Here is a 57,671-nt window from a genome sequence, read left to right as displayed (position 1 = left end):
CCGCGCAGTGCCGTCGAGTTCGGCTTCGGCAAGCCCACGACCGGCACAGGCCGACTGTCCGGGCGGGGTGACTGGGAGCTGGAGGGCAACACCGGGCGCAGTGACAGCATCGAGCTGCGCTTCTCGGCGGGAGGTTCCTTCCGTGACGACTCCGAATCCACCCTGCTCCAGGTGACGAAGAGTGGTGACCATCCGGTGCTCTACTTCGACATCAACCCCGACAAGGGGTACGGCTACGAGGTGCGGCGGGCTGGATGACACCGCACGCATGACGTACCGGTGCAGGTTGCCGCGCTCCTCATCTGTGGTGCTGCGTGATCTGGCAGCCTCCGGACATGTCAGAGCCGCGCCGTCAGCCTTTTGGTGGGGTGCGTCCATGGCGACGAGTCACTATCCGGTCGTCCAGGCGGTCCGGCTGTCCGACACCTCCACGGCGTCAGACCGGATCGAGTCGGACCGGTGAGCTGGCGGTTGCCGACGTCGGCGAATACCCCGGCTGACCGGCCGCCGGAGGGCATGGCATCGGCGAGTGTGTGCTGAGGTATGTGAGGCGTTCGGTGCTGGCTTGTTCGGTTCTTTTCCTGGCTGGGCGGCCGGCCCGGTGCATGGCTGAATCGAGAAGGTGCCGTTCTGCTGCCGTGGGTTCGGTGCTAGGCTCGCCGCAGCTTATTCCCGTATCTCTGATTCCTTGATGGCGCCGGCTGGACGACTCGCCCCGCCGAGTCCTGGCGACGTGGTGTCGAGCGTCGTGTATTTCTTTTGTCGAAGCGCGGGAGATCTCTGCCGTCGGTTCGGACTCGATGCCGAGTCCGTTCCCGCACGGAAAGAACTGTCCTGAAGTGTGACAGGAGTAAGAATGCCCCTGGGGTACTTGTTCGGCGGTGGGGTCGGGACCGAACCGCACGGGATCGAACTGTACGAGGCATCACCGCTCGTACGGGAACTCTACGAAGAGATATCCGGCTGGACCGGCCTCACGGCCGAGCAGATCCTGCGCGGCGAACTGCCCGAGGGCAGGGAGCGCCGGCAGAGCGCGGGCACGATACGCGAGACGGCGCTCGCCATCGCCGTGCACGACCTCCTCGCCGAGGCCGGCCTGCGCCCGGACGTGGCCGGCGGGCTGAGCCTGGGCGCGATGACGGCGAGCTGCCTGGCCGGCGCCCTGGACCGCCGGTCGCTGTTCACCATGCTGGCCCGGACGGCCGACGCCCCGGACCCCCGGCCCGACGCTCCCGAAGAGGCAATGGCACTGGCGTTCGTGCAGGCCGCGGAGGCGCAGTCGCCACCGCCCTGGCAGGGACTCCCGGACGTCCACCTCGCGGGTGACTTCGGCCCCATGGTGGACGGATCCCGGCGCATCCTCATGCTGGCCGGTCACCGCTCGGCGATCGAGCGGCTGGCCGCCGACTGCGAGCCCGGCGCGGTCGTGCCGCTGCCGGGCCGGACCATCGCCGTCCACTCCCCGCTGCGCCGGCCCTTCCGTGACTTCATCGCCCCGCATATCGCGCGGATGCCGTTCACCGCACCCCGCATTCCGCTCCTTTCCTGTCTGGAGCGCGGGGAACTGAAAACGGCGGACGAAGTGCGTCACATGTTCGAGCGGAACCCCACCGATCCGATCAGCCTCGTCGACATCTATGAAGGCATGCGCAGCCACGACGTGCGACTCGGCCTCGTCATGGGTCCCGCCATTCCCGAAGGAATGCTGGCCTTCCCGTTCCCTGTGGTGCACGTGGAGAATACCGAGCACATACAACTCGCCGTCAGCACCGCCTATGATCTGGGAATCAGCTTCTCCGGCGGCGATTCCGGCACGTGGGAACGCTGATATGGGAGCATCCGGGCACGCGGCGGAGCCGGAAGGAAATGACGCGACCGACCCCGACTTACTCGTGGCGAAATGGCTCGACACCGATCTCGACGAATGGACCCGCGAGGTCGTGCGGCGCACCTTCGACCCCGAGGCGGGCAGCCCCTATTGGCTGAGCCGCCGTGAGCAGCTCGGCTTCGACCCGTACGACATCACCCGCTACGAACAGCTCACGGCCTTCGGCCCGTTCCCGCTCGCCGACCTGCGCAGCGTGGACCCGGCGGACCTGGTGCCCCGCGCCCTGCGGCGGCCGCTCGCCGGCCGCGTCTGGGACACCGGCGGCACCACCGGCACACCCTGCCGCGTCTACTACACCCCGGCCATGCTCCACCACCGCGCCGTCTGGCGCCGCTGGTCCTTCGTCCACGAAGGATTCGCGCCCGGCCGCCGCTGGCTCCAGGCCACACCCACCGGACCGCACCTCATCGGGCACGGCGTCTGGGAGGTCGCCGACCTGTACGCGGGCCTGGTGTACGCCATCGACATGGATCCGCGCTGGGTCAAACGGCTCATCCGCGAAGGACGCCCGGCCGACGTCGAGCGCTATACCGGCCACCTCCTGGACCAGATCAGCGACGCTCTCGGCCAGGGCGGCATCGACTACCTCAACACCACCCCCGCCCTCTTCTCGGCGCTGTGCCGACGCTCACCGGAGCGCGTCGCCGCCCTCGCCGGGGTCCGCCTGAGCGGCACCCAGATCAACGCCGCGATGTACCAAGACTTCCGCGCCGCCCTCGACGGCGGGATCTGCGGCATCAGTTACGGCAACACCTTCGGCAACGCCGCCTTCCTCGGCCTGCCGGAGAGCGGTGGCCCGATCCCGTACATGCCGAACTACCCGCAGGTGACCATGGCCGTGGTGCGCAAGGACGACTGGCGCTCGGTCGTCGCGCCCGGCGCCAACGGCCAGGTCCGCCTCACCGTCCTGCACGACGACCTCTTCCTGCCCAACATCCTCGAACGCGACCAGGCGGCACGCCACCTCGACGCCGAGTGGCCCTGTGACGGTGTGGCCGACGTCCGCCCGCTGCAGATCGCCGCCACCGCCCCCGAGGGCCTGTACTGACGGGCCCCCGCACCCATCGTCTTCTCCGCATCCTCCGCTCCGAGGGTCATCTCCACGGGCACGGGCACCGGCGCCCTGGCCCGCTCCCACCCACCGAGGCGTCCGCACCCGAGCCGTGCGTCACGCACCGCGCCCCGCGATCCCCGTCCCGTAGTCACCTGTGTGTGCTGAGGAGCCATGGCGTGAACCTGCCCGATTCCCCCACCGGGTCCCCTCTTCTGTGGGTGCTGTCCGGCGACAGCGCGGGCGCCCTCGCGGCGCAGGCACGACGGCTGCGCGACCACCTGCGCACCCTGCCCGAGTGGAGCCCGGCGGACATCGGGCTCGCCCTCGCGCGCGCCACCGCCTCCCAGGGCCGGCGCGCCGCCCTCGTGGCCCGGGAACCGGAGGAGTTCCTGGACCGCCTCGACGCGCTCGCCCGCGGACGCCGCACCCCCGGCCTCATCGAGGGGCCCGGCGGGACCGGCACCGGCGTCGCCTTCGTCTTCCCGGGACAGGGCTCCCAGTGGCCCGGCATGGCCGCCGGCCTCCTGGAGTCGGCACCCGGGTTCCGCAGGCGCATGGACGCCTGCGCACAGGCCCTGGAACCCTTCGTCGACTGGTCCCTCATGGACGTGCTGCGCGCCGCCGACGGCGCGCCCGCGCTGGAGCGCCCCGACGTCGTACAGCCCGCCCTGTTCGCCGTGGGCGTCAGCCTGGCCGGGCTCTGGCGCGACCACGGCGTGGAACCGTCCGCGGTCCTGGGGCACAGTTGCGGCGAGATCTCCGCCGCGGCCGTCAGCGGCGCGCTCTCCCTCGACGACAGCGCCCGCGTCGTCGCCCTGTGGAGCCGGGCACAGGCCACCCTGACCGGACGCGGCGAAATGGTCTCCGTCATGGCCTCCGCCGCCGACGTGACAGCCCGACTGGTCCCGTACGACGGCCGGTTGGGGCTCGCCGCGATCAACGGGCCGGGTTCGGTGATCGTGTCGGGTGACACCGACGCCGCCACGGAACTCGTCGCCCGGCTCACCGCCGAGGGCGTCCACGCGCGCCGGATCGCCGTCGGACTCGCCGCGCACTCCGCGCACATCGACGCCATCGTGCCCCGGCTCCACGCGGACCTGGCCGCCGTCCGGCCGCTGCCCGCCGGCCTGCCGTACTACTCCGGACTCACCGGCGGCCGGCTCCCGGAACCGGTCCTGGACGCGGACTACTGGGCCCGCAACCTGCGCGGCACGGTCCGCTTCCACGAAGCCACCGCGGCCCTGCTGCGCGACGGCCACCACCTTCTGCTGGAGATCAGCCCGCACCCCGTCCTCACCACCGCACTCCAGGCGACCGCCGCCGAACGGAACACCACCGCCCACACCGGCGCGACGCTGCGCCGCGGACACGGTGGCCCCACGCAGTTCCTCACCGCGCTCGGCGAGGCGTACGCGCACGGCGCCACCCCGGACCGCGAAGCCGTCTTCACCGGGCTCGACGCCCGGCCCGCCGACCTGCCCGCCGCGCTGTGGGAGGCGGACGACGACGCGGACCCGGCGGAACCCGGAACCGCCCTCCGCGACGAACTGGCCCGCCTCACCCCCGCCGGACAGCGCGAGCGGCTGCTGCGCCTCGTGGGCCAGGAGGTCGCCGCCGTGCTCGGCGACGCGGGGACCGTCGACCCGGACGCCACCTTCACCGGCCTCGGCCTCGACTCCGTGACGGCGGTGGAGATCCGCAACCGTCTCACCGCGGTCACCGGCGCCGCGGCGCTGCCCGTGACGGCCGTCTTCGACCACCCGACGCCGAGGAAGCTGGCCGCGGTGCTCGGCGACGAACTGCTGGCCGGCTCGCGTCAGTCCGGCCCGCGACCGGAACAGGAGAGTGCCGAGGAGCGCGGCAGCGCCGGCGCCACCACGGACGACGACCCGGTGGTGATCGTCGCGATGGGCTGCCGGTACCCCGGCGGCGCCGACAGCCCGGAGCGCCTGTGGCACCTCTTGACCGAGGGCACCGACGCCGTGACCCCGTTCCCCGACGACCGCGGCTGGGACACCGGGGGTCTCTGCGCCCCCGAAGACACCGGACCGGGCCGCCACTACCAGCGCGAGGCCGGGTTCCTGCTGGACGCCGACCGCTTCGACGCCGAGTTCTTCGGCATCTCGCCCCGCGAGGCACTCGCGATGGACCCGCAGCAGCGGCTCCTCCTGGAGACGTCCTGGGAAACCCTCGAACGCGCCGGGATCGACCCGCACACCCTGCGAGGCAGCCCCACCGGCGTCTACATCGGCGCGATGACCATGGACTACGGCCCCCGCCTGCACGAGGCGACGGACGGCAACGGCCACCTCCTCACCGGCACCACCGGCAGCGTCGCCTCCGGCCGCATCGCCTACGCCCTCGGCCTCGAAGGCGCCGCCGTGACCGTGGACACGGCCTGCTCCTCCTCGCTCGTGGCCCTGCACCTCGCGGTACAGGCGCTGCGCAGCGGCGAGTGCGCCCTCGCGCTCGCCGGCGGCGCCACGGTGATGCCGACACCGGGCATGTTCGTGGAGTTCAGCAGCCAGGGCGGCCTGGCGGCCGACGGCCGCTGCAAGGCGTTCTCCGCGCACGCCGACGGCTTCGGCCTGGCCGAGGGCGTGGGCGTCCTGCTGCTGGAGCGGTTGTCGGACGCCCGTCGCCACGGGCACCCGGTGCTCGCCGTGGTGCGGGGGAGCGCCGTCAACCAGGACGGCGCGAGCAACGGCCTGACCGCACCGAGCGGGCCGAGCCAGCAGCGGGTGATCCGCGCGGCGCTGGCCGACGCGGGACTGTCGGCGCGGGACGTGGACGCCGTCGAGGCGCACGGGACCGGCACCCGGCTGGGGGACCCGATCGAAGCCCAGGCGCTGCTCGCCACGTACGGGCAACGGCGCGACGAGGGACGGCCGTTGTGGCTCGGCTCCCTCAAGTCCAACATCGGGCACACCCAGGCCGCCGCCGGGGTCGGCGGTGTGCTGAAAATGGTCCTGGCGATGCGGCACGGACTGCTGCCCCGGACCCTGCACATCACCGAGCCGACGCCGTACGTCGACTGGAACGCGGGCGACGTGCGCCTGCTCACCGAAGCGATACCCTGGCCGGCCGGCGAGGGGCCGCGCCGGGCCGGGATCTCCGGGTTCGGGATCAGCGGGACCAACGCCCACGTCATCCTGGAGCAGGTCGCCGCCCCTCAGGCGGCGGCGGAAGCTCCCGCGACCGCTGGCCCGGGTACGCCGCTGCCGTGGGTGCTGTCCGCCAAGTCCCCCCGCGCGCTGCGGGAGCAGGCGGCGCGCCTCGCCGACGCGTGCGGCGCCGGTCTGCGCGCCGGTGACGTGGGGCTGTCGCTCGTGGTGTCCCGCGCCCTGCACGAGTACCGGGCCGTGGTGGCCGGTGACGGCCCGGAACTCCTCCAGGGAGTACGGGCGCTGGCGGCTGGCGAGCCGTCCCCGTTCGTGGCGGAGGGCCGGGCGTCGGCAACCGGCGGGACCGTGTTCGTATTCCCCGGACAGGGGACGCAGTGGCTCGGGATGGCGCGCGAACTCCTGGCCGGGTCCGCGCCGTTCGCCGCCGCGATGCAGGAGTGCCAGGCGGCGCTGGCACCGTTCACCGACTGGTCCTTGCTCGACGTGGTGCGCTCGGGCGACGGGCTCGGCCGGGTCGACGTGGTGCAGCCCGTGCTGTTCGCGGTGATGGTGTCACTGGCCCGGCTGTGGGAGGCGTTCGGCGTGGTGCCGGACGCGGTGGTCGGCCACTCGCAGGGCGAGATCGCGGCGGCGGTGGTCGCCGGAGGACTGTCCCTGGCGGACGGGGCGAAGGTGGTCGCCCTGCGCAGCCGGGCGCTCCTCCGGCTCGTCGGACACGGCGGGATGGTGTCGCTGGCGCTGGACGCCGCGGCGGCCGGGGAGCGGCTGTCCGGCTGGGACGGGCGGTTGTCGGTGGCCGCGGTCAACGGCCCCTCGGCCGTGGTGGTGTCCGGGGACACCGACGCCCTCGACGCGCTGCTCGCGTCCTGCGCGGCGGACGGGGTGCGGGCCCGGCGCATCGACGTGGACTACGCGTCGCACTCGGCCCACGTCGAGCGCGTCGAGGACGAGGTGCTGGAGGCGCTCAAGGGCATCGAGCCGGCCCGCGGGCGGATACCGCTGCTCTCCACGGTCACCGGAGGATGGCTGGACACCTCGGTGCTGGACGGCGGGTACTGGTACCGGAACCTGCGGGGCACCGTCGGCTTCGAGCCCGCCGTCCGCACCCTCACGCAGCAGGGCTTCGGCACGTACATCGAGGTCAGTCCGCATCCGGTGCTGGCCATGGCGGTCGAGGAGACCCTCGACGCGGCCGGCACGCCGGGCGTGGTCCTCGGCACGCTGCGCCGGAACGAAGGCGGCCTGCGGCGCGTGCTCCTGGCCGTCGGCGAGGCGCACGCGCGGGGCGTCGCCGTCGACTGGTCGCCCGTCTTCGACGGCACCGGGGCCGCCCGGACCGACCTGCCCACCTACGCCTTCCAGCGCGAGCGGTTCTGGCTGTCCGCCGCGCGGCCGACGGCCGGCGGACCCGCGGAGGCGGACGGGCTGTGGGAGGAGCTCACGGCGGCGGAACCGGCGCGGCTGGCCGCGACGCTGAGCGTGACGCCCCAGGCACTGGACGAGGTGCTGCCCGCGCTGACCGCCTGGCGGGACGGCCGGACGCGGGAGCGGCGCGTCGACTCCTGGCGGTACCGCGTGGGCTGGCGGCCGCTGGAGCTGCGGCCCGCCCCGGCGCCGCCCGGGCACTGGCTCGCCGTCTGCCCCGAGGACACGGCCGCCGCCGACGTCGTCCGCGCGCTGGCGGCGATCGGCCTCGATCTCACCGTCGTACGCGCCGAAGGGCCCGGGCAGAGCCGCGCCGCGCTGGCCGACGCGCTTACTGCTGCCGCCGCAGGGCGGCCCCTCACCGGCGTGCTCTCCCTGCTGGCGGACGAACCCCGCCCGCACCCCGCTCACCCCCACCTGCCCGGCGCGCTCACCCTCACCCTCGCCCTGGTGCAGGCGCTCGGTGACGCCGGGATCGACGCACCGCTGTGGTGCCTGACACGCGGCGCGGCCGTGGTGGAGGCCGGGGAACGGCCGGGAGCCCCCGGGCAGGCGGCCGTCGCGGCACTGGGCCGCTGCACCGCCCTCGAACACCCCGGCCGCTGGGGCGGCTCGGCCGACCTGCCGCACGAACCGGACGAGCGGACCCTGCGGCGGCTGTGCGCCGTGCTGGCGTCCGTGACCGACGAGGACCAGGTCGCGGTGCGGGCGACCGGCGTCCACGGGCGGCGGCTGCTGCCCGCGCCGGTGCGCGGCCGTCCGGCCGTCCCGGACGAGGCGTTCGGACACGGCACGGTCCTCGTCACCGGCGGCACCGGCGGAGTCGGCGCCCACGTGGCGCGCTGGCTGGCCGCGCGGGGCGCCGGGCACCTGCTCCTCGCCGGACGGCGCGGGCCGGGGGCGCCGGGCGCGGACGCGCTGCGTGCCGAACTGGAGGAGTCGGGTACGGCCGTGACCGTGGCGGCCTGCGACGTCACCGACCCGGAGCAGGTGGCCGAACTGCTCGGGACACTTCCGCCGGACCGTCCGCTGACCGCTGTCGTGCACGCGGCGGGCGTCCTCGACGACGGCGTCCTCGACGCCCTCACCCCCGAGCGGCTCGCCGGTCCGTTCCGGGCCAAGGTGACCGCCGCCGAGGTGCTGCACGAGGCGACCGCGCACCTGAGCCTCTCGGCGTTCGTCGTCTTCACCTCCGTCATGGGCGTCGTGGGCAACGCGGGACAGGCGGGCTACGCGGCGGCCAACGCCGCGCTGGAGTCCCTCGTCGCCGCCCGCCGGGCCGACGGGCTCCCCGGCACCGCCCTTGCCTGGGGTGCCTGGGCCGCCGGCGAGGGCATGCTCGCCGGCGCGGTCGCCGACCGGCTGCGGGAGCGCGGCCTGCCCTCCATGGACCCCGCGGCGGCCGTCACCGCCATCGGACGGGCCCTCGCCGAGGACGACGCGCTGGTCGTCGTCGCCGACGCCGACTGGCGGCGGTTCGCCGGCACCGCGGGGCCGCGCACCGCCACCCTGCTCTCCGAACTGACCGGCCAGGACGACGACGGCGAGGAGAGCCGGCCCGCCGCGTCCGCAGGGGCGTTCGGCGAACAGCTCGCCGCCGTGCCCGCCGCCGAACGGACCCGGTACGTCACCGACCTCGTACGGACCCACGCGGCGGCCGTCCTGAGGCACACCGCCCCCGACGCGGTGCGCCCCGAACGGGCCTTCACCGACATGGGGTTCGACTCGCTGACCGCGGTCGAACTGCGCAACCGGCTCGCCGCCGCCACCGGCCTGCGCCTGCCCGCCACCGTGCTCTTCGACCGCCCCACACCGGCCGTCCTCGCCGGCCACCTCGTCAGCGCACTGGACGTCCCCGGCACACCCGGCACAGGAAGCGGACCGGATCCGGCCGGGACACCCGCCGCACCGGCCGCCCACGACGACGACCCCGTCGCCGTCGTGGGCATGGGCTGCCGGTTCCCCGGCGGCGTACGGACCCCCGCCGAACTGTGGCGGCTGCTCGCCGAGGGCCGGGACGCGGTCACGGAGTGGCCCGCGGACCGGGGCTGGGACACGGCCGGACTCTACGACCCGGACCCGGACCGCACCGGCACCACCTACTGCACGCGGGGCGCGTTCCTGACGGACGCCGCCGGCTTCGACGCCGAGTTCTTCGGGATCTCCCCGCGCGAGGCCCTCGCCATGGACCCGCAGCAGCGGCTCCTGCTGGAGACCTCCTGGGAGGCGGCGGAGCACGCCGGACAGGACCCGGCCGCGCTCCGCGGGCGCCGGGTCGGCGTGTTCGTCGGCACCAACGGCCAGGACTACATGAGCCTCGCCGGGGCCGACCCCGAGGTGTCCGAAGGCCACCTGCTCACCGGCAACACGGCCAGCGTGCTGTCCGGCCGGCTCTCCTACGTCCTCGGACTCCAAGGACCCGCCCTCACCGTGGACACGGCCTGCTCCTCGTCGCTGGTCGCCGTGCACCTCGCCGCCCAGGCACTGCGGCGCGGCGACTGCGACCAGGCGTTCGCGGGCGGCGTCACGGTGATGAGCACCCCCCGCCTGTTCGTCGAGTTCAGCCGCCAGCGCGGCCTGGCCCGCGACGGACGGTGCAAGGCGTTCGGGGCGGACGCGGACGGCACCTCCTGGGCCGAGGGCGCCGGAGTGCTCCTCCTGGAAAGGCTGAGCGAGGCACGCCGGCGCGGCCACCGGGTGCTCGCCGTGATCCGGGGCTCCGCCGTCAACCAGGACGGCGCGAGCAACGGCCTGACCGCCCCGAACGGGCCCGCCCAGCAGACCGTCATCCGCGCCGCGCTCGCCGACGCGGGCCTGCGCCCCCACCAGATCGACGCCGTCGAGGCACACGGCACCGGCACCGTGCTCGGCGACCCCATCGAGGCCCAGGCACTCCAGGCCGTGCACGCCGGACGGCCCGCCGGCAGGCCGCTGTGGCTCGGCTCGGTCAAGTCCAACATCGGGCACACCCAGGCCGCCGCCGGAGTCGCCGGGCTCATGAAGACGGTGCTCGCCCTCGGCGCCGGGGAGCTGCCCGGCACGCTCCACGCCTCCACACCTAACCCGCACATCGACTGGTCCGGCGGCGGCCTGCGGCTGCTCACCGGGCCCACGCCCTGGCCGGAGACGGACGAGCCGCGGCGGGCCGGGGTCTCCTCCTTCGGCATCAGCGGCACCAACGCCCACGTCGTCGTGGAACAGGCGCCGCCCGCCGAGGCCCCGGCGACGGGCGGCGCACCCGGCACGGACGTCACCGTGCCGCTGCTGCTGTCCGCCCGCACCCCGGACGCGCTGCGCGCCCAGGCCGCCCGGCTGCGTACCTACCTCGCTGCCCATCCCGGCCGTGACCTCGCGGACGTAGCCCACACCCTCGCCACCCGGCGTGCCGCCCTCGACCACCGCGCCGCCGTCCTCGGCCACGACCCCGACGCGGTCCGCGCCGCCCTGGACGCCCTGGCCGGCGGGGAGTCCGCCGGGCGGCTCGTCACCGGCCACGCGGGCACGCCCGGCCGGACCGCCTTCCTCTTCCCCGGCCAGGGCAGCCAGCGGCCGGGCGCCGGCGCCGGCCTCTACCGCACCGAACCCGCCTTCGCCGACGCGCTCGACGACGTCCTCACCCACCTGGCACCGCACCTCTCCCCGGACCTCGCGCTGCCGCTGCGCGACGTCATGTTCGCCGCCCCCGGCACCTCGGCCGCCGCGCTCCTGGACCGCACCGGCTGCACCCAGCCCGCGCTGTTCGCCCTCCAGGTGGCACTGTTCCGGCTGCTGGAGCACTGGGGCGTACGGCCCGACGTACTGCTCGGGCACTCCATCGGCGAACTCGCCGCCGCGCACGTGGCCGGGGTGCTCGGCCTGCCGGACGCCTGCGCCCTGGTCGCCGCCCGCGGCCGCCTCATGGACGCGCTGCCCGGCGGCGGCGCCATGGCGGCCGTGGAAGCCGGCGAGGAGGAGGTACGGGCGCTGCTCGCGGATGCCGGCTCCGACGCGGACGGCGTCTCGGTCGCCGCCGTCAACGGCCCGCGCTCCACCGTCCTGTCCGGTGACCGTACGCCCGTCCTGCGCCTCGCCGAGGCCTTCCGGGCACGGGGCCGCCGCACCAAGGAGCTCCCCGTCAGCCACGCCTTCCACTCGCCGCGCGTGGAGGGGATGCTCGACGAGTTCCGGTCCGTGGCACGCCGGATGACGTACGAGCCGCCGCGCATCCCCGTCGTCTCGAACCTCACCGGCGCGCGGGCCACCGCCGGTGAGCTGTGCGACCCCGAGTACTGGGTGCGGCACGTGCGCGGCACCGTGCGCTTCCTCGACGGCGCCCGCACCCTGCTCGCCGAGTCCACCACCAGCTGCCTCGAACTGGGCCCGGCCGGCGTCCTGTCCGCGCTCGTCGAGGAGTGCCGCACCGCCGGGGACGACTGCCGCGCCGTACCGCTGCTGCGCGAGGGGCGCACCGAGGCCGAGTCGCTGGCCGGAGCCCTGGCCGCCCTGCACGTACGGGGCGTGCCCGTCGACTGGACCGCGGGCACCCCCGCCCACACGCCCCCGCTCGACCTGCCCACCTATCCGTTCCAGCACCGCAGGTACTGGCCCGCGCCATGCCCGGCCCGCACCGCCAACGCGGCGGACCCGGCGGACGCCTGGACCTACCGCGTCACCTGGCGCGCGCTGCCCGACCCGGTCCCCGCCCGGCTGTCCGGGACCTGGCTGCTCGCCCTGCCCGAGGCGGCCCTCGGCACGGCGCTCGCCGAGGCGTGCCGGGGCGCGCTCACCGGGCACGGCGCCGACGTGTCCGTCCTCGCCGTCCCCGACGGCACCGACCGGGCCGGGCTCGCCGCACGCGTACCGTCCGGCGTGAGCGGCGTCCTGTCGCTGCTCGCCCCCTCCACCGGGCCCGGGACCACCCTGCTCCTCGTCCAGGCCCTCGGCGACGCCGGCTGCGACGCTCCGCTGTGGTGCGTCACCACCGGCGCCGTCACCGTGGACGCCCGCGGCCCCAAGCGGCCCGAACAGGCCCAGGTGTGGGGGCTCGGCAGGGTCGCCGCGCTCGAACACCCGCGGCGCTGGGGCGGTCTCGTGGACCTGCCCGAACGGCCCGACGGCACCGCCCTGGGCCGCCTGTGCGCCCTGCTGGCCGGGGCCGTGCGCGCCGGCGACGGCGGCTGCGCGGAGGACCAGGTGGCCGTCCGCGGGGACGGTCTCCACGGCCGCCGCCTGGTCAGGGAGCCGGCCGCCGCCGGTGACCGCCGTACGGCCGGGCGCGGCGCGTCCGCGTGGACCGTGCGCGGCACCGTCCTGGTCACCGGCGGCACGGGCGGCCTGGGGGCCCACGTGGCCCGCCGGCTCGCGCGGAGCGGCGCCGGCCACCTGGTCCTGACGAGCCGGCAGGGACCGACGGCGCCCGGCGCGGACGGACTCATCCGGGAACTCGCCGCGGCGGGCACCCGCGCCACCGTCGTGGCCTGTGACGTCGCCGACCGGGCCGCGCTCGCGGACCTCCTCGCCCGGCTCGCCGCCGACGGCGACACCGTACGGGCCGTCTTCCACGCGGCCGGTGTCACCTCCGGCACCCGGATCGCGGACTGCGCACCCGCGCTGCTCGCCGAGGAGACCGCGGCCAAGGTGCGCGGCACCGTCCACCTCGACGCCCTGCTCGGCGACGACCTGGACGCCTTCGTGCTCTTCTCGTCGGTCTCCGCCGTCTGGGGCAGCGCGGGACAGGCCACCTACGCGGCGGCCAACGCCTTCCTCGACGCCGTCGCCGAGCGGCGGCGCGCGCAGGGCCGCACCGCGACCAGTGTGGCCTGGGGACCGTGGGCCGGCCCCGGCATGGCCCAGGGGGAGACCGGCGCGGAGCTGCGCCGTCTCGGCCTGGTCCCGATGGCACCCGAGGCGGCGCTCGGCGCGCTGTGGCGGGCCCTGGAGCACGGCGACAGCGGCATCGCCGTCGCGGACGTGGACTGGGCGCGCTTCGCCCCGGCCTTCCGCTCCGGCCGTGCGAGCGCTCTGCTCGCCGAGCTCCCCGAGGCGGCGTCCGAGCCGGCGCGGCAGGCGGAAGCCGACGCGGCGGACCGCTGGCGGGAGCGGCTCGCCGCCCTGCCCGGCGCCGAGCGGCACCGCCGGCTCACCGAGCTGGTGCGCGCCGAGGCCGCCGCCGTCCTGGGCCACGACTCGGCGGTGGCCGTCGACGCCGGACGGCCCTTCCACGACATCGGCTTCGACTCGCTCACCGCCGTCGAACTGCGCAACCGTCTCGCCGCCGCCACCGGCCTCACCCTGCCCGCGAGCACCGTCTTCGACCACCCCACGGCCACCGCGCTCGGCGCCCACCTGCACGACGAACTGACCGGCACCACCCCCGCGCCGCAGGACACACCGACCGCCCCCACCGCCGCCACCGACGAGCCGCTGGCCGTCATCGGGATGGCCTGCCGTTTCCCCGGAGGAGTACAGAGCCCCGAGGACCTGTGGGACCTCGTCGTGGGCGAGCGGGACGCGATCGGCCCGCTGCCCGAGGACCGCGGCTGGCCGCTCGACGCCCTCTACGACCCCGACCCCGCGCGCGAGGGGACCTTCTACGCCGGCGGCGGCGGCTTCCTCGACGGCGCGGGCGACTTCGACGCCGAGTTCTTCGGGATCTCGCCGCGCGAGGCGCTCGCCATGGACCCGCAGCAGCGCCTCCTCCTGGAGACCTCCTGGGAGGCGCTCGAACGCGCGGGCCTCGACCCCGGGTCGCTGCGCGGCAGCCAGGGCGGCGTCTATCTCGGCGTCGCCGGGCAGGGGTACGGCGCCGGACCCCAGGACCCGGCCGCCGACGTGGAGGGACACCTGCTCAGCGGCACGGTCACGAGCATCGCCTCCGGACGCATCGCCTACACCCTCGGCACCGAGGGCCCCGCCGTCACCGTCGAGACCGCCTGCTCCTCCTCGCTGGTCGCGCTCCACCTGGCCGGGCAGGCGCTGCGCGCGGGGGAGTGCTCCTTCGCGCTCGTCGGCGGCGCCGCCGTCATGGCGTCGCCCGACGCCTTCGTGGAGTTCAGCCGCCAGCGCGGGCTCTCGCCCGACGGCCGCTGCCGGTCCTTCGCGGACACCGCCGACGGCACCGGCTGGAGCGAGGGCGTCGGCGTCGTGGTGGTCGAACGGCTCTCCGAGGCCCGCCGCCGGGGACACCGGATCCTCGCCCTCGTACGCGGCTCCGCCGTCAACCAGGACGGCGCCAGCAACGGCCTCACCGCCCCGAGCGGCCCGGCGCAGGAGCGCGTCCTGCGCCGGGCCCTCACCGCGGCCGGACTGACCCCCGGCGACGTCGACCTCGTCGAGGCGCACGGCACCGGCACCACCCTCGGCGACCCCATCGAGGCCCGGGCCCTGCTCGCCGTCTACGGCCGGGACCGGCCCGGGGAACGGCCGCTGTGGCTCGGCTCGCTGAAGTCCAACCTCGGCCACACCCAGGCCGCCGCGGGCATCGCCGGCGTCATCAAGACGGTCCTGGCCCTGCGCCACGGCCTGCTGCCCCGCACCCTCCACGCCGACACGCCCACCACCGGGGTGGACTGGTCCACGGGAGCGGTACGGCTGCTGACCGAGGCCCGTCCCTGGGACGACACCGGCCGCCCGCGCCGGGCCGGGGTCTCGTCGTTCGGTATGAGCGGCACCAACGCCCACGTGGTGCTCGAACAGGGCCCGGACGACGGCCCGGCGACCGCACCGCCCGTGCCGTCCACCGCACCGGAGCCGGTCGCCGGCGACACCGTGGCGCTGCCGCTGTCCGCGGTCTCCGCGCCCGCCCTGCGCGCCCAGGCCCGCCGCCTGAGCGAACACGCCGAGGCCGCGCCCGGGACACCCCTCGCGGACCTCGCCCACGCCCTCGCCACCACCCGCACCCCGTTCCGCCACCGCGCCGCCGTGACCGGCCGCACGCGACAGGAGATCCTCACGGCGCTCACGGCACTCGGGGACGGGGCGCCCGCACCCGGCGCCGTCACGGGCCGCGCGGGCGAGGCCCGGGCCGTGTTCGTGTTCCCCGGTCAGGGGTCGCAGTGGCCGGGGATGGGGCGTGAGCTGCTGGATGCGTCGCCGGTGTTCGCGGCCGGGATCGCGGAGTGTGCCGGGGCGCTGGCTCCGTACACGGACTGGTCGCTGGGGGAGGTGCTGCGGTCGGGTGCGGGGCTGGAGCGGGTGGATGTGGTGCAGCCGGTGCTGTTCGCGGTGATGGTGTCGTTCGCGCGGGTGTGGCGGTCGTACGGGGTCGAACCCGCCGCCGTGGTCGGGCATTCGCAGGGGGAGATCGCCGCCGCGTGTGTGGCCGGGGCGCTGTCCCTGGAGGACGCCGCCCGCGTCGTCGCCCTGCGCAGCCGGGAACTCCTGCGCCTCGCGGGCCGCGGCGGCATGGTCTCCCTGGCCGCGCCCGAGGAACGCGTACGGGAACTGCTGCTGCCGTACGCCGACCGGATCGGCGTGGCCGGGGTCAACGGTCCGCAGGCCGTCGTCGTCGCCGGCGAGCCCGCCGCCCTGGACGGACTGCTCGCCGACTGCGCCCGCGAGACCGTACGGGCCCGGCGGCTCCCCGTCGACTACGCCGCCCACTCCGCCCAGGTCACCGATGTCGGCGACACGCTGCGCACCGCCCTGGCCGCGGTACGGCCCCGGACGCCGGACGTGCCGCTGTACTCCACCGTGACCGGCGAAGTCGTCGACGGCGCCGCGCTGGACGCGGCCTACTGGTACCGCAACCTGCGCGAGCCGGTCGAGTTCGCGCGCGCCACCGAGACCCTGCTCGCCGCCGGACACGACCTGTTCGTCGAGATGAGCCCGCACCCGGTGCTGACCGCCGCGGTCGCCGGGACCGCCGAGCGGGCGCGGCGGCCCGTCGCCGCCGTCGGCACACTGCGCCGCGACGACGGCGGCACCGACCGCCTCCTCGCCTCGCTCGCCGAGGCGTGGACGCACGGCGCCGCCGTGGACTGGGCCGCCGTGCTGCCCCCGCCCACCGGCCCGCACGTCACCCTGCCCACCTACGCCTTCCAGCACCAGCGCTACTGGCTGCCCACCCCGGGCCGGTCCGCCGGCGCCGCACCGGCCGCGGCCACCGCCCCGGCACCCACGGCCGGACCGCCCGGGACCGACCCGGCGGCCGAACTCGCCGCACGGCTCGCCCCGCTGGACGGAGCCGACCGCCACCGCGCGGTCCTCGACCTGGTCCTCACCCACGCCGCCGCCCTGCTCGGACACTCCGGCACCGCGGCCGTGGAACCCGAACGGCCCTTCGCCGCCGCCGGATTCGACTCGATGCTCGCCGTGACGTTCAGGAACCGGCTCGGCACGGCGACCGGGGTGCCGCTGCCGCCCACCGCGGTCTTCGACCACCCCACGCCCGCCGCGCTCGCCGCCCACCTCCACGAACGGCTGGCCGCGCCACCCGAACCGCAGCGGCCCGTCCTCGCCCAGCTCGACCGGCTCGCCGACGCGCTGGCCGGAGCGGGCACGGACACGCCCGACGCCGACGAGATCGGCGCCCGCCTGCGTGACCTGCTGCGCGCCTGGGACGGCCGCCGGCCGCGGGACGGCGGCACCGACGGGGCGGAGGGCGCCGACACGGCCACCGCCACCGCCGACGAACTCTTCGAACTGCTCGACAACCAATACGGCGCCTGAGGGAGAAGCGGGACACCCATGCCGGACAACGACAAGCTCCTCGAATACCTCAGGCGTGCCACCGCGGACCTGGGGGACGCCAGGCGCCGCCTGCGCGAGGCGGAGGACGCCCGCCACGAACCCGTCGCGATCGTCGCCATGAGCTGCCGCTACCCCGGCGGCGCCGACACCCCCGAACGGCTGTGGGACCTCGTCGACAGCGGCACCGACGCCATCACCGAATGGCCCACCGGCCGCGGCTGGGACACCGAGGCGCTCTACCACCCGGATCCCGACCACCCCGGCACCTCCGCCACCCGGCACGGCGGATTCCTGCACGACGCCGCCGACTTCGACGCGGGCTTCTTCGGCATCTCCCCGCGCGAGGCCCTCGCCATGGACCCGCAGCAGCGCCTCGTCCTGGAGACCGCCTGGGAGGCCGTCGAACGCGCGGCCATCGACCCGGCCACGCTGCGCTCCACGCGCACCGGCGTGTTCCTCGGCGCGATGCGCAACGACTACGGCAGCACCTCCCGCGGCATCCCCGAACTCCAGGGTCTCCTCGACACCGGCACGGCCACCAGCGTCGTCTCCGGCCGCGTCGCCTACACCCTGGGCCTCCAGGGCCCCGCGATCAGTGTCGACACCGCCTGCTCGTCGTCCCTGGTCGCCCTGCACCTCGCGGTCCGTTCGCTGCGCGCCGGCGAGTGCTCCCTCGCCCTCGCGGGCGGCGTCGCGGTGATGGCGACACCGGACCCGTTCGTCGCCTTCAGCCGCCAGCGCGCCCTGTCCGCCGACGGGCGCTGCAAGGCGTTCGCGGCCACCGCCGACGGCACCGGCTGGTCCGAGGGCGCCGGCATCGTCGTCCTGGAGCGCCTCGCGGACGCCCGCCGGGCCGGCCACCGGGTGCTCGCCGTCATCCGCGGCACCGCCGTCAACCAGGACGGCGCGAGCAACGGCCTGACCGCGCCCAACGGCCCGGCCCAGGAACGCGTCATCGCCGACGCCCTCGCCGACGCCCGGCTCGCGCCCGGCGACATCGACGCCGTCGAGGCGCACGGCACCGGCACCCGTCTCGGCGACCCCATCGAGGCGCAGGCCCTGCTGGCCGCGTACGGGCAGCAGCGGGACGCCGGACGACCGCTATGGATCGGCTCGCTGAAGTCGAACATCGGCCACACCTCGGGCGCGGCCGGCGTCGGCGGCGTCATCAAGATGGTGATGGCCCTGCGCCACGGCCGGCTGCCCCGCACCCTGCACGTCGACGAGCCGACCCCGTTCGTCGACTGGTCGCGGGGCGCCGTCCGCGTCCTCACCGAGTCCCGCCCCTGGGACGCGCCGGGGCGGCCGCGCCGGGCCGGAGTGTCCGCCTTCGGCGTGAGCGGCACCAACGCCCACCTCGTCCTGGAGGAGGACACCGCCGCGCAGGACACCGCGCAGACGCCCACCGCGCCGGGGGCCGTGCCCGCCGCGGGCCCGCTGCCGTGGGTGCTCTCCGCCCGCGACGAGGACGCCCTGCGCGCCCAGGCCGCGCGCCTGCTCGGACACGTCGGAGCGGCGGGGGACACGGCCGGGGAGGCCCCGGCCACGGACGGCGCCATCGGCCGGGCCCTGGCGACCACGAGGTCCGCCTTCGAACACCGGGCCGCCGTGGTGGCGGACGACCGCGCCGGGTTCGTCGAGGAGCTGACCGCGCTCGCCGCGGGCACCCCGTCCCCGCGCCTCGTGCGGGGCAGCACCGGGCCCGTCGGCAAGACGGTGTTCGTCTTCCCCGGGCAGGGCTCGCAGTGGCCGGGCATGGCGGTCGGTCTGCTGGACGCACAGCCCGTGTTCGCCGACCGGATGGCCGCGTGCGAGCGGGCTCTCGCGCCGTACGTGGACTGGTCGCTGGAGGAGGTGCTGCGCGGCACCGGCGGCGCGCCGTCCCTGGAGCGCGTCGACGTGGTGCAGCCCGCCCTGTTCGCGGTGATGGTGTCGCTGGCGGCGCTGTGGCGTGCGCACGGGATCGAACCGGACGCCGTGGTCGGGCACTCCCAGGGAGAGATAGCCGCCGCCTGCGTGGCGGGCGCGCTGTCCCTGGACGACGCGGCCAAGGTCGTCGCGCTGCGCAGCCAGGCGCTCGGGGACATCGCGGGGCGCGGCGGCATGGCGTCCGTGCCGCTGCCCGCCGCCGACCTCGGCCCGCACCTGGCGCCGTGGGGCGGCCGGCTGTCCGTCGCGGCCGTCAACGGGCCCTCGGCCACGGTGCTCTCGGGAGACCCGGAGGCGATCGAAGGCGTCGTCGCCGCCCTCGTCGCGCAGGACGTACGGGCCCGCGTCATCCCCGTCGACTACGCCTCGCACTCCGCGCACGTCGAGGAGATCGAGGAACGGCTGCGCACCGTGCTCGCGGACATCACACCGCGCGCCGCGGAGGTGCCGTTCCACTCCACGGTCGACGCCGGCCGGGTGCCGGACACGACGGTCCTCGACTCCGGGTACTGGTACCGCAACCTGCGGCGGACCGTGCGCTTCGAGGAAACCGTCCGCGGCCTGCTCGACGCCGGCCACGGCTTCTTCATCGAGGTCAGTGCCCACCCGGTGCTCACCCTGGGCGTGGAGCAGACCGCCGAGTCCGCGGGCGTCGAACGGCCCGCCGCCGTGCTCGGCACCCTGCGCCGCGACGACGGCGGCCCGCACCGCTTCCTGCTCGCCCTCGGCGAGGCCCACACCCGCGGCCTGTCCCCAAACTGGTCCCGCGTGTTCGACGGCCACGACACCGCGGCTGCACTGCCCACGTACGCGTTCCGGCGGCGCCGGTACTGGCTGGAGTCGCCGGCCACGACGACCGTGCCGGAGGCGCCCACCGATCCCGTGGAGGACCGTTTCTGGGAGGCCGTCCGCACCGGCGACCTGCCCGAGCTGACCGCCACCCTCGGAGTCGGACCCGAGGAACCGCTCAGCGCCGTCCTGCCCGCGCTCACCGCCTGGCGCGAGCGCCGCGCCGCACTCGCCACCGTCGAGTCCTGGCGCTACCGGCCCGCTTGGCAGCCCCTGCCCGAGCCCGCCACCGCCCGCCTGTCGGGCACCTGGCTCGTCCTGCTGCCCGCCGCGCCCGCCGGGGACACCTGGCACTCCGCCTGCGTACGCGCCCTGGAGGACAACGGGGCCACCGTGACCACCGTCGTCCTCGACGCACCCGACACCGCACGCGGCCCGCTCGCCGTCCGGCTCACCGAGGCCCTGGCGGACACCGCGCCCACGGGCGTCCTGTCGCTCCTGGCCACCGACGAACGACCGCACCCGCGCCGGCCGTCGGTGCCCGTCGGCGCCGCCCTGAACCTCGCCCTGGTGCAGGCACTCGGCGACGCCGGGCTCGCCGCGCCGCTGTGGTGGGCCACGCGCGGCGCCGTCGCCGTCGGCCCCGCCGACGCGGCCGTCAGCCCCGCCCAGCACGTGAGCTGGGGCCTCGGCCGGTGCGCCGCCCTGGAACACCCGCGCCGCTGGGGCGGTCTCGTCGACCTGCCGCCGGAGCCGGACGCGCGGTCCGCGGCCCGGCTGTGCGCGGTGCTCGCCGCGCCCGGCGACGAGGACCAGCTCGCCGTGCGCGGCGCGGGCGTCCACGGCCGCCGGCTCGTCCGCGCCCCGCTCGGCGCCACCGCGCCCCGCCGTACCTGGACCCCGCGCGGCACCACACTGATCACCGGCGGCACCGGCGGCCTCGGCGCGTACATCGCCCGCTGGCTGGCCCGGGAGGGCGCCGAACACCTCGTCCTCGTCAGCCGCCGCGGCCCCGAGGCACCCGGAGCCGACGCACTCGTCCGGGAGATCACCGCCCTGGGCGCCCGCGCCACGGTCGCCGCCTGCGACATCACCGACCCCGACGCGCTCGCCGCGCTCGTCGCCGGCCTGACGGCGGACGGCTGCGAGATCCGCGCCGTGCTGCACGCGGCCGCCGGCGGCTCGCTCGTGGCACTCGACGACACCGATCTGGACGAGTTCGCCGACACCCTGCACGCCAAGGCGCTGGGCGCCGCCCACCTGGACGCGCTGTTCGACCGGGACACCCTCGACGCCTTCGTGCTGTTCTCCTCCATATCCGGTGTGTGGGGCAGCGCGATCCACGGCGCGTACGCCGCCGCCAACGCCCACCTCGACGCGCTCGCCGAGAACCGCCGGGCCCGGGGCCTGACCGCCACCTCCGTCGTGTGGGGCATCTGGAGCCCCGAGGACGGCGGCGGCATGGCCGCGCACCTCGCCGAGGACCAACTGCGCGCCCAGGGCGTGGTGTTCATGCCGCCCGCCACCTGTGTCGCCGCCCTCAAGCAGATCCTCGACCACGACGAGACCCTCACCCTGGTCGCCGACATCGACTGGGACCGGTTCGCCACCGTCTTCACCACCGGCAGGCCGAGCCCCTTCATCGGCGGCGTCCCCGAGGCCCGCGCCGCCCTGGAGTCGGACACCGCCCCGGCCCCCGCCGACGCGGACCCGGCCACCGGGAGCCTGCGCGACCGGCTGCGCGACCTGACCGGGCCCGAGCGCGCACGCGTCCTGACCGACCTCGTGCGCACCGAGGCCGCGGCCGTCCTCGGCCACGACACCGAGGACTCCATAGCGCCCGACCGTGCCTTCCGCGACCTCGGCTTCGACTCGCTGACCGCCGTGGAGATGCGCAACCGGCTCACCGCGGCGACCGGTCTGCGCCTGCCCGTCACCGTCGTCTTCGACTACTCCTCACCCGGCGCCCTCGCCCGTCACCTGCGCACCGAGCTCCTGGGCGACCGGGCCGCCCCGGACGCCGCCCCGGTGGTGCGCGCCGTCGCGGCCGACGACGACCCGGTCGTCGTGGTCTCCATGAGCTGCCGCTACCCGGGCGGCGTCGACACCCCCGAGGAACTGTGGCGGCTCGTCGCCGAAGGCCGCGACGCGGTCGCCGGACTCCCCGCCGACCGCGGCTGGGACCTGGACGCGCTCTACGACGCCGACCCCGACCGGCCCGGCACCAGCTACGCGGCGGCGGGCGGCTTCGTGTACGACGCGGGCCGCTTCGACGCGGACTTCTTCGGCATCTCGCCGCGCGAGGCCCTCGCCATGGACCCGCAGCAGCGGCTCCTGCTGGAGACCTCCTGGGAAGTCCTGGAGCGGGCCGGCCTCGACCCGCGCACCCTGCGCGGCAGCCGCACCGGCGTCTTCGCGGGCGCCGCCTACCAGGGCTACGGCGGCAGCATGGACGAGGTCCCCGAGGAACTCGAAGGTCTCTTCGTCGCCGGCATCTCCACCAGCGTCCTGTCCGGCCGCGTCGCCTACACCCTCGGCCTCCAGGGCCCGGCGGTGACCGTGGACACGGCCTGCTCGTCCTCGCTGGTCGCCGTGCACCTGGCCGCGCAGGCGCTGCGGAACGGCGACTGCGCCCTCGCCCTCGCCGGCGGTGTCACCGTGATCGGCTCGCCGCTCACCTTCACCGGCTTCAGCCGGCAGCGCGGGCTCGCCGCCGACGGCCGCTGCAAGTCCTTCGCGGCGGCGGCCGACGGCTTCGGCATGGCCGAGGGCGCCGGGCTGCTGCTCCTGGAGCGGCTCAGCGACGCCCGGCGCCTGGGCCACCCCGTGCTCGCCGTCCTGCGCGGCTCCGCCGTCAACCAGGACGGCGCGAGCAACGGACTGACCGCGCCCAGCGGCCTCGCCCAGCAGCGCGTGATCGGCGAGGCCCTCGCCGCCGCCGGTCTCACCGCCGCCGACGTCGACGCCGTGGAGGCCCACGGCACCGGCACCACCCTCGGCGACCCCATCGAGGCACAGGCCATCCTCGCCACCTACGGTCAGGACCGTGACGTACCCCTCCACCTGGGCTCGCTGAAGTCCAACATCGGGCACAGCCAGGCCGCCGCCGGTGTCGCGGGCATCATCAAGATGGTCCTGGCGATGCGCCACGCGGTGCTTCCGGCGACCCTGCACGTGGACGCGCCCTCCCCGAACGTCGACTGGTCGGCGGGAGCCGTCTCGCTGCTCACCGAGGCCGTGCCCTGGCCCGCGAACGGGCACCCGCGGCGCGCCGGGATCTCCTCCTTCGGCCTGAGCGGCACCAACGCCCACGTCATCGTCGAACAGCCGCCCGCCGAGGAGGAGTCCACCGCGACCGGGACCGACGGCGAGACCGGAACCGCGGACGTGGACGTGCCGTGGGTCCTCTCCGCGCGGACCGCCGAGGCGCTCCGGGAGCAGGCCGCGCGGCTGCGCGCCCACGTCACCGGCCGGCCCGGCCTGCTCCCCGCCGACGTCGGGTACTCCCTCGCCACCACGCGCACCGCCTTCGAGCACCGCGCCGCCGTCGTCGGCCGCGACCGGGACACCCTGCTCGCCGCGCTCGACACCCTCGTCGACGGCCGCACCGGCCCCGGCGCCGTGCGCGGCACCGCCGCCCAGGACACCCGGGCCGTGTTCGTGTTCCCCGGTCAGGGGTCGCAGTGGCCGGGGATGGCGCGTGAGCTGCTGGATGCGTCGCCGGTGTTCGCGGCCGGGATCGCGGAGTGTGCCGTGGCGCTGGCTCCGTATACGGACTGGTCGCTGGCGGAGGTGCTGCGGTCGGGTGCGGGGCTGGAGCGGGTGGATGTGGTGCAGCCGGTGCTGTTCGCGGTGATGGTGTCGTTGGCGCGGGTGTGGCGGTCGTACGGGGTCGAGCCCGCGGCGGTGGTCGGGCATTCGCAGGGGGAGATCGCCGCCGCGTGTGTGGCCGGGGCGCTGTGCCTGGAGGACGCCGCCCGCGTCGTCGCCCTGCGCAGCAAGGCGCTGGTGGCGCTGACCGGCCGGGGCGGCATGCTCTACATCCCGCTGCCCGCCGAGACCGTCGAAGCCCGGCTCGCGCCCTGGGCGGACCGCCTGGACATCGCCGCCGTCAACGGGCCCACGACGGTGACCGTCTCAGGCGACCCCGCCGCCCTGGAGGAACTGCACGGCGCGCTCGCCGACGACGGCGTACTGTGCTGGCCCCTCCCCGGCGTCGACTTCGCCGGACACTCGCCGCAGGTCGACGAGATCCACGACGAACTGCGCACCCTCCTCGCCGGAATCACCCCGCGCCCGTCCCGCGTGCCCTTCTACTCGACCGTCACCGGCGGCGCGCTCGACACCTCCGGACTCGACGCCGCGTACTGGTACCGCAACCTGCGCGAGCCCGTCGCCTTCCGCCGGGCCCTGGACGCCCTCCTCGCCGACGGGCACCGCCTGTTCGTCGAGACCAGCACCCACCCCGCGCTCACCGTATGGATCCGGGAAGCCCTGGAGGCGGCCGGCGGCACCGGTGGCGTCGTGGGCACCCTGCACCGGGACGAGGGCGGCCGCACCCGCGTCCTCACCTCGCTCGCGGAACTCCACACCCTCGGGCACCCGGTGGACTGGGACGCGGTCTTCGACGGCACGGGAGCCCGCCGCCGCGAGCTGCCCACGTACGCCTTCCAGCGCCGCCACTACTGGATGGAGCCCTCGCCCGGGACCGGGACCGCGGACGGGACCCGGGGCGGTGCCAGTCCCGTCGACCAGGAGTTCTGGGACGCCGTGACCGGACAGGACCCGGACGCCCTCGCCGACCGCCTGCGCGTCGTGGACGACGACGTGCGCGCGGCCGTGAACACGGTGACGCCCGTGTTCTCCGACTGGCTGCGCGACCGCCGGAGCCAGTCCGTGCTGGACTCCTGGCGCCACCGCGTCACCTTCAAGCCCCTCACTCCGCACAGGAGTTCCGGCCTCACCGGCACCACCTGGTGGCTCGTGGCACCCGAGGCCGCCGCCGAGGACCCGGCCGTCGCCGCCTGCCTCCAGACCCTGCGCGAGCACGGCGCCCACCCCGTCCTGCTGCACCTCGGCACCGGGGACGCCGGAGACGGCGGGCGCGGCCCCCTCGCCGGCCGTCTGCGCGCCCTCGCCGAGGAGTCCCCGGCCGACGGCGTGCTCTCCCTGCTGGCCCTCGACGAGTCCCCGTACGCCGACGGCACCGCCCTGCCCACGGGCCTCGCCCTCACCACCGCGCTGCTCCAGACGCTCGGCGACGCCGACGTACGGGCGCCGCTGTGGTGCGCGACCCGGGGCGCGGTCGCCGTGGGCCGCTCCGACCGCCTCGGCGCCCCCCTGCAAGCCTTGCTCTGGGGTCTGGGCGGGGTCGCCGCCGTCGAGTACCCCGAGCGCTGGGGCGGCCTCGTCGACCTGCCCGGACGGCTCGACGAGCGCACCCGGGGCAGGCTCGCCGCCGTCCTTGCGCACCCGGACGGCGAGGACCAGCTCGCCGTGCGCGCCCCGGGGGTCTTCGGACGGCGCCTCGCCCACGCCGGACCGCGGCGGGCGCCCGACGGCACCGGCTGGACACCGGACGGCACCGTCCTCGTCACCGGTGCCACCGGAGGGCTCGGCGCCCGCGTCGCCCGCAGGCTCGCCCACAGCGGCGGCGCGCACCTGCTGCTCACCAGCCGCGGCGGCCCGGACGCCCCCGGCGCCGCGGCGCTCGCCGCCGAACTCGACGCCGCAGGCGCGGAGTTCACCATCGCGGCCTGTGACGCCGCCGACCGCGACGACCTCGCCCGGCTCCTCGACGGCATCCCCGCCAAGCAGCCCCTGCGCGCCGTGTTCCACGCCGCGGGCGTCCTGGACGACGGCGTCCTCGACACCCTCACCCCCGAGCGCGCCGCCGGGGTGCTGCGTCCCAAGACGGACGCCGCACTCCATCTCGACGAACTCACCGCGGACGCGGACCTGACGGCCTTCGTGCTGTTCTCCTCGCTGGCCGGGACCCTCGGCGGCACCGGACAGGGCAGCTACGCCGCCGCCAACGCCTTCCTCGACGCCCTCGCCCAGGCCCGCCGCGACCGCGGCCTGCCCGCCACCTCCGTGGCCTGGGGCCTGTGGGGCGGCGACAGTCTGGCCGCGGGCGCCACCGGCGAACGCCTCGTCCGCGACGGCCTGCCCGCGATGGACCCGGAACGCGCCGTCGACGCCCTGTGGCAGGCCCTGGGCGACGACGAGACCCGCCTGATCGTCTCCGACTTCGCCTGGGACCGCTTCGTCCGCGCCTACACCGCGCTGCGGCCCAGCGCCCTGATCGGCGACCTCCCCGAGGTGCGCCGCGCCCTCGCCGAGCAGGCTGCCGCGCCCGGCGGGGAAGAGGACGGCCTCGCCGCCCGGCTCGCCGGACTGTCCGCGGCCGAACGCACCGAGGAACTGGCGGCCCTGGTGCGGGCGTGCGCCGCCGGCGTCCTCGGCCACGACGACCCCGCCGCGATCGAACCGGAGCGGGCGTTCAAGGACCTCGGCTTCGACTCGCTGACCGCCGTCGAGCTGCGCAACCGCCTCGCCGAGGCCACCGGCCTGCGCCTGCCCGTCACCCTCGTCTTCGACCACCCGACCACCACCGCGCTCGTCGGGCACCTGCACGCGGAGCTGCCCGGCGCTCCGGAGCCCACCGCCGCCCCCGCCCCCGCGCCCCGCGCCGTCCTGGACGACGACCCGGTCGCGATCGTCGCGATGAGCTGCCGTTTCCCCGGCGGCGTCACCAGCCCCGAGGAGTTCTGGCAGCTCCTGGCCGACGGCACCGACGCCATCTCCGGTTTCCCCACCGACCGCGGCTGGGACCTGGCGGGCCTCTACGACCCCGACCCGGACAAGGCCGGCCGCACCTACGCCCGCGAAGGCGGATTCCTCTACGACGCCGACCACTTCGACCCCGCCTTCTTCGGCATGTCACCCCGCGAGGCCCTCACCGTCGACCCACAGCAACGCCTCCTGCTGGAAACCGCCTGGGAGGCGTTCGAGCGGGCGGGCATCGACCCGCGGACCGTCCGGGGCGGCGACGGCGGCGTCTTCGTCGGCTCCAGCTACCGCGACTACGGCTCCCGCGTCACCGAACCGTCCGCGGAGTTCGAGGGCTACCTCGGCATCGGCAGCGCCGGCAGCGTCGCCTCCGGGCGCATCGCCTACACCTTCGGTCTGGAGGGCCCGGCCGTGACCGTGGACACGGCCTGCTCCTCCTCCCTGGTCGCCGTGCACATGGCGGCGCAGGCGCTGCGCGGCGGCGAGTGCTCCCTGGCGCTCGCGGGCGGGGTCACCGTGATGGCGACACCGGGCGCGTTCGTCGAGTTCAGCCGTCAGCGCGGCCTCGCGGCCGACGGCCGGTGCAAACCGTTCGCGGCCGCCGCCGACGGCACCGCGTGGGCGGAGGGCGCGGGCATGGTCCTCCTGGAGCGCCTGTCGGACGCCCGCCGCAACGGACACCCGGTGCTCGCGCTCGTACGGGGCTCCGCCGTCAACCAGGACGGCGCCAGCAACGGCCTCACCGCCCCGAACGGGCCCTCCCAGCAGCGCGTCATCCGGCAGGCCCTCGCCGGCGCGGGCCTGACACCCGGCGACATCGACGCCGTCGAGGCGCACGGCACCGGCACGAAACTCGGCGACCCCATCGAGGCGCAGGCCCTGCTCGCCACGTACGGACAGCGACGCCCCGCCGGACGGCCGCTGCTCGTCGGATCGCTGAAGTCCAACATCGGACACAGCCAGGCCGCCGCGGGCATCGCCGGCATCATCAAGATGGTCCTCGCCATGCGGCACGGCACACTCCCGGCGACCCTCCACGTCGACGAGCCGACGCCGTACGTGGACTGGTCCGCGGGCCAGGTCCGCGTGCTCACCGAGAACACCGCCTGGCCCGACGGCGACCGCCCGCGCCGCGCCGCCGTGTCCTCCTTCGGTGTCAGCGGCACCAACGCCCACACCATCCTGGAACACGTCCCCGACCCCCCGACGCCCGAGACGGCACCACCGGCCGCGCCCTGCCGGCCCTGGCTGCTCTCCGCCCGCGGCGAGGACGCCCTGCGCGCCCAGGCCCGCCGCCTCCTCGACCACGTCAGTGCCGACCCGTCACCCGGCTCCGACGCCGTCGCGAAGAACCTGGCCACCGGCCGCAGCACCTTCGCACACCGGGCCGTCCTCCTCGGCACCGACCGGACAGCGCTGGAGGCCGCCCTGACCGCGCTCGCCGACGGCACCGCATCGGCCGACGTGATCGCGGGCAACGCCGGACGGGGCGGCAAGACCGCTTTCCTGTTCCCCGGGCAGGGCAGCCAGCGGCTCGGCATGGGCGGCGAACTCCTGCGCCGCTTCCCGGTGTTCGCCGACGCCTTCGACGCGGTGTGCGCGGAACTCGACCCGCTCCTGGACCGGCCGCTGCGCGACGTCGTCCACGCCGCGCCGGGCAGCGACGACGCGGCACTGCTCGACACCACCGCCTACACCCAGCCCGCCCTGTTCGCCCTCGGCGTCGCCCTGCACCGGCTCGTCGCGTCGTACGGGGTGCGGCCCGACCTCGTCACCGGACACTCCGTGGGACAACTGACCGCCGCGCACGTCGCGGGCGTGCTCCCGCTCCCCGACGCCGCCGCCCTGGTGGCCGCCCGCGGCCGGCTGATGCAGGCCATGCCCCAGGGCGGCGCGATGGTCGCGCTCACCGTCCCCGAGGCGGACCTGCTGCCCCAACTGGCGGGCAGGGAGGGCGAGATAGCCGTCGCCGCCGTCAACGGGCCCGCCGCCACCGTCCTGTCCGGCGACCCGGCGGCCGTCGAGGAGATCGCCGCACACTGGCGCGCGCAGGGCGCCAAGACCCGGCGGCTCACCGTCAGCCACGCCTTCCACTCCCCGCACATGGACGGCATGCTGGCCGACTTCCGGGCCGTCGCCGAACAGGTCACCTACCACGAGCCCGACATCCCCGTCGTCTGCGACCTGACCGGCGCCCTCGCCACGGCCGCCGACCTGCGCGACCCCGGTCACTGGGTCCGCCACGTCCGCTCCACCGTCCGCTTCCACGACGCCGTACGCACCCTGGAGGCCGAGGGCGCCACCGCCCTGCTGGACCTCGGACCCGACGGAGTCCTCGCCGCGCTCGCCCAGGACTGCCTCACCGGCGCCGCCGACGACGTCGCCGCGGTGCCGCTGCTGCGCAGGGACACGCCGGAACCCGCCGCGGTGACCGCCGCTCTCGCCCGCCTGCACGTCCACGGCACCGGCGTCGACTGGGCCCCGCTGTTCGCCGACGTGCCGGACGCACACGTCACGCTGCCCACGTACGCCTTCCAGCGCTCCCGCTACTGGCTCGCGCCCACCCCGGCGGCGGCCGACCTGCCCGCCGCGGGCCTCCTGCCGTCCGCGCACCCCCTGCTCGGCGCGGGCTCCCCGCTCGCCGACACCGGCGGCTTCCTGTTCACCGGCCGGCTGTCCGTGGCCGCCCACCCCTGGCTCGCCGACCACGCCGTCCACGGCGGCGCGCTCCTGCCCGCCACGGCCTTCCTCGAACTCGCCGTCCACGCGGGCGACCGCACCGGCTGCCCGGAGGTCGACGAACTCACCCTGGAAGCACCCCTCACCCTGCCCGAGCGAGGCGCCGTCACCCTCCAGCTCACCGTCCAGGCGCCCGACGCCACCGGCGGCCGGCCCTTCGCCGTCCACGCCCGGCCCGAGCACGCCGCACCCGACGAGCCCTGGACCCGGCACGCGAGCGGCCGCCTCGGCGACGGCACACCGGCGCGGGCCGACGACCTCACCACCTGGCCGCCCCCCGGAGCCGAACCCCTGGACACCGACGGCCTCTACGAGCGCCTCGCCGACGGTGGCTTCGCCTACGGACCCGCCTTCCAGGGCCTGCGCGCCGCCTGGCGCCTGGGCACCGACGTCTACGCGGAGGCCCGCCTGCCCGAGGAGCAGCGCACGGACGCGGGCCGCTACGGACTCCACCCGGCGCTGCTCGACAGCGTGCTGCACTCGCTGGCCTTCGGCGTACTCGAAGGCAGCGACCAGGGCTGGCTGCCGTTCTCCTGGAGCGGGGTACGGCTGCACGCGTCCGGCGCGACGGCCCTGCGGCTGCGCATGACGCCCGCGGGACGCGACGCCGTCGCCCTCACGGTCGCCGATCCCACCGGGGCCCCGGTCGCCACCGCCCGGTCCCTGGTGCTGCGGCCGGTGACGGCCGAGCGGATCCAGGAGTCCCGCACGGGTGCTCACGAGGACGTCTTCCGCCTGGAGTGGCCCGTCGCCGCGCCCACCCGGCGCGTCCCGGGGTCCGTGGCCGTGCTCGGGGACGCCTTCGCCGGCCTCGCGCCGGCCCACACCGACCTCGCCGCCCTGGGCGCGGCGATCGACGCGGGCGCCGAGGTGCCCGCCTTCGTACTCACCGCCCTGCCGGACACGGACGGCGGCGCCACGGACGGCGGCGCCACGGACAGCGGTGACGGCGGCACGGTCCGGGCCGTGCACGACCTCACCGGCCATGTCCTGGACCTGGTGCGGACCTGGCTCGCCGACGCGCGGTTCGAAGGGGCGAGGCTCGCTCTCGTCACCCAGGGCGGCGTTCCCGTGGCCCCCGGCGACGACGTGCCCGCCCCGGCGCACGCCGCAGTATGGGGCCTGGTCCGCTCCGCGCAGACCGAGCACCCCGACCGGTTCGTCCTCCTCGACACCGACGGCGACCCGGCCTCACGCGCCGCCCTGACCACGGCACTCGCCACGGGCGAACCCCAGCTCGCCCTGCGCGCGGGACAGCTCCACGCCGCCCGCCTGGCCCGCGTCCCCGGCTCCCTGCCCGCGGGCGAGGCCCCTTGGGACCCCGACGGCACCGTCCTGATCACCGGCGGCACCGGCTCCCTCGGCGCCCTGGTCGCCCGCCACCTCGCGCGCGAGCACGGCGTACGGCACCTGCTGCTCATCAGCCGCAGCGGACCCGCCGCCGACGGCGCCGGCGCGCTCCTCGACGACCTGGCCGCGGCGGGCGCCGACGCCGAGATCGCCGTCTGCGACGCCGCCGACCGGGAAGCCCTGGAGAAACTGCTGGACGGTCTGGAGCATCCGCTGCGCGGTGTCGTGCACACCGCGGGCGTCATCGACGACGGAGTGGTCGCCGACATGACGCCCGAGCAGCTCCACCGCGTGCTGCGCCCGAAGGTCGACGCCGCCGTCAACCTGCACGAGCTGACCGCCGGCCTGGACCTGTCCGCGTTCGTCGTGTTCTCCTCCATCGCCGGTGTCTTCGGCGGCATGGGCCAGGCCAACTACGCGGCCGCCAACGCCTTCCTGGACGCCCTCTCCCACCGGCGGCGCGCCCGCGGCCTGCCCGGCGTCTCGCTGGCCTGGGGCCTGTGGGCCACCGGCGGCGGCATGACCGGGCACCTCGGCGCGGCCGACCTCGCCCGCATCGCCCGCGGCGGCATCGTCGCCTTCACACCGGCCGACGGCATCGCCCTCTTCGACACGGCCACCGGCCTGGACGCGCCCGCTCTCCTGCCGCTGCGCCTCGACACCGGCGTCCTCGCGGAGCAGGCCGCCACCGGCGGGGTGCCCGCCTTCCTGCGCGGACTCGTCCGCACCCCCGTACGCCGCGCCGCGGCAGGCGAAGGTCCCGGCCCCGACACCGCCGGCGCGCTGCTACAGCGTCTGACCGGACTGCCCCCGGCACAGCGCGAGCGGGCCCTCACCGAGGTGGTCCGCACCCACGCCGCGTTGGTGCTCGGCTTCTCCGACCCGATGGCCGTAGGCACCGGACTGCCGCTGCTCGACCTCGGGTTCGACTCGCTGACCGCGGTGGAGCTGCGCAACCGGCTGCGGGCCGCCACCGGCCTGCCCCTGCCCGCGACCCTGCTCTTCGACCACCCCACCGCCGCCGCGGTCGCCCGCCACCTCGCCGAGCAGATCGCCCCCGCGGACGGCACGGGCGGACCCGGCCCCGAGGTCCTCGCCGGACTCGACCGCCTGGAGGGCGCGGTGCGCGACGCCGTGCACGACGACGCGGCACGCACCGCGCTCACGGCCCGGCTCCAGGACCTCCTGGAAACCCTCCGCCCGGACTCCGGCCCCGCAGCGGACGCCGTCGAGGACCGCATGGGCTCCACCGACGACGAACTCTTCGACTTCATCGACAGCGAACTCGGCAGCCCATGACGTGACCGCCGCCGCCCGCACGCCCCCCGACCGCCCCGCGTACGAAGGTGACGATCCACGGTGAATGACGACAAGCTGCGCGACTATCTCAAGCGGGTCGCCGCCGACCTGCACCGGACCAAGCAGCGCCTCGGCGAGGCCGAGGCCCGGGACCGGGAGCCGATCGCCGTCGTCGCGATGGCCTGCCGCTACCCCGGCGGTGTGCGCACCCCCGAGGACCTGTGGCGCCTGGTCTCGACGGGCACCGACGCGATCACCCCCTTCCCCGCCGACCGCGGCTGGGACCTGGCCGCACTGCACGACCCGGCGGGGGAGCGCCCCGGCACCACCTACAGCGCCGAGGGCGGCTTCCTCGACGACGTCGCCGGCTTCGATCCCGGCTTCTTCGGGATCTCGCCGCGCGAGGCCCTCGCCATGGACCCGCAGCAGCGGCTCTTCCTGGAGACCACCTGGGAGGCCTTCGAACGCGCCGGGATCGACCCGCACACCCTGCGGGGCAGCCGCACCGGCGTCTTCGCCGGGGTGATGTACCAGGACTACGCGGTCCGGCTGCGCCAGGTGCCCGAGGACGTCCGGGGCTACCTCGGCAACGGCAGCTCCGACAGCGTCGCGTCCGGCCGCATCGCCTACACCTTCGGCCTCGAAGGCCCCGCCGTCTCCGTGGACACCGCCTGCTCGTCGTCCCTGGTCGCCCTCCATCTGGCCGGCCAGGCGCTGCGGCAGGGCGACTGCACGCTCGCGCTCGCCGGCGGCGCCATGGTGATGTCCACGCCGGTGCCGTTCGTGGAGATGAGCCGGCAGAACGGCCTCGCCGCCGACGGGCGCTGCAAGTCCTTCTCGGCCGCCGCCGACGGCACCGGCTGGGGCGAGGGCGTCGGCATGCTCCTGCTGGAACGCCTGTCGGACGCCCGCCGCAACGGGCACCCGGTGCTCGCGCTCGTACGGGGCTCCGCCGTCAACCAGGACGGCGCCAGCAGCCGCCTCACCGCGCCGAACGGACCCTCCCAGCAACGCGTCATCCGCCAGGCCCTCGCCCACGCCCGGCTCACGGCGGCGGACGTCGACGTCGTCGAGGCCCACGGCACCGGCACCCCGCTCGGCGACCCCATCGAGGCGCAGGCGCTCCTCGCCACGTACGGCCGGGAACACACCGCCGAACGGCCGCTGCTGATCGGCTCGCTGAAGTCCAACATCGGCCACACCCAGGCCGCCGCCGGCGTGGGCGGCGTCATCAAGATGGTCCTCGCCATGCGGCACGGCATGGTGCCGCCCTCCTTGCACGGCACGGACCCCACCCCCCAGGTCGACTGGTCCACGGGGACGCTGAAACTGGTCACGGAGGCCACCGACTGGCCCGCGACCGGGCGCCCGCGCCGCGCCGCCGTGTCCTCCTTCGGCGTCAGCGGCACCAACGGCCACGTCGTCCTGGAACAGGCCGAACCCGCCGAAGCGCCGCCGCTCAGCGAGGTGCCCACCGGTCCCGTGCCCTGCGTCGTCTCGGGACGCACCGCCGCCGCGCTGCGCGCCCAGGCCGCCGCCCTGCACACCCACCTGGCACAGACGCCCGGCCTCCGCCCCGCCGACGTCGCCCACACCCTGGCGACGGGCCGGGCCGGGCACGAGCACCGGGCCGTCCTCCTCGCCGACGACCGGCAGGCGCTGCTCGACGGGCTGGACGCGCTCGCCCGCGACGCCGACCCGCTGCCGCCGGGCATCGTGCGCGGCACCGCCCGCACCGGCGAGGCCGTCGCCTTCGTCTTCCCCGGCCAGGGCTCCCAGTGGCCCGGCATGGCCCGCGAACTCCTCGACACCTCACCGGTGTTCGCCGCCCGGTTCGCCCAGTGCGCCGACGCCCTCGCCCCGTACACCGACTTCTCGCTCCCGGACGTGGTCCGCGGCGCCCCCGGCGCCCCGGGGTTCGACCGCGTCGACGTCGTACAGCCCGCCCTGTTCGCGGTGATGGTCTCCCTCGCGGAGGTGTGGCGCGCGCACGGCGTCGAACCCGCGGCCGTGGTGGGGCACAGCCAGGGGGAGATCGCCGCCGCCTGCGTCGCCGGCGCCCTCACCCTCGACGACGCCGCGAAGGTCGTCGCCCTGCGCGCGAGGGCACTGCGGGCCCTCGCCGGACACGGCGGCATGGCGTCGGTGGCGCTCCCCGCCGACCGGGTACGCGAACGCCTCGCGCCCTGGGGCGGGCGGATCGCGCTCGCCGTCGTCAACGGCCCCGAGTCGGCCGCCGTCTCCGGCGACCCCGAGGCACTGGCCGGACTCCTCGCCGCCCTTGAAGCCGACGGTATACGGGCCCGCGCCATCCCCGTCGACTACGCCTCGCACGGCCCGCACGTCGAGGCGGTCCGCGCGGAGCTGTCCGCGGCCCTGGCGGGCCTCGCGCCCCGCCCGGCCGTCGTGCCGTTCTACTCGACCGTCACCGGCGCTCTCCTGGACACCGAGCGCCTCGACGCCGCCTACTGGTACGAGAACCTCCGGCACACCGTGGAGTTCGAGCGGGCCACGCGCGCCCTGCTCGACGCCGGGCACCGCGTGTTCGTCGAGGTCAGCCCGCACCCCGTGCTGACCGCCGCCCTCCAGGACACCGCCGCGGCCGCCGGCACCGACGCCCTCGCCCTCGGCACCCTGCACCGCGACGACGCCGGCCGGCGCCGGACGCTCACCGCGCTCGCGGAACTGCACACGCGCGGCGTGCCCGTCGACTGGGACGCCGTCCTCACCGGGCACCGCCCCACCCGCGTCGACCTGCCCACGTACGCCTTCCAGCGGGAGCGCTACTGGCTGGAGGACACCGGCGCGCCCGCGGGCGACGCCGCCTCGCTCGGCCTCGACCCCTCGGGACACCCGCTCCTCGGCGCCGTCGTCACGCTCGCCGACAGCGAGAGCCTGCTGTTCACCGGCAGGCTCTCGGCGCGCACCCACCCCTGGCTCGCCGACCACACCGTCCAGGGCGACATCCTGCTGCCCGGCACCGCCTTCCTGGAACTCGCCGTCCTCGCCGGCGACCGCACCGGCTGCTCCCGCGTCGACGACCTCACTCTCGAAGCGCCCCTGACACTGCCACGGGACGCAGGCGTCGTCCTGCGCCTGTCCGTCGGCGCACCGGCCGCCGACGGCACCCGCACCCTGGCCCTGCACGCGCGGCCCGACGACCCGGACACGGACGAGGAGTGGACCCGCCACGCCACCGGCCTCCTCGCCCCGGCGGCCCCCGCCCCCGCCGCCACCGCCCCGGGCGCCTGGCCGCCGCCCGGCGCGGCCCCCGTCGACCTCGACGGCATGTACGCGCGCTACGCCGAGGGAGGCTTCGCCTACGGGCCCGCCTTCCAGGGACTCACGGCGGTGTGGCGGCTCGGCGACGACCTGTACGCCGAAGCCGTGCTGCCGCCCGGGATCCACCAGGACGCCCAGCGGTTCGCCCTGCATCCGGCACTGCTCGACGCCGCCCTGCACGCCACCGGACTCACCGCCGACGGGACGGGCGACGGCGGCCGCATGCCGTTCGTCTGGTCGGGGGCGACCCTGCACGCGACGGGCGCCGCCGCGCTGCGCGTCCGCCTGACCCGGACCGCGCCGGACACCCTCGCCCTGGAGGTCGCCGACACCACCGGGAGTCCCGTCGCCTCCGTGGAGTCCCTGGTCCTGCGCCCGGCCGCACCGGACGCCCGCGCGGCCCGGACCCACCACGACTCGCTGTTCCGGGTGGAGTGGACCCCGGTCACCTGCCCGCCCGCTCCCGTGGCCACCGACTGGGCGGTCATCGGCCCCGCCGGCACCGGCCTGCCGGTGTCGGCCGTCTACGCCGACACCGCCGCGCTCACCGCCGCCCTCGACGCGGGCACGGCACCGCCCGGCCTCGTGCTGGTGCCGCAACCGCCGTACCACGACGGGGACACGGAGGACGGGGAGGACGTGCACGCCGCCGTCCACCGGGCCCTGGAAACCCTCCAGACCTGGCTCGCCGACGAGCGGCTCGCCGGCACACGGCTCGCCCTCGTCACCCGGAACGCCGTCGGCGAGGCGCCCGCCGACCCGGCCCGCGCGGCCGTGTGGGGCCTGACGCGCTCCGCCCAGTCCGAACACCCCGGCCGCTTCCTCCTCGTGGACCTCGACGAGGAGGCGGCGCCGCGGACCGTCGCCGCGGCGCTCACCTCCGGCGAGGAGCAACTGGCCGTACGCGGCGGCACCGTCCTCGTCCCCCGGCTCGCCAAGGTCCCCGCCACCGACCCGGTACCGGTCGCGCTCGACCCCGACGGCACCGTCCTCGTCACCGGCGGCACCGGACTGCTCGGCTCCCGCGTGGCCCGCCACCTCGTGGCCCGGCACGGCGTCCGCCACCTCCTCCTCGCCGGGCGGTCCGGCCCCGACGCGCCCGGCGCCACGGCACTCACCGCGGAACTCACCGTGCTCGGCGCCCACGTCACCGTCGCCGCCTGCGACGCCGCCGACCGGACCGCGCTCGCCGCCCTGCTCGACGGCATCCCCGCCGGCCACCCCCTGACAGCCGTCGTCCACGCCGCGGGCGCCCTCGACGACGGCGTCCTCACCGCCCTCACCCCCGGCCGCGTCGACACGGTGCTGCGCCCCAAGGCCGACGCCGCCCGGCACCTGCACGACCTCACCCGGGACAAGGACCTGCGGGCCTTCGTCCTCTTCTCCTCCGCCGCGGGTACCTTCGGCGGCCCCGGACAGGGCAACTACGCCGCCGCCAACGCCTACCTGGACGCCCTCGCCGAGCGGCGCCACGCCCTCGGCCTGCCCGCGCGGTCCCTCGCCTGGACCCTGTGGGAGCAGCGCTCCGCCCTGACCGGGCACCTCGACGACGCCGACCTGCGCCGCCTGGCCCGCTCGGGCATGCCGCCCCTCACCACCGACGAGGGCCTCGCACTCCTCGACGCGGCCCTCACCGTCGACGCCCCGGCGCTGCTGCCGCTGCGGCTCGACCCGCGCGCACTGCGGGCCCGGGCCGCCGAAGGAGAGCCGGTACCGCCGCTGCTGCGCTCCCTCGTCCGCGTACCCGCGCGCAGGGCCGCGGCCGCCGCACCCGCCCAGGACACCGGCACCGCCCTGCCCGAGCGCCTCGCCGCCCTGCCCGAGGCCGAACGCCTGCGCACGCTCGTCCGGCTGGTGTGCGCCCAGGCCGCCGCCGTGCTCGGCCACACCTCCGACAGCGCGGTCGTCCCGGGGCGTGCCTTCCGCGACCTCGGCTTCGACTCCCTCGCCTCCGTCGAACTGCGCAACCGCCTGACCGCCGCCACCGGTCTGCGGCTGCCCGCCACCCTGGTCTTCGACCACCCGTCGCCGCAGGCGCTCGCCGCGCACCTGCGGGACGCACTGACCGGAGCGGACCCCGCGCCGACGGCGCCCGCGGCCCGGCCTTCCCCCGCGGCCGCCGTGGCCGAGCCGATCGCCATCGTCGCGATGGGCTGCCGCTTCCCCGGAGCGGTCCGCACCCCGGACGACCTGTGGCGGCTCGTGGCCTCCGGCGGCGACGGCATCTCCGCCTTCCCCACCGACCGCGGCTGGGACCTCGACGCGCTCTACGACCCGGACCCCGGGCACACCGGCACCTCGTACGTGCGCGAGGGCGGCTTCCTCACCGGAGCCGGCGACTTCGACCCCGACTTCTTCGGCATCTCGCCCCGCGAGGCCATCGCCATGGACCCGCAGCAGCGCCTCCTGCTCACCCTCACCTGGGAGGCGTGCGAGCGCGCCGGCATCGACCCGGCCGCGCTGCGCGGCACCCCGGCGGGCGTCTTCATCGGCCTGATGCAGCAGGACTACGCGGTACGGCTCCTCCCGCACATCCCCGAGGACGTCGAGGGCTTCCTCGGCACCGGCAACTCCGGCAGCGTCGTGTCCGGCCGCATCGCCTACGCCTTCGGCCTCGAAGGCCCGGCCCTCACCATCGACACGGCCTGCTCCTCCTCGCTCGTGGCCCTGCACACGGCGGTGCGGTCGCTGCGCAGCGGCGAGTGCTCGCTCGCCCTCGCGGGCGGGGTCACCGTGATGTCCAGCCCGGAACTCTTCGTGGAGTTCAGCCGCCAGGGCGGTCTGGCGGCCGACGGCCGCTGCAAGTCCTTCGCCGCCGGCGCGGACGGCACCGGCTTCGGCGAGGGCGCCGGGGTGCTGCTCCTGGAGCGGCTGTCCGACGCCCGCCGCAACGGCCGTCCGGTACTGGCGGTGGTACGGGGCAGCGCCGTCAACCAGGACGGCGCGAGCAATGGTCTGACGGCGCCGAACGGGCCGAGCCAGCAGCGGGTGATCCGCGCGGCGCTCGCCGACGCCGGACTGTCGGCGAAGGACGTGGACGCGGTGGAGGGGCACGGCACCGGGACCACGCTGGGCGATCCGATCGAGGCGCAGGCCCTGCTCGCGACGTACGGCAGGGAACGCCGGGCGGGGCGGCCGCTGTGGCTGGGCTCGCTGAAGTCCAACATCGGCCACACCTCCGCAGCGGCCGGTGTCGCCGGAGTCATGAAGATGGTTCTCGCGATGCGGCACGGGACCCTGCCGCGGACCCTCCACGTCGACGAACCCACCCCGCAGGTCGACTGGTCGGCGGGTGAGGTGCGACTGCTCGCCGAGGCACGCGCGTGGGAGGCCGGCGGCGGACCGCGCCGGGCCGGGGTGTCGTCGTTCGGGGTGAGCGGGACGAACGCCCACGTGATCCTGGAACAGGCCCCGGAGACGGCCCCGCCCGCCGACCGCGACCTGCCGGTGCCGGTGCCGGTGCCCTGGGTGGTGTCGGCGAAGACGCCCCAGGCGCTGCGGGAGCAGGCGGCCCGGCTGCTGGAGGGGTGCGACGAGGAGACCCGGGCCGCCGACGTGGCCCTGTCGCTGGCGGTGACGCGCTCTCGGTTCGAGCACCGGGCCGTGGTGGTGGGGGACCGGGAGCGACTGCTGCGGGGCATACGGGCACTGGCCGCCGGAGAGCCGTCCGCGTTCGTCGCTCAGGGCCGGGCCTCGGTGTCCGGCAAGACGGTGTTCGTGTTCCCGGGACAGGGCGCGCAGTGGGCCGGGATGGCGCGTGAACTGCTCGACGGATCACCGGAGTTCGCGGAGTCCCTGCGGGAGTGCGCGGCGGCCCTGTCCCCGTACACGCGGTGGTCGCTGCTGGACGTGGTGCGCTCGGGCACGGACTTCGACCGGGTGGACGTGGTGCAGCCGGTGCTGTTCGCGGTGATGGTGTCACTGGCGCGGCTGTGGCGCTCCTTCGGCGTGGTGCCCGACGCGGTGGTCGGACATTCGCAAGGAGAGATCGCGGCGGCGGTCGTCGCGGGAGCGCTGTCACCGGCGGACGGCGCGAAGGTGGTCGCGTTGCGCAGCCGGGCGATCGCGGGACTGGCCGGACAGGGCGGGATGGTGTCGCTCGCCCTGTCGCCGGAGCGGGCCGCCGAGACCGTCGCTGCCTGGACCGGACGACTGTCGGTGGCGGCGGTCAACGGCCCCTCGGCGGTGGTCGTGTCCGGGGACACGGACGCCCTGGACGAACTGCTCGCGTCCTGCGCGGCGGACGGCGTACGGGCGCGGCGGATCGAGGTGGACTACGCCTCGCACTCGGCCCATGTGGAGCGGATCGAGCAGGAATTGGCGCGGGCCCTGGACGGAATCCGGCCGGTGCGAAGCGAGGTGCCGCTGCTCTCCACGGTGACGGGCGAGTGGCTGGACACCTCGGCGATGGACGCCGCGTACTGGTACACGAACCTGCGCCGCCCGGTCGCCTTCGAGCCCGCCGTCCGCACCCTGGCGGATGCGGGCTTCGACGCCTTCATCGAGGTCAGCCCGCATCCGGTGCTCGCCATGGCGGTCGAGGAGACCCTGGAGGCGGCCGAGGCGACCGGCGTCGTCCTGGGCACGCTCCGCCGGGACGAAGGCGGACTCCAGCGGATGCTCCTCGCCCTCGGGCAGGCCCACGCGCACGGCATCCCGGTCGACTTCACCCCCGTCTTCGCGGGCACCGGAGCCACCCGCACCGACCTGCCCACCTACCCCTTCCAGGAACGACGCCTCTGGCTGGACGTCCCGACCACCAGCCGGGACGTGGCCGCCGCGGGGCTCGGGACGACGGGACACCCGCTCCTGGGCGCCACCGTCGAGATCGCCGGCACGGGCGAAGTCCTGTGCACAGGACGCCTCTCACGGCGCAGCCACCCGTGGCTCGCCGAGCACGTGGTCCAGGGGACCGCCGTGCTGCCCGGCACCGCCTTCCTGGAACTCGCGCTGCGCGCCGCCGCCGCGGTCGGCTGCGCCACGGTGGACGAACTCACCCTGTCCGCACCGCTCGCGCTGCCCGACGAGGGCGCCGTCCGCGTCCAGGTGCGCCTCGGGGCGCCCGGCGCGGACGGGCGGCGGGCGCTCGGCCTCCACTCACGGGCCGAGCGGGACACCGGTCCGGAGACCGGACCGGAAACCGGGCCGGAGGCCGGACAGGAGTCCGGGGCCGCGTCCGCGTGGACCACCCACGCCACCGGCACCGTCGCGCCCGCGGCCCGCCCCGCGGGGCCCGCCCTCGTCACCTGGCCGCCACCCGGCGCCGAGGCCGTGGACATCGACGGCCTCTACGAACGGTTCGCGGCCGCCGGATACCGCTACGGGCCCACGTTCCGGGGCATCCGCGCCGCCTGGACCCGGGACGGCGAGATCTGCGCCGATCTCGTCCTGGACGAGCGGCAGCACGCCGACGCCCCCGGGTACCGCCTGCACCCGGCGCTCCTCGACGCCGCCCTGCAGACCGCCGCGCTGCTGCCCGGCCGCGACGACACCGCGCGCCTGCCGTTCAGCTGGAACGACGTGACCGCGCACACCACGGGATCCACCGCCGTACGGGTCCGGCTCACCGGCGAGGGACCGGACGCCGTCGCCCTGACCGTGTACGACCTCGCCGGACAGGAGGTCCTCTCGGCCGGTTCGCTCGCCCTGCGCCCGGCGTCGGCGGGCGGCCCGGGGCGCGCGGGACACGGCCGGGACGGGCTGCACCGGGTGGACTGGGTGCCCGCGCCGGACGCCGACGACCTCGTTCCGGAGACGGACCCGGGCGACTGGGCCGTCCTGCGGGCCGAACCGGACAGCCCCGTGCCCGCCCTGGTCGTCGCCGACTGCCCGCGCCCGGACGCCGGGCACGAAGGCACGCGCGACGGCACGGACGAGGCCGCGGTGTTCCACGCCGTCGCCGCGGAGTGCCTCGCCCTCGTGCGGGAGTGGCTGTCCGGCGAGCGGTACGACGGCTCCGTCCTCGCCGTCGTCACCCGGGGCGCCGTGACCACCGGCCCCGGCGACCGGGCGGCGGACTGGACGCGGTCCGGCGTGTGGGGGCTGCTGCGGACCGCGCAGACCGAACACCCCGGCCGGTTCCTGCTCGTGGACCTGGACGGCGACCCGCAGTCGCGTGCCGCCCTGCCCGCCGCGCTCGCCTCGGGCGAACCCCAGACCGCCGTACGCGCCGGGGAGCTGCTCGTACCGCGCCTGACCGCCGGGCCCGGCCGGGACACCCTGGTGCCGCCCCCCGGCAGCGCGGACGGCTGGCGGGTCGCCCTGTCCGGGGACGGCACGGTCGACGGGCTCACGGCCGAACCCGCGCCCGACGCGCTCGCCCCGCTCGGCGCCGGCCGGGTGCGGGTCGCCGTACGGGCCGCGGGCCTCAACTTCCACGACGTGGTGGCCTCCCTCGGACTCGACCCCGACCACGCGGGACTCGGCAGCGAGGGCGCCGGAGTCGTCCTGGAGGTGGGCCCGGACGTCGACGACCTCGCACCGGGCGACCGGGTGATGGGGGTCTTCGCCGGCGCCTTCGGGCCGACCGCCGTCGCCGACCGGCGCACCCTCGCCCGGATACCGGCCGGCTGGACCTTCGCGCGGGCCGCGTCGGTGCCGATCGCCTTCCTCACCGCCTACTACGGCCTGTTCGACCTCGGCGGCCTGCGGCGCGGCCAGTCGGTCCTGGTGCACGCCGCGGCGGGCGGCGTCGGCATGGCCGCCGTCCAGCTCGCCCGGCACGCCGGAGCCGAGGTGTACGCGACGGCGAGCCCCGCCAAGCAGGACGTCCTGCGGGCCTCGGGCCTGCCTGGCGACCACATCGCCTCCACCCGCACCCTCGACTTCGTCGGCCGCTTCCTCGACGCCAGCGGCGGCCGGGGCGTGGACGTCGTCCTCGACTGCCTGGCGCGGGAGTTCGTCGACGCGTCCCTGACGCTGCTGCCACGCGGCGGCCGGTTCATAGAGCTGGGCAAGACCGACGTACGCCAGGCCGGCGAGGTGGCGCGCGACCACCCCGGCGTCCACTACCGGGCCTTCGACCTGATGGAGGCCGGAGCCGACCGGGTCGGCGCCATGGTCACCGAGATCCTGTCCCTGTTCGAACAGGGTGCCCTCACACCGCTGCCGCTGACCTGCTGGGACCTGCGCCAGGCCCCACAGGCGTTCCGCCGGCTCAGCCAGTCCCGGCACATCGGCAAGAACGTCCTCACCCTGCCCGCGCCCCTCGACCCGGAGGGCACCGTGCTGATCACCGGCGGCACCGGCACCCTCGGCGGGCTCGTCGCCCGCCACCTGGTCACCGCCCACGGCGTCCGCCGGCTGCTGCTCACGGGACGCTCCGGCCCGGACGCCCCCGGGGCCGGACGACTCGTCCGCGAACTGACCGAGGCCGGGGCCGACGTGACCGTCACGGCCTGCGACGTGAGCGACCGGGACGCGCTCGCCGCACTGATCGCGGACATCCCGCGCGCGCACCCGCTCACCGCCGTCGTGCACGCCGCCGGAATCCTCGACGACGCCACCGTCACCGCACTCACACCCGAGCGGCTCGCACGCGTCCTGCGGCCCAAGGCGGACGCCGCACTCGCCCTGCACGAGCTGACCCGGGACCGCGACCTGGCCGCCTTCGTCCTGTTCTCCTCCGGCGCCGCCCTGCTCGGCACCGCCGGACAGGCCAACTACGCCGCCGCCAACGCCGCGCTCGACGCCCTGGCCGCGCGCCGCCGGACCGAAGGACTGCCCGCCGTGTCCCTCGCCTGGGGCATGTGGGAGGAGCGCAGCGCGCTGACCGCGCACCTCACCGACGCCGACGTACGCAAGACGGCACGGGGCGGCATCGGCGCCCTGCCCACCGAAACGGCCCTCGCCCTCTTCGACGCGGCCCTGACCGCGGCGCAGCCGCACGTACTGGCCGCCGCGGTCGACACGGCCGCGCTGCGCGCGACCGCCGCCACGGGCGCGCCCCTGCCACCCCTGCTCAGCGGGCTGGTGCGCGGCGCGCGCGGGAGGACCGCCGCGCCCCCGGCGCCGGCCGGGCCGTCGCTCGCCGAGCAGGTGGCCGAACTGCCGCCCGCCGAGGCCCACCGCGCCCTGCTCGACCTGGTGCGCGGCAACGCGGCCGCCGTCCTCGGCCACGCCTCCACCGACCTGATCGGCGCGCAACGGCCGTTCAAGGACCTCGGCTTCGACTCGCTCACCGGCGTCGAACTGCGCAACCGGCTCATGGCGGCGACCGGGACCCGGCTGCCGGCCGCGCTGGTCTTCGACCACCCCACCCCCGACACGCTCGCCCGCCACCTCACCGCCCGGCTCACCGCCGCTTCCGCGCCGGCCGCGCCGCCGGGCACCGCCGAACTCGACCGGCTCGACGCGCTCGCCACCGAACTGGCCGGCGCGGGCACCGACGCCGGACAACGGCGCGCGGACCTCGCCCGGCGGCTGCGCGGCGCCCTCGCCCGCCTCGAACCGGCGACAGAGCCCGGCGGCGGCACGGACTCCGCCGAAGCCGTCGAGTCCGCCACCGACGAAGAGATCTTCGACCTGATCGACAAGGAGATGGGCCTCTCGTGAGTGCCGTCCAGACCGCGCCGTCCCGACGCACCCACGGAGGAGCCCGGTGAGCGAACACAACGAGCAGAAGCTGCGCGACTACCTCAACCGCGTCACCATCGACCTGCGCGACACCCGCCGACGGCTGCGCGAGGCCGAGAGCAGCAGCCGCGAGCCGATCGCCGTGGTCTCCATGAGCTGCCGCTTCCCCGGCGGCGTCCGCACCCCCGAGGAACTCTGGAACCTCCTGACCGCGGGCCGTGACGCCGTCACCGGCGTGCCCGGCGACCGCGGCTGGGACACCGCGGGACTCAGCGCGGGCGGTGTGCCCTGCCAGGGCGCGTTCCTCGACGGCGCCGCCGACTTCGACGCCGAGTTCTTCGCCGTGTCACCGCACGAGGCCGTCGCGATGGACCCGCAGCAGCGGCTGCTGCTCCAGGCCGCCTGGGAAGCCGTCGAACGCGCGGGCATCGACCCGGCGTCGCTGCGCGCCACCCGCACCGGAGTGTTCGCCGCCGCCATCGACCAGGGGTACGCCCAGCTCGGCACCGGCGCCCCCGAGACCGTCCAGGGCTTCCTGATGACCGGCAACTCGATGAGCGTGGTGTCCGGCCGCATCGCCTACGCGCTCGGCCTCCAAGGACCGGCCGTCACCGTCGACACCGCCTGCTCGGCCTCCCTGGTCGCCCTGCACCAGGCGGCGCGGGCGCTGCGCGCCGGGGAGTGCACGCTCGCCCTGGCGGGCGGGGTGACCGTGATGGCGCGGCCGTCGGTGTTCACCGAGTTCAGCCGCCAGGGAGCCATGGCCGCCGACGGCCGCTGCAAGCCGTTCTCGGCGTCCGCCGACGGCACCGGCTGGGGAGAGGGCGTCGGCGTGCTCCTCCTGGAACGCCTGTCCGACGCACACCGCAACGGCCACCCGGTCCTCGCCGTGCTGCGCGGCTCCGCCGTCAACCAGGACGGTGCCAGCAACGGCCTCACCGCGCCGAACGGGCCCAGTCAGCAGCGCGTCATCCGCGACGCGCTCGCCGACGCGGGCCTGTCCGCCGCCGACGTCGACGCCGTCGAGGCCCACGGCACCGGCACCCGACTCGGCGACCCCATCGAGGCCGACGCGCTGCTCGCCACGTACGGCCGGGACCGTCGCGGCGGGCAGCCCCTGTGGCTGGGCTCGCTGAAGTCGAACATCGGCCACACCCAGGCCGCCGCCGGGGTCGCGGGCGTCATCAAGACGGTCCTCGCGCTGCGCCACGGGCTGCTGCCCCGGTCCCTGCACATCACCGAGCCCACCCCGCACGTCGACTGGAGCGAGGGCGCCGTCGCGCTGCTGACCGAGGCCGGGAAGTGGCCCGAGACCGGCGGGCCGCGCCGGGCGGGCGTCTCCTCCTTCGGCATGAGCGGCACCAACGCCCACGTCATCCTGGAACGGGCCCCGGAGACCGAGCCGCCGCACCCCGCCGGCACCGCCCCGCCGGCCGTGCCCTGCCTGCTCTCCGGACGCACCGCGGCCGCCCTGCGCGACCAGGCCGTACGCCTCAGGGCGCGCCTCGCCGAGGACCCGCAGGCACGCCCCGCCGACCTCGGCTACTCGCTCGCCACCACCCGGACCGCCTTCCCGCACCGCGCCGCCGTGACGGCCGCCGACCGCGGTGAACTCCTCGCCGCGCTCGACCAGATGGCCCGCGACCCGCAGGGCGCCGCGACCGCCGTCACCGGCCTCGCCGAACCCGGGCCCGGCCGGGTCGCCATGGTCTTCCCGGGACAGGGCGCGCAGTGGCCCGGCATGGGCCGGGAACTCCTCGACACCGCGCCGGAGTTCGCCCGCTCCATGGCCGCCTGCGCGGACGCGCTGGCCCCCTTCGTGGACTGGTCGCTGCCCGACGTCGTACGCGGCGAACCGGGCGCGGCCGCCCTGGACCGGGTCGACGTGGTGCAGCCCGCGCTGTTCGCGACGATGGTGTCGCTGGCCGCCCTGTGGCGGTCCTGGGGTGTCGAACCGGACGCGGTGGTGGGGCACTCCCAGGGGGAGATCGCCGCCGCGGTGGTCGCCGGGGCGCTGTCCCTGGCGGACGGGGCGAAGGTCGTCGCCCTGCGCAGCCGGGCCATCGCCGCGCTCGCGGGCGGCGGCGGCATGGTGTCCCTCGCGGTGTCCCGCGAGCGGGCGGAGGAAGCGATCCTCCCCTGGGCCGGGCGGCTGTCGGTCGCCGCCGTCAACGGCCCCGCGTCCGTGGTGGTCTCCGGCGAAGCGCCGGCCCTCGCCGCACTGACCGAGCGGTGCGCGGCGGACGGCGTCCGGGCCCGTACGGTCCCCGTCGACTACGCCTCGCACTCCGCGCACGTCGAAAGCGTCGAACAGGAGGTCCTGGCGGCCCTCGCCGGCATCACCCCGGCCGCCGCCCGCGTCCCGCTGTTCTCCACCGTCACGGGGGAGTGGCTGGACACCACGGTCATGGACGCCGCGTACTGGTACCGCAACCTGCGCCACACCGTGCGCTTCGACACCGCCGTGCGCGCCCTCGCCGAACAGGGCCACGGCGTCTTCCTCGAAGTGTCCCCGCACCCCGTGCTGACGGTGCCCGTCCAGGACACCGCCGAGTCCGCGGGCGCCTCCGACGCCGTCGTCACCGGTACCCTGCGCCGCGACGAGGGCGGCCTGCGCCGCGCCCTCACCTCCGCGGCCGGACTGTGGGCGCGCGGCGTGCCGGTGGACTGGCGGAAGGTGTACGAGGGCTGGGACACGCGCCGCGTCGACCTGCCCACGTACCCGTTCCAGCAGCGGCGCCACTGGCTGACGCCCGCAGCGCCGCCGCCCGCCGACGGCGACACGGACTTCTGGGACCTGGTGGAACGCGGCGACGTGACGGAAGCGGCCACCGCCCTCGCCGTCGACGCCGCACCGCTGCGCGAGATCCTCCCCGCCCTAAGCAGCTGGCACCGCCACCGCACCGCCACCGATCCTTCCGACGCCTGGCGCTACCGCGTCGCCTGGCACCCGGTCCCCGACCCGCCGGCCCCCGCGCTCAGCGGGACCTGGCTGGTCCTGGCGCCCGAGGGACACGAGGAGAGCGAGACGGTGCGGGACGCCGTACGGGCGCTGCGCGAACACGGGGCCGAGGTGGTCACGGCACAGGTCGCGGCAGCCGACGCGGCGCATCCGAACACCGTGGACGCCCCCTCCCGGGTTCCGGCCGACGGCACCGCCGGCCGGGGCACGGCGACCGGTGAGACCGGCGAGGCCGGTGAGACCGGTGAGACCGGTGAGACCGGTGAGACCGGCGGGACCGGTGAGACCCGCGAGGCCGGTGAGGCCGGCGAGGCTGGTGAGACCGCTGAGACCCGCGAGAGCGGTGAGACCGACCCGGCCGCCGAGGCCCGCCGCCCCGCCGACCGCACCCGCCTCGCCGCCACCGTCACCCAGGCCGCCCACGGCCGTCCCCTCACCGCGGTCCTCTCCCTCCTCGGTCTGGCCGACCACCCGCACCCCGGCCACCCGGGCCTGCCCACCGGCACCGTCCTGACCCTCGCGCTCGTCCAGGCGCTCGGCGACCTCGGGGTCACCGCGCCGCTGTGGTGCGCCACCCGGGGCGCCGTCTCCACGGGCGCGGCCGATCCGCTCACCGCGCCCGCGCAGGCGCAGGTGTGGGGCACCGGCATGGTCGCCGCCCTGGAACACCCGCAGCGCTGGGGCGGACTGGTCGACCTGCCCGACACGGCCGACGCCCGGGCCCGGGAACGGCTCTGCGCCGCGCTCGGCGGCCCGGACGGCGAGGACCAGCTCGCGGTCCGCCCCACCGGCCTCTTCGTCCGCCGTCTCGTCCGAGCCCCCCGGCCCGCCCGGCCCGCCCGCCCCGCGCGCGCCTGGAAGCCCCGCGGCACCGTCCTGCTCACCGGCGGCACCGGAGCCCTCGGCCCGCACCTGGCCCGCTGGCTGGCCCGCGGCGGCGCCACCCACCTGGTCCTGCCCGGACGGCGCGGGGAGGACGCGCCCGCGGCGGCCGGACTGCGCGCGGAACTGGCCGCGTCCGGCGCAACCCTGGCGCTGCCCGTCTGCGACCTGGCCGACCGCGACCAGGTCGCACGGCTCCTCGCCGGACTCGACGCGGCCGGCACGCCCGTCACCGCCGTCGTGCACGCCGCCGCGGACATCGCGCTCGCCCCGCTCGACACCGTCCCCGTCGCGGCGTACGAGCGTGTCGTCGCCGCCAAGGCGGCGGGTGCGGCGCACCTCGACGCGCTGCTGGACCGCGAACTCGACGCGTTCGTGCTGTTCTCCTCGATCGCCGGGGTCTGGGGCAGCGGCGACCACGGTGCCTACGCCGCGGCCAACGCCCATCTCGACGCCCTCGCCCGGCACCGGCGTGACCGCGGCCTGAGCGCGACCACCGTCGACTGGGGCATCTGGCGGCCCGGACCGCCGGCCGCGGGCGGCACACCGGCCACCAAGGACACCGGCCTCTTCAACCTCGAAGAGCACGGCCTGCCCCGGATCGACGCCGAGCGGGCGCTCGCCGCGCTCCAGCGGGCCCTCGACGACGACGAGACGCTCGTGACCATCGCCGACGTCGACTGGGAGCGGTTCGCCCCGGTGTTCACCTCCAGCCGCCCCAGCCCGCTGCTGAGCACCGTCCCCGAAGCCCGCCGCGCCCTCGCGGGACCCGAGGACGCGGACGACCCGGCCGCCTCCGGACTGCGGCGGCGGCTCACCGCGCTGCGGCTCCCCGCCGAACGGGACCGGCTGCTGCTCGACCTCGTCCGCGGCCACGCCGCCGCCGTCCTCGGCCACGACCGCGCCGACGCCGTACCGCCCGCGAAGGCGTTCCAGGAGCTCGGCTTCGCCTCCCTCACCGCGGTCGAACTCCGCAACCGCCTCACCAAGGCGACCGGACTGCGGCTGCCGTCGACCCTCGTCTTCGACCACCCGTCGGCCGCCGTACTCGCCGCCCATCTGAAGTCCCGCCTGCTCGGCGCGGACGAGACGACGGCGGCGGAAAAGGAGGAGGACGGCACCCGCACCGGAGCCGCCGACGAGCCGATCGCCATCGTCTCCATGGGCTGCCGCCTGCCCGGCGGCGTCACCTCGCCCGAGGAACTCTGGCGGCTGCTCGCCGACCGCGGCGACGCCGTCACCGGGCTCCCCGCCGGGCGCGGCTGGGACCTCGACGCGCTCTACGACCCCGACCCGGAGCATTCGGGCACCTCGACCACCCGGCACGGCGGGTTCCTGCACGACGCCGCCGACTTCGACGCCGCCTTCTTCGGCATCTCACCCCGCGAGGCCCTCGCCATGGACCCGCAGCAGCGGCTCCTGCTGGAGGTCTCCTGGGAGGCCCTCGAACGCGCGGGCCTGGACCCGGAGGCGCTGCGCGGCAGCCGTACGGGCGTCTTCACCGGCGTCAACTACAGCGACTACGGCGCCGTGGTGGCCCGTTCCGCCGAGGGCGAGGGCCATCTGCTGACCGGCAGCGCCCCCAGCATCGTCTCCGGGCGCGTCGCCTACACTCTCGGCCTGGAGGGCCCGGCGGTCACCGTCGACACCGCCTGCTCGTCGGCGCTGGTCGCCCTGCACCTGGCGGCCCGCGCCCTGCGCGCGGGGGACTGCTCGCTGGCCCTGGTCGGCGGCGTGGCGGTGATGGCGACACCCGGCGCGCTGATCAGCTTCTCGCGGCAGCGCGGTCTCGCGGCCGACGGACGGTGCAAGGCGTTCGCGGACGGCGCCGACGGCATGGGCATGGGCGAGGGAGCCGGAGTGCTGCTCGTCGAGCGGCTGAGCGAGGCCCGCCGCGCCGGCCATCCCGTCCTCGCGGTGCTGCGCGGCTCCGCCGTCAACCAGGACGGCGCCAGCAACGGCCTCTCGGCCCCCAACGGGCCCAGCCAGCAGCGCGTCATCCGCGCCGCCCTCGCCGACGCGGGCCTGACCGGCGCGGACGTCGACGTGGTGGAGGCCCACGGCACCGGCACCACCCTGGGCGACCCCATCGAGGCGCAGGCGCTCCTCGCCACCTACGGCCAGGACCGGCCCGCGGGACGGCCCCTCCTGATCGGCTCCCTCAAGTCCAACATCGGCCACACCCAGGCCCTCTCCGGGGTCGCGGGCGTCATGAAGACGGTCCTGGCCCTGCGTCACGCCACCGTCCCGGCGACGCTCCACGCCGACCGGCCCACCACCCACGTGGACTGGACCCAAGGCCACGTCGCCCTCGTGACCGAGCACGAGCGGTGGCCCGAGGCGGGCCGGCCGCGCCGCGCGGGCGTCTCCTCCTTCGGGCTCAGCGGCACCAACGCCCACGTCATCCTGGAACAGGCGCCGGAACCCGAACCGCCGGAACCCGCAGCACCGGGCTCCGACGCACTGGAACCCGCCGCAACGGGACTGCACGCACCGGAACCCGACGCACCGGGACTCGACCCAGTGGAGTCCAACGCACCGGAGCCCGAGCGCCCCCGCACCGCCCCGGCCGTCCCCTGGTGCCTGTCGGCCCGCTCCGCCGACGCCCTGCGCGCCCAGGCCGAACGCCTGCTCCACCACCTGTCCGGCACGGACCAGGCCGACGCGGCGGACGTGGCCCTGTCCCTCGCGGGACGCACCGCCTTCCCGCACCGCGCGGTCCTCGTCGGCGGCCACGACCGGCTGCTGTCCGCCCTGCGGGAGTGGGCCGCGGGCGCCGCCCCCGCCGTCCACGCAGTCGCGGACACCGACGGGCGCACCGTCCTGATGTTCCCCGGCCAGGGTTCGCAGTGGACCGGCATGGCCCGCCGGCTCCTCGACGAGTCACCCGAGTTCGCCGACGCCCTGCACGCCTGCGCGGACGCGCTCGCCCCGTACGTCGACTGGTCGCTGCTCGACGTCGTACGCGACGGCGACCGGCTGGACCGGGTCGACGTGGTGCAGCCCGTCCTCTTCGCCGTGATGGTGTCCCTCGCGCGGCTGTGGCGGGCGTACGGCGTCGTCCCGGACGCCGTCGTCGGCCACTCCCAGGGAGAGATCGCCGCGGCCGTGGTGGCCGGCGCGCTGACGCCGCGGGACGGGGCGAAGATCGTCGCCCTGCGCAGCCGCGCGCTCGCCCGGCTCGCCGGGCACGGCGGCATGGTGTCGCTCGCCCTGCCGTCGGCACGGGCCGCCGAGCTGATCGCGGCCTGGGCGGGACGGCTGTCGCTGGCGGCGGTCAACGGGCCGTCCGCGGTGGTGGTCTCCGGTGACGCGGACGCCCTGGACCAGCTCATGGAGACATGCGAAGCGGACGGCGTACGGGCCCGGCGTGTGGACGTCGACTACGCGTCCCACTCCGCCCACATGGAAGCCCTCGAAGCCGAACTGACCACCGCCCTCGCGGACATCGAGCCCACCGCGGCGGACATCCCGCTGTACTCCACGGTGACGGACGGCTGGCTGGACACGGCGACGATGGACGCCCGCTACTGGTACGCCAACCTCCGGCGCACCGTGGGCTTCGAGTCCGCCGTCCGCGCCCTCGCCGCGGCGGGCCACCGCACGTACATCGAGGTGAGCCCGCACCCGGTCCTCACCCCGGCCGTCGAGGAGACGCTGGAGTCGGTGGGCGTCGACGCCGCCGTGCTCGGCACGCTGCGCCGCGACGAGGGCGGCATGGAGCGCATGCTGCGGTCCCTCGGCGCCGCGTGGGCGCACGGCGCCCCCGTCGGCTGGGCGCCTCTGTTCGCGGGCACCGCCGCCCGCCGCGTCGACCTGCCCACGTACGCCTTCCAGCACCGGCCCTACTGGGCCGTGCCGGGCCCGGACAGCGGCGGCGGCCTCACGGCGGCGGGTCTCGGCACGACCGGGCACCCCCTGCTGGGCGCGGCCGTCGAACTCGCCGACACCGGCGAGACGGTGCTCAGCGGACGGATCTCGGTGCGCACCCACCCCTGGCTCGCGGACCACGCCGTGGCGGACGTCGTCCTGCTGCCCGGCGCCGCGTTCGTGGACCTCGCCGTCCGCGCCGGGGACGAGGCCGGCTGCCGCGTCCTGGAGGAACTCACCCTCCGGGCCCCGCTGGTGCTGCCCGCCACCGGCGGCGTACGGCTCCAGGTCCGGGTCGGCGCTCCGGACGGCACCGGCCGGCGCACCGTGGACGTGCACGCGCGGCCGGACGCCACGGCCGACGCGCCGTGGACACCGCACGCCTCCGGCGTCCTGGCCGAAGCCGCCGGGGACGGCGCACCGGCGCAGGAGGAGAGCCGGCCTCCCGCCGGCGCCGAGCCCGTCGACGTCGACGGCCTCTACGAGCGGTTCGCCGCGGCCGGCTACGGCTACGGACCCGCCTTCCGGGGGCTGCGCGCGGCCTGGCGGCACGGCGACGACCTGTACACCGAGGTACGCCTGGACGAGGACCAGCACGCGGCGGCCGCGGCCTTCGGCATCCACCCCGCGCTGCTCGACGCGGCGCTGCACGGACTGTGGCTGGCCGCCGTGGGCAGCGCGGGCCCGGACCCGGCACCGGGCACCGCGCGGCTGCCGTTCGCCTGGACGGGGGTGACCCTGCACGCCTCCGGCGCCACCGCACTGCGCGTCCGCCTCTCCCCGGACACCGACGGGACCACGTCCCTCACCGCGCACGACCCCGCCGGCCGGCCGGTGCTCACGGTGACCGGACTCGCCGTCCGGCCCGTCGACGTGGACGCCCTGCGCGCCGCCACCGCCCCGGCGGCGGACGACTCCCTGTACCGCCTGGAGTGGACGCCCGTGCCCGCCCCGGCCACCGCCCCCGCACCGCCCGGCCGCCTGGCCGCTCTCGGCCCGGGCGTTCCCCTGCCCGACACCTACCCGGACCTCGCCGGCCTCGCCGCGGCCGTCGACCGCGGGGCACCCGTGCCCGACGTGGTCGTCGTGCCGTGCGCCACGGCCGCCGGGGCCGCCAGGGCTGACGGGGAAGCCAGGACTCACGGGGACGCCACGGCCGACGGGGACGACGCGGCCGCCGTACGGGCCGTCGTGGGCGCCACTCTCGCGCTCGTCCAGACCTGGCTGGCCGACGACCGGTTCGCCGGCACCCGCCTGGTGTTCCTCACGCGCGGCGCCGTCCGCACGGGACCCGACGACGGCCCGAGCGACCCCGCGGGCGCGGCGGCACGCGGCCTGCTGCGCTCGGCCCAGTCCGAGCATCCCGGCCGTCTCGTCCTCCTCGACACCCCGGACGGAGACGGCCTGCCCGCCCTGCTGCCGGCCGTCCTGGACCTCGACGAGCCCCAACTCGCCGTACGCGACGGGAAACTGCTCGCCGCCCGCCTCACCCGGGTCCCGGCCCCGGAGGAGACCGCCGGACGGTCCGTGCCGCTGGACCCCGACGGCACCGTCCTGGTCACCGGCGCCGGCGGCGTACTCGGCGGGCTCGTGGCCCGGCACCTCGCGGCCCGGCACGGAGTGGGACACCTGCTCCTGGCCGGACGGCGCGGAGCCGGCACACCCGGGGCCGCCACGCTCCTCGCCGACCTCCAAGCCCTCGGCGCCCAGGCGGAGTTCGCGGCCTGCGACGTAGCCGATCCGGCCGCCGTCGCGGAGCTGCTGGCGGGCGTGCCGGCCGAGCACCCCCTGACGGCCGTCGTGCACGCCGCCGGTGTCCTCGACGACGGTGTCGTCACCTCGCTCACCCCCGAACGCCTCGACCGCGTCCTGCGGCCCAAGACCGACGCGGCCCTCGCCCTGCACGAGGCGACCCGCGACCTGCCGCTGTCCGCGTTCGTCCTCTTCTCCTCCGCGGCGGGCGTCGCCGGCAACCCGGGCCAGGCCGGCTACGCGGCCGCCAACGCCTGCCTGGACGCCCTGGCGGAGCGCCGTCAGGCCGCCGGGCTGCCCGCCCAGTCCCTCGCCTGGGGCCTGTGGGAACGGCGCAGCGAGATGACCGGCACCCTGGACGGGACCGGACTCGGGCGGATGACCCGCGGCGGTGTCGCCGCACTCTCCGACGCCCAGGGCCTCGCCCTGTTCGACGCGGCGCTGCGCCTCGACGACGCCCTGCTCGTGCCCGTACGCCTCGACACCGCCCGGCTGCGGGCGGGCGCCGGGCGCGGGCCCGTGCCGCCGCTGCTGCGCGGCCTGGTGCGCGCCGCCCGGCCCGCCGCCGCCGCGGCCGCCGCCGAAGTGGCGTCACTGCGCGAACACCTGGCCTCCCTGGGGGCCGAGGAACGCCGGCAGCGGATCGAGGAGCTGGTACGGGCCCGGGTCGCCGACGTCCTCGGGCACGACGGAGGCGAAGCGATCGACCCGGAGCAGGCCTTCAAGGACCTCGGATTCGACTCCCTGACCGCCGTAGACCTCCGTAACCGCCTGAACGCGGCCACCGGTCTGCGCCTGCCCGCCACCCTCGTCTTCGACCACCCCACCCCGGCGGCCGCGGCCGCCTACATGACCGCGCGCCTCGCCCCGGCCGCCCGGCCCGCCGACCCCGGCGGCCCGGACGGCGACCGGGAACTCCAGCGGCGGCTCGCCGCCGTACCGGTGACGCGGCTGCGCGAGGCCGGACTGCTGGACGCGGTGCTCCGCCTCACCGAGAACGACGCCGGGGGAGCGGACCGCACCACGAAACCTACGGGAACGGACCTCGCGGACGACCCCGGCGCCATCAAGGAGATGGAAGTGGACGCCCTCGTGCGGATGGCCCTGGGCGGCGGCGAGCGTGCCTGAGCCGGCGAGGGAAGAAAGGAAGACCATGTCCACGGACCGAGTGGTCGAGGCACTGAGGGCCTCCCTCCTCGACAACCAGCGCCTGCGCCAGGAGAACGGCAGACTCGCCGCCGAGGCCGACGGTGCCCGCGAACCGATCGCCGTGGTCGCGATGAGCTGCCGCTTCCCCGGCGGCGTCGCCTCCCCGGAAGACCTGTGGGAACTGCTCGTCAAGGAACGGGACGCCGTCACCGGCTTCCCCGCCGACCGGGGCTGGGACCTCGACGGCGTCTTCGACGACGACCCGGACGCGCCGGGAACCTCGTACACACGCGAAGGCGGCTTCCTCCACGACGCCTGCGCCTTCGACCCCGGCTTCTTCGGGATCTCGCCGCGCGAGGCCCTCGCCATGGACCCCCAGCAGCGCCTCCTCCTGGAGACCTCCTGGGAGGCGATCGAGCGCGCGGGCATCGACCCCCTCACCCTCAAGGGCAGCCGCACCGGCGTCTACGCGGGCCTCATCTACAGCGAGTACGGCTCCCGCCTCGCCCAGGTGCCCGAGGAACTGGAGGGCTTCCTCGGCACCGGTTCCATCGCCAGCGTCGCCTCCGGCCGCGTCGCCTACACCCTGGGCCTGGAGGGACCCGCGGTCACCCTGGACACCGCCTGCTCCTCCTCCCTCGTCGCCCTCCACCTCGCCTGCCAGGCCCTGCGGGCGGGTGACGCCACCCTGGCCCTGGCGGGAGGCGTCACCGTGATGGCCACACCCGGCTTCTACGTCGGGTTCAGCAGGCAGCGCGCTCTCGCGCCGGACGGCCGCTGCAAGTCCTTCGCCGCCGCCGCCGACGGCGCGGGCTTCGGCGAAGGCGCCGGCATGCTCCTCCTGGAGCGCCTGTCCGACGCCCGCCGCAACGGCCACCCGGTCCTCGCCGTGATCCGCGGCTCGGCCGTCAACCAGGACGGCGCGAGCAACGGCCTGACCGCACCCAACGGCCCCGCCCAGGAACGCGTCATCCGGCAGGCCCTGGACAGCGCCGGACTCACCCCGGCCGAGGTCGACGCCGTCGAGGCACACGGCACCGGCACCGTCCTCGGCGACCCCATCGAGGCACAGGCACTGCTCGCCGCCTACGGGCGGCAGCGACCCCCGGACCAGCCACTGTGGGTCGGCTCCCTCAAGTCCAACCTCACGCACACCCAGGCGGCCGCCGGGGTCGGCGGCGTCATCAAGACGGTCCTCGCGCTCCGCCACGGCCTGCTGCCGCGCACCCTGCACCTCGACCGGCCCACCCCGCAGGTCGACTGGACCGAAGGCGCCGTCCGCCTGCTCACCACCGCGACACCGTGGCCCGCCACGGGCCGCCCGCGCCGCGCCGGGGTCTCCTCCTTCGGGGCCAGCGGCACCAACGCCCACGCCATCCTGGAACAGGCCCCCGAGGAACCGGCGGCCGAACGCGAGGAGGACGACGGCCCCGTCGCCTGGCCGCTGTCCGCCAAGAGCGCACAGGCACTGCGCGGACAGGCCGCCGCCCTGCACGCCCACGTCCTGGCCGACCCGGCGCTCCGCCCCGCCGACATCGGACTCTCCCTGGCCACCGGCCGCTCCCGGTTCACCGAGCGCGCCGTCGTCGTGGGGTCCGGCCGCGCCGAACTCCTCGACGGCCTCGGCGCACTGGCACGCGGCGACCTCCTCGCCGACGGCGCCACCGGCACCGCCCCGCGCGGCGCCCGCAAGGCGGTCTACGTCTTCCCCGGACTCGGCGCCCAGTGGCCCGGCATGGCGACCGGACTCCTCGACACCTCCCCGGTGTTCGCCGCCCGCGTGGCCGACTGCGAACGGGCCTTCGCCCCGTACCTCGACTGGTCGCTGAGCGCGGCGCTGCGCGGCGCGCCGGACGCCCCGGCCCTGGACCGCGTCGAGGTCCTCCAGCCCGCGCTGTTCACCGTGATGGTGTCCCTCGCGGCGGTGTGGCGCGCCCACGGCGTGGAGCCCGCGGCGGTGGTGGGCCACAGCCAGGGCGAGGTCGCCGCGGCGTGCGTAGCCGGAGCCCTCACCCTTCAGGACGCCGCCCGGGTGGCGGCCCTGCGCAGCCGCGCCGTGGCCGGCGTCACCGGCGGGGGCGGCATGGCCACCTTGATGATGTCGGAGCAGGAGGCCGGGCGGCTCCTGGCCGAGCACGCCCCGCGGGTGTCGGTCGCGGCCGTCAACGGCCCCCGGGTCGTGGTCGTCGCGGGCCCCTCCGCGGCCGTCCGCGACCTCGTCGCGGACCTGTCCGAGCAGGGCCTCATGGCCTGGAACATCCCCGTCGACTACGCCTCGCACTCCGGCGCCGTCGACGCCGTACGGGACGAACTGCGCACCGCGCTCGCCGATATCACCCCGCGCACCCCCGACGTGCCGCTGCTCTCCGCCGTCGACGCCGACTGGCTGACCGCCGACGGCATCACCGCCGGGTACTGGTTCCGCAACCTGCGCGAACCCGTCCGCTTCCACGCGGCCGTGCGCCGGCTGCTCGACGCGGGCCACCGCACCTTCGTCGAGGTCAGCCCGCACCCCACGCTCACCTACGGCATCGCGGACACCGCGGCCGACGCCGGCCGCGACGACGTGCGGGTGCTCGGCACCCTGCGCCGCGACGAGGGCGGCCGACGGCGGCTGCTGCTCGCCCTGGGCGAGGCGTACACGGCCGGCCTCCCGGTCGACTGGCGGCCCGTGTACGAGGCGACCGGGGCCCGCCGCGCGGACCTGCCCACCTACGCCTTCCAGCGGCAGCGCTACTGGCTCGACGCGCCCGCCCCCGGCGGCGACCCGGCCACGGCCGGCCAGAGCGACCCCGGCCACCCCCTGCTCGGCGCGGCGGTCGACCTGCCGGGCGGCGGCACCCTGTTCACCGGACGGCTCTCGACGGCCACCCGCCCCTGGCTCGCCGACCACGCCGTCGCCGGAACCGTCCTGCTGCCCGGCGTGGCCTTCCTGGAGATGGCGGCCCACGCCGGCCGCCTCCTCGGCCCCGCCCGGGTCGAGGAGCTGACCCTCGCCGCCCCGCTGGTCCTGCCCGCCCCCGACGAGGCCACCGGCGTCCAGCTGCGCCTCACCGTGGGCCCGGCGGACGAGCGGGGACTGCACGAGATCGCGTTCCACTCCCGGCCCGAGGACGCGCCGGGCCAGGACTGGACCCGGCA

At 76.4% G+C, this 57,671-nt stretch carries 8 protein-coding genes (2 of these 8 cut by a window edge); all 8 read left to right on the top strand.

What is annotated here, in order from left to right:
- Positions 1-258: the 3' portion of a hypothetical protein gene (locus tag ACH4OA_RS28785; RefSeq protein WP_397971977.1), read on the top strand. It extends 192 nt beyond the left edge of the window; only the last 258 of its 450 coding nucleotides appear in the window; its start codon lies off the left edge, out of view; the stop codon is at positions 256-258.
- 598 nt (positions 259-856) lie between these two features.
- A complete protein-coding gene (locus tag ACH4OA_RS28780; RefSeq protein ID WP_397971974.1) occupies positions 857-1,828 on the top strand; it encodes an ACP S-malonyltransferase in 972 nt (323 codons plus the stop codon).
- Between the two features lies 1 nt (position 1,829).
- Positions 1,830-2,936, top strand: coding sequence for an arylcarboxylate reductase (locus tag ACH4OA_RS28775; protein WP_397971971.1), 1,107 nt, complete (start codon positions 1,830-1,832; stop codon positions 2,934-2,936).
- 182 nt (positions 2,937-3,118) lie between these two features.
- Positions 3,119-17,140, top strand: coding sequence for a type I polyketide synthase (locus ACH4OA_RS28770; protein ID WP_397971969.1), 14,022 nt, complete (start codon positions 3,119-3,121; stop codon positions 17,138-17,140).
- Between the two features lie 18 nt (positions 17,141-17,158).
- A complete protein-coding gene (locus ACH4OA_RS28765) occupies positions 17,159-32,059 on the top strand; it encodes a type I polyketide synthase (RefSeq protein ID WP_397971966.1) in 14,901 nt (4,966 codons plus the stop codon).
- Between the two features lie 60 nt (positions 32,060-32,119).
- Positions 32,120-43,894, top strand: coding sequence for an SDR family NAD(P)-dependent oxidoreductase (locus ACH4OA_RS28760; protein WP_397971964.1), 11,775 nt, complete (start codon positions 32,120-32,122; stop codon positions 43,892-43,894).
- A 46-nt stretch (positions 43,895-43,940) separates the two neighbouring features.
- Positions 43,941-54,509 carry an SDR family NAD(P)-dependent oxidoreductase gene (locus ACH4OA_RS28755; RefSeq protein WP_397971961.1) on the top strand — a complete coding sequence of 3,523 codons (10,569 nt, stop codon included), beginning with the start codon at positions 43,941-43,943 and terminating at the stop codon, positions 54,507-54,509.
- 25 nt (positions 54,510-54,534) lie between these two features.
- A protein-coding gene (locus ACH4OA_RS28750; protein ID WP_397971959.1) for an SDR family NAD(P)-dependent oxidoreductase crosses the window boundary here: on the top strand, positions 54,535-57,671 show its 5' portion. It continues 3,004 nt past the right edge of the window; the window shows 3,137 of its 6,141 coding nt (coding positions 1-3,137); it begins with the start codon at positions 54,535-54,537; its stop codon lies off the right edge, out of view.

Source organism: Streptomyces sp. NPDC017095 (assembly GCF_044332325.1).
Classification (GTDB): Bacteria; Actinomycetota; Actinomycetes; order Streptomycetales; family Streptomycetaceae; genus Streptomyces.
Note: the sequence above shows the minus strand (reverse complement) of the source record. Positions and strands in the feature narration are given on the sequence as shown.

Bases quoted from the DNA above. Each gene is read 5' to 3' on its own strand.
- ACH4OA_RS28775 (WP_397971971.1), top strand. From the start codon at position 1,830: ATGGGAGCATCCGGGCACGCGGCGGAGCCGGAAGGAAATGACGCGACC.
- ACH4OA_RS28765 (WP_397971966.1), top strand. From the start codon at position 17,159: ATGCCGGACAACGACAAGCTCCTCGAATACCTCAGGCGTGCCACCGCG.
- ACH4OA_RS28780 (WP_397971974.1), top strand. From the start codon at position 857: ATGCCCCTGGGGTACTTGTTCGGCGGTGGGGTCGGGACCGAACCGCAC.